Raw genomic sequence first — 57,671 nt, 5'->3', positions numbered from 1 at the left:
GATAAATTACCGGAAATACATCACCTTATTTCCTGGAACAATATAACGGATACGGCTATACAGGAAAACCTGGAATGCCTGATTACACCAGTACTGGACTGGAATGGTGGGCATTTGCTGCTAAAAACAGCCCTGTTGAAAACATGGTATGAATACCTGGTAGAAACGGCGGTGAAATCGCAACCTGCCCTGCGTAAATTTGAACGCGGCGGTCATGAGGAAATGGTACAGCAGTTCCGCAAACTAGATGTGCTGAACCTGCAATATAACCGTGCCCGTGCTGCTTTACAACATTGGGAACAAATGCCACGTGCAGATGCCGGTGGACAGGTAAATATGCTCCGCACAGAATTTAATAAGAAAGCACGTCATATGCCTATCCGCAAACTCATGCAGGAAGCGGGTTTGGCTATACAGGCCATTAAGCCGGTGTTTATGATGAGCCCTTTGTCTATCGCTAATTTTTTACCTCCGGCAACACTGGAATTTGATCTCGTTATTTTTGATGAGGCCAGCCAGGTGAAGCCTGTAGAAGCTTTGGGCGCCATACTGCGCGGCAAACAATTAGTAGTAGTAGGCGATAACAAACAATTACCACCTACCAGTTTCTTTGATTCACTGACCAAAGAGGTAGATGATGAAGAAAATGTAACTGCAGATATGCAGAGTATTCTGGGATTATGCGATGCACAAGGCGCTCCGCAACGTATGCTGCGCTGGCATTACAGGAGCAGACATGAATCACTGATCACCTTATCCAATCATGAATTTTACGAAAATAAGTTAGTCATATTCCCCAGCCCCGGCTCTAAAGAACAGAAAGGACTGGTTTTTCATCATCTGAAAGATACCGCCTATGATCGCGGTAAAACCCGTACTAACCCTAAGGAAGCGGAGATAGTAGCGGATGCGGTGATGGAACATGCCCGCAAAAATCCGGGGCTGAGTTTAGGTGTGGTGGCGTTTAGTACTTCACAAAGACAAGCCATCAGTGATGCGCTGGAATTACGCCGCAGGAAATCTCCGGAGCTGGAATCCTTTTTCAGCGGGCATCAGGACGAACCTTTCTTTGTAAAGAACCTCGAAAATGTGCAGGGAGATGAGCGGGATGTAATTTTTATTTCTATCGGTTACGGACGTACGGAGGAAGGTTATGTAGCCATGTCTTTCGGCCCGCTGAATAATGAAGGCGGTGAAAGAAGGCTCAATGTACTGATCACGCGCGCGAAAACACGTTGTGAAGTGTTTACCAATATCACCGCAGATGATATTGATGTAAGCAAAACCAAAAGTTATGGGATTCAGTCGTTGAAGAACTTCCTCTATTTCGCGCAACATGGTAAGCTGTATATGACGGCGGAAACAGGCTTGCCGGCGGATAGTCCCTTCGAGGAAAATGTAGCTGCCAAGCTGGAAGCGTTAGGATATATTGTACGTAAACAGGTAGGATCAAAAGGTTTTTTTATTGATCTCGCTATTGTAGACGCGGAAAATCCGGGTCGTTATTTACTGGGTATTGAGTGCGATGGCGCTGCTTATCACTCTGCCCGTTCGGCCCGCGACCGTGATCGTTTGCGGCAGCAGGTGCTGGAGGCCATCGGCTGGAAGATATACCGGGTGTGGAGTACGGACTGGTTCCGGAATCCGGAGCGGGAATTGAACCGGTTGGTAGCGGCTATTGAAAAAGTGAAGGCCGCTGTGGCGATTGATGATCAGGTGGCCGCAGATGTGATCAAAGAAACGGCGCCGGCCCTGACGCGGGAAGCAGTGGCAACAACAGAAGCCATCATACCGGTATATGAAACAGCGGTGCTGCCGGAGGAAATCAGGGCGCAGGAATTCCATCTTTCTCCCATTGGGCAGCTATGTAACTGGATAGAGCAGGTAGTGGTAGTAGAAAGCCCCGTGCATTTTGACGAATTAGCCCGACGTATGGTAGAAGCAGCGGGTATTACAAGGGTAGGTCCCCGTATCCGGGAGATATTACGTCATGCGGTCCGGCATTCTGACGCCAGCAAAAGAATAAAAATAAAGGGGCAGTTCCTCTGGGATACTGCGCTCAGTACACCTGTGGTGCGTAACCGTAGCCATTTGCCGGCTGCCGCCCGTAAGATCAATTATATTGCGGCGGAAGAAATCGGCGTAGCGCTGGAGAAGGTAGTAAAAGATGCCGTTGCTATCCAGCGGGAAGATGCCGTGCCTTTTATCGCTAAGATGTTTGGTTATAGCCGGGTGACAGAAGAAATGAAGGAAGAAATCCTGAAAGCTATTGATATGAGTGTGGAAAATAAAGGGGTGCAGCTGGAAGGAGAGTTGCTGAAACCATAATATCGTACAGGAGCTGTATCAAAACCGAACACGTATTCATTAATTTATATTTGTTTGATCCTGGTATTGAAAGGTTGAGAGGCGTGGCATGTTTTTTCTTTCCATGTGTTCGGGAAGAAAGTTTTGTGGGGTTGGATTCATCATTAAATTTATCAGGATGTTTCGTAATCATCTCCTTATTGCCTGGCGCAACCTGCTCCGTTATAAATATTATTCACTGATCAATATAGCTGGTTTGGCTATTGGCTTAGCCGCGTGCTGGTTGTTGCTGTTGTATGTACATCGGGAAACCAGTTACGATAATTTTTATCCGCAAGCCGATCGCATATACCGGGCTGTTAACCATGCTACCTGGTCTGGCGGGAACCTCAACCTGGCTACCACTTCCGCGCCTTTTGCTGCCGTATTGAAGAAGGATTATCCGGAAATAGAACAAACCACGAGGATAGATCCGGAAGGAGGTGCTGCATTAAAGTATGGCGAAAAGAAACTGGAAGTAGGGGATATGCTTTTTGTGGACAGTACTTTTTTCAACGTGTTTGATTTTCCTTTTGTGGCCGGTGATGCCATCAGTGCTTTATCCCAGCCTAATTCATTGGTGTTAACACGCAGTCTGGCGGAAAAGTTATTGGGCAGTGCATCTGACGCGATTGGGAAAACGGTGTTAACGGAAGATAGTACTGTGTATGCTGTCACTGCGGTGATGGAGGATGTTCCTGGTAATTCACATTTTTCATTCAGTGCATTACGGTTATTACCACCTCACTACAATGAAAATGGCTGGCAGGATTTTAACGTATATACGTACCTGTTATTGCAGCAGGGTGCCGATGTGAATAAGCTGGAAGCCAAGCTGCCAATGTTTTTTGAGCGGTATCTGAAGCCCCGAATGGGAAATGCCACCTATAAAATGGAGTTGCAACCGGTGCAGGACATTCACCTGTATTCCCATCTTGATTACGAAATGTCTTCCAATGGAAATATTCTTTACATCTATATTTTTCTTTGTATTGGATTGCTGACGCTGTTGATTGCCTGCATCAATTATATGAACCTCGCCACCGCCCGTGCCAGCGGGCGTATTAAAGAAGTAGGGGTGCGTAAGAGTATGGGTTCAGGCAGAGAGGATATTGCACGTATGTTCCTGGTAGAATCTATGTTGCTCACTTTCTTCTCCGCGATGGTGGCTACGGGGCTGGTAGCTTTGTTGTTGCCCTGGTTCAATACTTTTACTAATTCCAATATTATACTGTGGCAGTTCGGCGTGGTTAAAACGCTGGGTGTGATGGCGATGTTGTCTGTGTTAACCGGTTTGCTGGCGGGTATTTATCCGGCAGTATTTATGTCTGGTTTCAGGATTATCAATTCATTAAAAGGTAAGCTGGGAGGCAGTAGTCATGCAGGTTTCCGTAAAGGGCTGGTGACGTTCCAGTTTGTTATTGCGATTGTATTAACCGCCAGTACTATGGTGGCATATGATCAGCTGCAATATGTGATGCAGAAAAATCTGGGCTTTAATAAAGATCAGGTGTTGTCCTTTCATATTCCTGATCAGCAGATGCGTAACAGGCTACCGGCGTTGAAAGAACAGTTGCTCCGTAATCCTTTGGTACAGCAGGTTTCGGCGGCAAGCAATCCGATTGGCGGAAATAATATTGGCGGACATGGTTACTTTTTCGAAGGTAATAATGGTATGCAGACATCTACCTATATGGCCCAGAATTACATGGCAGATGCAGATTATCTGAAAACGATGGGCATTACTTTGCAGAGCGGGCGTAATTTTTCAGACACAGGTGAATCTGATCAGCTTCATGCAGTACTTGTAAACGAAACGCTGGTGAAGGCAATGCACTGGGATCAGCCGTTGGGCAAGCGGGTACAGTTATTGAAGGACGCTTCCGGTGCACGTGAGGAGCGTGTAGTGGTGGGCGTTATGAAGGATTTTCATATTTACTCCCTGCAGCATAAAATAGCACCGCTGGTGCTACAGATGCCTGCCAGGGCGGCGGACCAGGATAATGTGTATGTAAAAGTCAGCAAAACCAGCGTTCCTGCTACCGTTGCATATATTGAAAAGGTGTTTCATACTTTTGACCCTGCGCATAATTTCAGCTATAGTTTTATTGATCAGAATTTTGCGAAGCAATATGCGGGAGAGCAGAAACAGGAAGTTATTTTTATGTTGTTTGCCATGCTGGCATTATTTATTGCCTGTCTGGGACTCTTTGGGCTGGCGGCTTTCACGGCTGTACAACGAACCAAGGAAATAGGGGTACGTAAAACGTTGGGTGCTTCTGCCGGCAGCATTGTTAGTATGTTATCGAAAGATTTTCTGCAGTTGTTGTTAATAGCTGCTGCCCTGGCTTTCCCTATTACCTGGTGGATCATGGATCGTTGGCTCAGTCATTTTGCCTATCACGTAGGTATCAGTATATGGGTATTTGTGCTGACGGGAGGCGCTATTGTAGTGATTGCCCTGGCAACCGTAAGTTTTCACGCCTTAAAGGCTGCCATGGCTAATCCTGTGAAGAGTTTGCGGGCGGAGTAAGAGAAGGAATTAGGAATTACGAATTAGGAATTACGAATTACGGATTTGCAGGTAGACAACGTAGGATAATACCCGCGTTTACTATCTATCTGCAAATTCGTAATTCCTAATTCGTAATTCTTTTTACGCTGTTTTAAAACAGCGCATACTAATACTGCCGTTCTGTATTTCTTCGTAAGTGAATTGTATTTCTTCATTTTTATTTACCAGACCGAGAGTATAGATCATAGGAAGATAATGATCATTGGTAGGGATAGACAATTGTGCTTCCCTGCCCAGGGTATGGTAATTTACGAGGTCGTTGAATGCGCCCTGTTCCAGCTTCTGTTTTACGGTTGCATCAAAGGAAACCGCCCAATCAAATGGTTGGGCATTTTCGGAAAATGAGATCTGCCGGAGATTGTGTACAATGTTGCCACTACCCATGATCAGTACGCCTTTGTTGCGTAAGGCTTTCAGTTCTGCGGCCAGCTTGAAATGATATTCCGGTGGCTGGTGATAGTCGATACTTAGCTGATATACCGGGATATCCGCCATGGGATACATATGTTTCAAGACTGTCCAGGAGCCATGGTCAAGGCCCCACTGGTCATCTTCTGTTACATTGGTGGATGTGATCAGTTGTTTTGTTTCCCTGGCCAGTTCCGGTGCGCCCGGAGCGGGGTATTGTACAGCGTACAATGCTTCCGGGAAGCCACCAAAATCATGGATGGTTTCCGGGTGCGGGGCTACCAGTACATGTGTGCCTTTGGTCAGCCAGTGGGCGGAAATGACGAGTATGGCGCTGGGCTTCTGGGGCAAATCCTGTCCCATTTTTCCCAGGCTGCGGGTAAAAGCGTTGTCGCTGATGCCGTTCATAGGATTACCATGACCGATGAACATGACGGGCATCTGGCTGGTACTTTTAAATTCGCTGGTAATATTCCTGAGATCGTTGAGTTGCATGCTATTCCTCCTGGCAGCAATGCCTTTGATGATAAAATTATTGGAACTGGCCTAAGAAGTCGGCCAGGCTCATTTTTTCTAATTTGTGCAGCAATGCACCTTCAATTTCTATATAGAGATGATCGAGGTGTTGTTTGATTTGTTTGCCCACCAGGCAGTCCGGGTTGGGGTTATTTTTACTGTTTCCCAGTAGTGATGCCTGTTGTACAGCATGGAATACTTCTGAGAGCTGAATTTTATCCGCTGGTTTGGCCAGGGTAGCTCCGCCGTTTTTCCCCTCTTTACTTTCTATCAGCCCGTGGTTACGCAGGTTGCTGATTTCCTTGCGTACCAGTACGGGATTGATGTTAATGCTGCCGGCAATATAGTCAGACGACAACAGCTCCCCGTTCGCACTGGCAAGCAGTGTAAGTATATGCATTGAAATGGGAAATCTGCCGTTATTCATTCTGTAATTGTCTTTATTACAGTACAAAAGTACGATAATCAGCGCAAATGGAAAAATTTGTCAGCGGCTGGTGTAGAAGTAAACAATACTGGCAATAATAAGTACCAGCACAATCAGTGCGATGACGCAGCCGTTTCTGTTAGGTTTTTTTACTGTGTTGCTAAGGCCGCGGGCATTCAGCAGGGCCTCTACGGCCTCTTTAGCTTCGTGGAGACCTATTTTATTACCGGGCAGCTTATTCATTTCTCCCAGGTAGTATTTTATCCCCATGATTTTGCCGGTATTCATACAAAGCTGCAGCACTTTTTCCTCGATGTTACGTTTGGCAGCCTTATTTCTCTGGATAGAACTGTGATCCGTGTCGGAACCGGAAATGACCCGCTGGCATTGCTGGCAGACCATCATTACGTGGAATGGGTCTTTTTCTGGAATAGTACGTATGACATCGGGACTCCCACACCAGGGACAGGTTAGTTCAGTGCTCATTAATGGTGGAACTTTTTATTTTACTATTGTATAAGTTAATAAAAGTTTTTTAGCTTTTATCTTTTGGCTGCTGGCAAAATGTAACAGAGGGTGTAATATAGGCTTTTTACGAGTAGGCAGTAGCCGTTAGTAATACATTTAAGTCGTTTTAGCGGCTTTTATGGCAGGATAGCGGGTATTTTGATCATAAAAGGTAATAAAAATGCCGCGGGAAGCATATGGTATGCTCCCGCGGCAGTCAGGTATTTCTTTAGGTTTACAGTCCTTTTTTCAGGTGTCCTGCAAATGCCTTTCTGAATTTTTCCAGTTTGGGTTTGATCACAAAGGTGCAGTAAGGCTGAGAACCGTTTTGGTTATAGTAGTTCTGGTGGTAGTCTTCCGCTTCGTAGAAAGTGCCCATGGGAGCTATTTCCGTCACAATAGGTTTGTCGTATGCACCGGAATCCTGCAATTTTTTCTTGTATAGCTCCGCTTTTTCTTTCTGTTCATCACTATTATAGAAGATCACGCTGCGGTACTGGGTGCCTACGTCATTGCCCTGCCTGTTCAGCTGGGTAGGATCGTGACTGAGCCAGAATGCCTGCAGCAGCTCTTCATAGCTGATTTTAGCGGGGTCGTAGGTAACCCTGATTACTTCTGCATGACCGGTAGTACCGGTGCATACCTGTTCATAGGTTGGATTAGGCACTGTTCCACCGGCAAAGCCGGATTCCACTTTAATGACCCCTTCCAGTTCCTGAAATTGTGCTTCTGTACACCAGAAGCAGCCGCCTCCAAAGGTGGCGGTGGCCGTTTTTTGATTTTTGCTTACCTCCATATCACCGGGTACTTTGTCTTTGTTTTGGGCACAGGCAAAAAGCGCCAGTGCGATCAGACAAATGAAGATTGAATATTTTCTCATAAAAATAAAATTTTAAAGATGCAGCTTTTCTTTATATGACTCAAAATCAGCACTGTAGAGGGATTGCAGTCTATCTGAGCATCTTTATATTGCCTGCAGCCATTATAATTTACGTAATATATGATGCAGGAGTACGACAAGTTAAGTAACTTTAACATTCTTTTGGAGTTTCCAGGAACCCGTGGGGCTTCATGGATGCCATATAAACATACGTCAGCAGCAGCAGCAGGAATAGATATAATAAGCCGGCATTAACCGGATACGTTTGATAGCATAATGACAAATACGATGAACAAGAATTAAGATTTCCCGGATAACGCTTTCCCCGCCACCATGATGGCAGCGCATTTACGCGCCCTGATCGTAAACCTTTTACGCAGACACAAACAACGGACGATTGTTTGTGCCTTCTTACTTTAAATAAATAACACTTGAAATATTTTCCTGAATCTGCGTTAATGCAGTTGGAATTCGACAAAGTACAGGCATTGCTGCAAGAGCATTGTAAAACAGAACTAGGCAAGGAAATGGCCTCAGAACTGCGCCTGCACACGCATATGGATTACGTTAAATCTGCCCTCCAACAGGCACATGAATACAAGCAACTTACCCTGTTGCAAGAGAATTTCCCGAACGATTTCATCCTGAACCTGAAGAGGGAACTACGGTTGCTGTCTATCGAAGGCGCCGTACTTACCGGGGAACAGGCCATGCTGCTGCGTAAGCTGGCAGAAAGCATGCACAGCATTGTTCGCTTTTTCGATCACGACCGCCGTATCCAGTACGGAGGGCTTTTTGAGGTGATCAAAGACACCCATTACGAAAAAAAGATCACCGCCACCATTGATGAGGTGCTGGATGAACTGGGACAGGTAAGGGATAATGCTTCCCAGGAACTGGCCAAAATCAGGATGTCGTTGTTCCGCAAACGCACGGAGCTGCGCCGGGTATTTGACCGTATCCTCCAGAAACTGCAGAAACTCAATTACCTGGCCGACCAGGAGGAAGCTTTCCTGAACGGACGTAGGGTAGTGGCCATTTATGCAGAAAATAAGCGGATGGTAAAAGGACTCATTCACGGGGAATCAGATACCCGTAAAACGTCCTTCCTGGAGCCGGAAGAAACCATAGAACTCAATAACGATATACAATCGCTCGAAAGAGAAGAAGGCCGGGAAGTATACCGTATCCTCAAAGCCATGACATCGGCGCTGAGTGGCTATTCCGGGTTACTGAACAGCTACCACGAAATACTGGGCACCTTCGATTTTATCAGGGGTAAAGCCAAGCTGGCACTGGACATGGATGCCAATTACCCCATGTTACTGCCGCATGCCCAGCTAAACCTGATACAGGCGTACCACCCGTTGCTGTTGCTCTATAACCGGAAAAACAAGAAGCCGACAATACCCGTCAATATTAACCTGGATAAGGATGCGCATATCCTTGTGATCAGCGGACCGAATGCAGGTGGTAAAACCGTTACCCTGAAAACCATCGGGCTGATACAGCTAATGCTGCAATCAGGATTACTGGTGCCGGTGCATCCATCCTCCCAGATGGGCATCTTCAAACAACTGATGATCCATATCGGAGACACGCAATCGCTGGAGTTTGAGCTGAGTACCTATAGTTCTCACCTGAAGAACATGAAGTATTTCATGGAAAACGCCAATGGTAAAACGCTATTCTTTATAGATGAACTGGGGAGTGGATCCGATCCTAACCTGGGTGGTGCTTTTGCCGAAGTGATCATGGAGGAACTGGCCAAGAAACATGCTTATGGCGTAGTGACCACGCACTATCTTAACCTGAAAGTGATGGCCAATAAGGTAAGGGGCATCATTAACGGCGCGATGGGCTTTGATGAGGAAACGTTGCTGCCCATGTATAAACTCATGGTCGGTAAGCCGGGAAGCTCCTATACATTCTCCATTGCGGAGCGTATCGGGTTGCATCCTTCGTTGATTGCCCGCGCCAAGAGCCTGGTAGATGAAGGTCATTTCCAGCTGGATAAATTGTTGAATAAGGCCGAACAGGATCTGCAGAAAGTAGAAAATAAGGAAAAAGACCTGCAGAAATTACTGAAGGAAAATGAGCGTTTGAAGAAGGAGTATGAGATACTGGCAGATAAAGAACGCAAGCAGCAGCAGTATACCCTGTTGAAATTACAGAACCAGATAAAGGAAGATGACCTGCAGTATCTGAAAGATATGGAGCGGAAGCTGAAGCAGATTGTGATAGAGTGGAAACGTGCAGATGACAAGGAGAAAGTGATGAAGCAGGCCGAAATACTCCTGTTCCGCCGCCGTGAAAAACAGCATACTGAGCAACTCAATAAAAAGGTGCAGGACAAATTCCTGGAAATAAAAGGACAGGTAGAAGTAGGTATGCAGGTGAAAATTGTGACTAACCGACAGGTGGGTAAAGTGCTGGAGATCCGTGATAAGCGGGCTATCGTGAAGATTGGAAATATTCCTATCAACGTGAAGCTGAGTGATCTGGTACTGGTACAGGAAAAGCCGGCTGAAAAGGTAGATGAGGGGAAATGATATACTTAATATCTATACCCGTATAGATGGTCAAACAAAACAGAATCATCTATCTTTATCTATTCAAAAATAAAAGTGTATTACCGATAAAGTATTAAACCAATGGAAGTATTAGAACGTGTTGTAACACGAATTTCGGATGTACAGGTTTATAACTGTGATTATGCGGATGGTGCTAACTTTTTCATGGGAGAGTGGAATGGTTCCGAAGTTTGTGTAGGAGATATGAATGTGCCTCACCGGCATAACGGATATAGTATAGATATATTAATCAAGGGCCGCATCCGGCAGTCTATTGATTTTAAGCATTATGATATGGAGGCGCCGGCCCTGATGTTGATGGAACCTAACCAGGTGCATCAGCATGAGATGAGCGAGGATGCTGAGCTGATAAATATTTACTTCACTAACGACTTCCTGGTACCGGAAATGCAGGGAGTTGTTAGTTGTTGGCGTTGTGTATTCAGTTCGGGGATGGTACCATTGAATCATGAGCAACTGGAAGAGGTGCTGGCTTATGCAGATCTGATCCGGAAGGAATATAACAGCAGTAAGTTACGGAAGGAAGCGATTATCCGTAACCTGTTGAATGCTTTTGTGATTGCCTGCGGACGTATCTCTGAACCAACCGGTAACTGGATGAATGCGGAGAGTTCACAATATAATATGGCCAGACAGTTTAAGATACTGGTAGATCAGCATTTTCATGAGAAAGCGCAGGTATCTGACTATGCCGAGATGTTGTACGTTTCACCGGGGCATTTAAATGACACGGTGAAAGCATTGCTGGGAAGGAATGCCAAATTCATCATTGATGAAAAGCGCACTATGGAAGCAAAACGGCTACTGTATTGGGGTGAGCATTCTATAAAGCAGATTGCAGCGCAGTTGAATTTCGAGGATGATGCCTATTTCAATCGCTTTTTTAAGAAGCATTCCGGATTCACTCCGGCTTCTTTTCAAAAGAGTATCCGTGAAAAGTACAATTAAACCCGTAATAATTTAAACGCCCGTTAACATTAAATATCTATTTTTGCATAGTGTTTAAAATAATGATGTCGCCCGTGCATCATTCAAAATTTGAAAACCGATGAGAATTTTTTAGCGGCCAACCGCAAACCTTCATTTTCTTTTTTACAGTAGTAACATATTGCTGTACTCAAACGTATAATGTGCTGTAACATTGTATGTCCTTGAGTGTCGCGGGGCTACCTACCTGTATAACCACAACCCGATTGCTGTCATTGATATTGATCGCTGCGAAGCAAGGCTGCTTTTATTGGCCTGAGTCGCGCCGGGGGATTTTATTTTTAGTCGTTAAAAAAAATGTAGTATGAAACCATTGAAATCAACATTTACAAATTTGCCGGCAGGCTTACTTTATAGTTTTTTTGTTCTTTCGGTATTGTCTGCCTGTAGTACATCGCAGGCAAAAAATGAGGCACCACCACCAGCATCTTTACCTGTAATTCAAGCAGTTGCATTACCTGCTACAACGTTTCAGGATTTCTCTGCTTCCGTAGAAGGAACCCGTGATGTGGAAATAAGACCACAGGTAGACGGCTATCTAACGAATATTTCAGTAGATGAAGGTGAGTACGTTAGAAAAGGTCAAACACTTTTCACGATCGACAGAAGACCATATGTAGAGCAACTCAACAATGCCACTGCAAATTTACAGGCTGCAACAGCGGCATTAGCGAATGCACAAATCAACGTTGATAAATTGAAACCGCTGCTTAGTAATAATGTGGTATCGGATGTTCAATTAAAATCGGCCGAAGCAAGTTACAATTCAGCGAAAGCCAGTGTTGCCCAGGCACAGGCCCAGGTAGAAACCGCCCGTATCAATCTTGGGTTCACAAATATTAGCGCACCTAGCGATGGTTATGTAGGTAGTATTCCCTTTAAAACGGGAAGCCTTATTAGCAGAGGAATGGCAGGCGCATTAACTATTATTTCTGAAGTAAAGGATATGCGTGTTTATTTTTCTTTGAGTGAAACCGATTTCCTCAAATTCAAGGAAAAATATCCAGGTAATAGTGTTGCTGAAAAAGTAAAAGGAATGCCTGCAGTAGAATTAATCCTGGCAGATGGAAGTGTTTATCCTGAAAAAGGAAAAGTAGAAATAGTGGAAGGGCAGTTTGACAAAACTATTGGTGCAATTAGTTTACGTGCCAGCTTTCCTAATGCACAGGGAGTACTTAGAAGTGGTAGTACCGGTAAAGTCAGAGTACCTACTTTACATGCTTCTGCATTGGTAATTCCTCAGGAAGCAACGTTTGAATTGCAGGACAAAGTGTTCGTTTATACAGTGGCCGATAGTAATAAAATCGTTACAAAACCACTCACCATTTCTGGCAAAACGTCTAATTATTATTTTGTTACTGATGGCGTAAAGGTGGGGGATAAGATTGTATTATCTTCTCAATCTACCCTGATGATGGGTGGTTTAAAAGACGGCGTTGTTATTCAGCCACAGATGGTATCTACAGATAGTTTGTTGAAAGCAAAGCCGCTGCTTTAAAATATAAGCGTGAAAGCACGCCAGTGCTAAGAACGTTTACACAAAACATTATTCAAATTGTGACGCAGGCAGTGTTGTTACACACATGCACTGTTTGTGTTCGTGCGGACATACCGCAACCCATAATTGTTATTTATGTTAAAACGATTTATTGAAAGGCCGGTTTTATCTACGGTTATTTCTATCATATTGGTTATACTGGGAGGGTTGTCTTTATTCTCCCTGCCTACGGCTTTATTTCCTGAGATTGCGCCGCCATCTGTACAGGTTATAGCCAATTACCCTGGTGCCAACGGGGAGGTGATAGCCCGTACAGTTGCTACCCCGATAGAAGAATCGGTAAATGGTGTGGAGAACATGACATACATGACCTCCAATTCCAACAACGATGGTAGCTACATCCTGACGGTTTTTTTTAAACAAGGAACGGATCCTGATATTGCGGCGGTAAACGTACAAAACCGTGTATCTAAAGCTAATAGCCAGCTACCTCCCGAAGTATTACAAGCGGGGCTTTCTACACAGAAAGTACAGAGCAGCTTCCTGATGTTTGTGGCGTTATATAGCGAGGATAGCGTTAAGTATAACGAACTGTTCTTAAATAACTATGCAAGGATTAATATCATCCCTCAGTTGCAACGTATACCAGGGGTGGCACAGGTACAGCCATTTGGTTCAAAAGATTATTCGATGCGTATCTGGTTGAAACCCGACCGGCTTGTTGCGAATAATCTTTCTACAGCAGAAGTGATGAATGCGATCAAAGATCAGAACGTAGAAGCTGCACCAGGGCGTTTGGGACAAAGTAGTAAAGAATCTTTCGAGTATATTATTAAATACAAGGGAAAGTTAAATAAGCCTGAAGAGTATGAAAATATGGTGATTAAGGCAAAGAACGATGGTTCAGTTCTTCGTCTTAAAGATTTGGCCAGAGTTGAACTTGGTGGCTATACTTATACTGCTTCGAATTTGCTTGATGGCAAACCGGCTACTGGTTTTGGTATTGTGCAGACACCGGGCTCCAATGCCAATGAAATTCTTACCGAACTGGAACGACAGATTGGAGAGTTTGATAAGGCGTTACCCGGTGGTATGAAGTTTAAGATAATGTACAACTCGAAGGAATTTTTGGATGCATCTATCGACCAGGTAAAAGAAACACTGATCATTGCGTTCATTCTTGTGGCCATCGTGGTTTTCATTTTCCTGCAAGATGTGCGCTCTACATTGATCCCGGTCATTGCTGTTCCTGTTTCGATTATAGGTACCTTCTTCTTCTTACAATTATTCGGCTTTAGCATTAACCTGCTTACATTGTTCGCATTGGTACTGGCTATTGGTATTGTGGTGGATGACGCCATTGTGGTTGTAGAGGCCGTACACTCAACGATGGAACGTGAGCATTTACCGGCAAGAGAGGCAACAGTTAAAACGATGAATGAGATATCCGGTGCGATTGTTTCGATCACATTGGTAATGGCAGCAGTGTTTGTACCAGTGAGCTTTGTACAAGGTCCTGCAGGTGTATTCTATAAACAATTCGCCTTTACACTGGCCATTGCTATCTTTATTTCTGCGGTGAATGCATTAACGCTAAGTCCGGCGTTGTGTGCTTTATTCTTAAAGAACCAGCATATAGGCGAAGGTGGAAAGAAAAAAGGTTTTGGTGCCCGCTTCTTCGATGCGTTTAATACCGCTTTTAATGCCATGACGGCAAGATATATAAGGAGCATCAAATTCCTGATGAAGAACAGATGGGTGGCCATTACCGGGTTATTGCTTGTGGTGGTTGCAACAGTTTGGCTGATCAAAACAACACCTACCGGGTTTATTCCAGATGAGGATCAAGGGTTCGTAGTTGGTATAACCCAAACACCTCCTGGTAGTTCACTTAGCAGAACGGAGAATGCAACGAGCCAGATTAGTAAAATTGTGATGAAAGATGAGGGTGTGAGTGATGTATGGGCTGCAAATGGTATGAACTTCGTAACAAATGCGAACGCTTCCCCTAATGCTGCGGTATTTGTAAGGTTAAAAGATCGCAAGGAGAGAGGTGTTGTAAAAGACCCTACTGCTATTGCAGGCGGTTTGTTAGGCAAGTCAATGCAAGTACATGATGCCTTAACTTTTTTTGTTGGTTTTCCAACAATACAGGGTTTCGGTAATGTGAGCGGGGTAGAAATGATGTTGCAGGACAGAACAAACGGATCGCTGGAGAAATTAGCAGGAACGGCATGGGGTTTTGTTGGTGCATTAAGTCAGCGGCCAGAAGTGGCAAGTGCGTTCACTACTTTTAATACAGGTAATCCACAGTACACAATTGATATAGATGATATAAAAGTGAAACAATTGGGTGTATCTGTTGGTGATTTGTTGAGTACGCTGCAAACATATTATGGTAGTAGTTTCGTTTCAGACTTTAACCGTTTCGGGAAATATAGCCGCGTAATGGCGCAGGCCGACGTTTCATACCGGATGGATAAAAGTTCGTTGGATGCTATTTATGTAAAGAACAACCTGGGGACGATGGTACCAGTAAGCACAGTGGCCAAATTCACACGTGTATATGGCCCGGAAACAGTTACACGAAACAACCTGTATACTGCTGTTACCATTAATGCTACACCCAAACCAGGTTATAGCACCGGTGATGTAATTAAAGCCATTGGAGAAGTATCGAAAAAGGCATTGCCACAAGGATATGCCTATGAGTTTACGGGTATTACGAGGGAAGAGATAAGGGCAGGGAACCAAACTGCGTTCGTGTTTTTATTGAGTGTATTGTTTGTATTCTTCCTGCTGGCTGCACAGTATGAAAGCTATATCCTGCCACTGGCAGTAATCCTTACGGTACCTACGGGTATATTAGGTGTATATAGTTTCATTGGCTTTAGCGGCATAGAGGGCAATATCTACGTACAAATAGGTATGATCATGCTGATAGGGTTATTGGCTAAAAATGCGATCCTGATTGTGGAGTTTGCCCTACAACGGCGACGGGCGGGCTATAAGCTTGTTGAGGCGGCTTTGGAAGCAGCACAGCTTCGTCTTCGTCCAATATTGATGACTTCCTTTGCCTTTATTGTTGGTATGATGCCATTAATCTTTACACAGGGTGCATCTGCCAAAGGCAATCATTCAATAGGTTGGAGTACTGTAGGTGGCATGTTTACCGGGGTGGTCCTGGGGGTATTCATCATACCTGTGCTGTTTGTAATTTTCCAGTTCCTGCAAGAGAAAATCAGCCGTAAGCCGATAGTGGAAGTGGAAGCAGGACATGAGGCAAAGCTGGTACACTAAAATATTAGCATTATCTATTATCAGAATCAGAAAAAAGACAAATGAAAACAAGTTATAGCTCATTTTTAATTCTGTTGTCCTTAGTTGTAGGGTTAGCAGCATGCCGGGTTGGCCGCAATTACGAGCGGCCCCCGGTGGCGCTTCCCCAACAGTTTGGAAACGTTGCCCCATCGGATAGCAGCATAGCAGAAATAGAATGGAAGAAGTTTTTTACGGATGCCACTTTGCAGCAGTTGATAGATAAAGCCATTACCGGCAACTATGACCTGCAACTGGCTGTGAAAAAGGTAGAATCAGCGCAAGCCTATCTTAAACAGGCGAAAGTTGCCTGGTTGCCGGCTTTTAACGCCACTGCATCCGCAAGCACCAACTTCCCTTCCAAAAATAGTTTCAATGGTTTGAACCTCTCCGTGAATAACCTGGGAGATCATATCGAAGACTTCAACCTTGGAGTAGGGATGTCATGGGAAATCGATATCTGGGGCAAAATACGCCGTCAGAAAGAAGCCGCACTGGCTACTTACCTGCAGTCGTATGAAGGTGAACATGCCGTACAAACAGGACTGGTAGCAGCAGTAGCCAACAGCTATTTCAACTTGCTGATGCTGGACAACCAGTTAAGTATTGCCCGTAAAAACCTGCAACTCAGTGATACCATTGTAAAAATGATTCGTTTACAGAAAGCTGCAGGTGAAGTAACCGAGCTGGGGGTACAACAGGCCATTTCACAGCAACAGACCGCAGAACTGCTGGTACCACAGCTGGAACAGGGTATTGCTATCCAGGAAAACGCGTTGCGTATTTTAACAGGTGAACTACCGTCAACGATTACACGTAGTAGCCAGCTGAGTAATTTCCAGGTAGCTGATTCATTGCCAACAGGTATTCCTGCTACGATGATCAGTCGTCGTCCGGATGTACGTGCCAACGAAATGGGATTGGTTGCAGCTAATGCACTGGTAGGCGCTGCGCAGGGTAATATGTACCCTACATTGACCATCACCGGCAGCGGTGGTGTGAATGCCTTCAAAGCCAGCACCTGGTTTAATCTGCCAGCCTCTTTGTTTGGTACCGTAGCAGGTGGTTTAACACAACCTATTTTCCAGCGTCGCGCTTTAAAAACACAGTTGGAAGTAGCGAAAATACAGCGTGAACAGGCCGTGATCCAATTCAAGCAATCTGCTTTGAATGCAGTAGGAGAGGTGAGTAATGCCCTGGTAAAGCTGGACAAGGTGAAAGTACAACAGGAAATTGCCCAACGGCAGGTAAATACATCACAGCTGGCAGTACAACAAGCCCAAATGTTGTTCCGCAGCGGTATGGCCAACTACCTGGAAGTCATTACTGCACAGGGACGTTCCCTGCAGGCAGAACTGGCACAGGCGGACATCGACCGTCAGCGTTTAAGCGCGATGGTGGATTTGTACCGTTCCCTGGGTGGTGGCTGGAAATAAGCCATAACGATATTATCCCTCCGGGGATAGCTGGAAATAGTTACAATACTGCCTTTACGGTAGCTGGAATAAGTTACAACACTACCTTTTAACAGGTAGACGGAAATAGTAGGAATAATTAATGACGAATTACGGAGCAAAGCGAAAGACCGACAGACGAATTTTTGAATCAATAAAAGAACAATAAACAGCGCTTTCGGTCCGTAGTTCGTCATTTGTAATTTATCAGCCCCGCTCTGGTGGCTGATTTAGAAATTTTTTGCAAAAAATTTTTTTATTTTCAATTCCTTTTATACTTTTGCGTCCCACACGGAGAGTTGGCAGAGCGGTCGATTGCGGCAGTCTTGAAAACTGTTGACTGTAACAGGTCCCGGGGTTCGAATCCCTGACTCTCCGCTAAGAGCGACACAGAATTCAATATTGGATTTTGTGTCGCTTTTTCATTTTTAAGATGATGTGTATCAGGTGGTTTTTCGATTTGAAAAGTGAGGTTCGATAGAGATATTTGGGATCAAGTTGAAAAGTTGGGGATAGTGTAAATTTAAAGCACAAAGTTATGAAGGAAGAATGCTACAGATCTAAGCCTGCCAATGGCCCCAAAGCCTGCATTACCGATATTTTAAAAAGAACTTCATCTTCGTTGTCTCTAAATACTTTTTTAAGATATAGCACATTAAGAGCACCCCTCATTATAGTCAGCATTACCTTTTCATTACGTTGATATCGTCGATGTTATGCTTAACACCCGCTATGTACCTATAGTAGCACTGCAGGAGAGGTGGACTTGATGCGGGGATGGGTTCCGGATGTATAATCCCGATGAAATTGAATCAGAAGACGGGGGGAGGTCAGCAGTGACCATAGCAGGGCTGCTTCCCTACCAGGGAGGAGCTGCGGAAAGAGATGTACTATTGAAAGGAAGCAGGTATAAGGGGTTTATTCATCAAAATATCTCCAGGGGCAAGATCGCCTTATTCCAGTTGAATAATAGCTGGATATGCGCGCGTATAGGTAAGGTTAGGAAGCAATCTTGTCCGCTTGGGATAAGCACGTTTTTTAGCATATTTGGGAACCTGTGGTGCTGCCACCGCAATAATTTCGGCAGCCATATATTGTCTGTTGCCCGATGGGCCATCTTTGTATAGGGCTCTTACCTGGAAAACTACCACCAGTGAACCTTCCCCGGGGACGTCCAGCGAAACATTTGTTTCCTGGAAAGTGGTAGCCGGATCAATCATTAGTGTGATCGTTTCGCTACCCGTCACCTGACGTGATGTAAAATCAATACGCGTTGCGATCACTTTTACTTCCAGTGCAGCGATACCTTTATACCCGGCGATGGTTTGTGCGGGGATATTTAATATCCCGTTAGGGAAAAGCCGGGGAGCCACCGGGAAAAAACGATCTACTCCGGTATGTTGATTGAAGCGGAAGCCTGTGATGGCTTCGTGATGATCGCCGGCAGCAATGAGTAGCTTGTTGAGCCGATTGATGTGGGCGCCGTCACAATGGATATCCAGGTGGCTATAGAAAGCATGCCGGATAAAAGCACCTTTCCTGCTGGCGATGCCAAAGCGCCGGGATGCGCGGCGGGTAGCAGTGGTTTGGCGTACACTTTCCGGCATGGAGCGCAGGAAGTATTGGCCATTGCGCTTATACCCAATGAGATTCCCGAGTTTTCCCGTAAAGGAAATGACAGACATTTGTTTTGCCATGGGAGATTATTTTGATTACTATAAATATAACATAATCCGGGGAATGTGTTTTCGGGATAGATGGAAGATTCGCTAAAGCTAATGCCATGAGAATTGTATAATATTCAAAGATAGTGTAGTGGTGATTTGAGAATGGCAAACGTGAGTGTATGGGCCTTTAGAGCATATTGAAAAAAGATATTCCCCATAGTAATTTGCTGAGATTCATGGTAAGGGATGTGGAAAATACTCAGGAAAAGCAGGAGCAAAATTACGACCATTATTGAAGGACCCCATTGAATAATCCAGTGAGCAGAAAAATTATCTTCGGGTGAATGGCCGGCAGATTATATTTAAACAGTCTTTACTGCTTAAATATAATCTGCCGGTTATTTAATGATCGTCTGGACAAGAAGTTACCTCTTAAAGAAAGTAACGGAAACTGATACAAATGGAAAGATTGGTTTTGACAAGTTGGCCCAAAAGCAGACATCCCTCCCGGGGGATACATTGTTTTTTTGAGTTATTCATTATAAAAGCTAATTTGTTGGAAACAATCCTGATTTGAAAATATTTGCCTGCCTTGTTTTGTTGTTGATGCTATCCTGTACTGCGCACAGCCAGGAAGAGTTTGTTCATTCTCTTAAGAAAGCGCTCCCGGCTATTACCGACAGCGCCCAATATGTGGATGTACTGAATAAATTAAGTATGCTATCATATGAGCAGGATGCAGATACCACACTCATCTACGGGAATAGGGCACTGGAAATAGCTTACAGAATCGATTATCCCCAGGGGATAGCGGACGCCACCAATAATCTGGCTATATATTTTGACATAAAAGGGAGCAATGAGCTTGCCCTGCGCTACTATGGCGATGCCTATAAACAATATGACGCAATCGGCGATTCTTCCAATCTGGTACAAGTACTGATGAATATTGCAATGGTTTATAATACCAATGGTAATAAGGAGAAGGCGTTGAATCATTTTAGGAGAGCCCTGGACCTTGGCGCTACACTAAGAAATGACTCTATCATGTCGCTGGTCATTTATAATTTCATTCTTCAATATCCGGAACAGTTTGCCGCTGACTCAGTAGACCAATACATCAATAAAGCAATCAGGATAGCTCAAAAATACCATGACATCCGCGTGCTGCTGGCAGTGGGGCAATTGCAGGCTAACAGATATCTTGAGAAGAGAGATACTGCAAATTGCATCCAGCTGTTACAGCGTGTGCTGTCCGGTGGACTGCGTGGAAAACTATACTTTATGAGTCTCGATGTGCTGATAGAACTGGCGGATTTATATGCTGGTACTGATTCTGCTACAGCCGTGAACTTCTACCAGCAGGCATTAAATATTACAAAAGCAAAAAAATACAGAAGCTATGAGTTAAATGTAGATAACAAGCTGTATGAGTTTTATATTACCAGGAAGAATGACCAAAAAGCTTATGAGTATAGTGCAGCACTGGTGGCTCTATACCGGGAAAAACAGGAAGTAGACAACCAATCGGGCATTGATTATATTACCTATGCACTGAAGAATCAGCAGCTCGAAATAATACGGGAAGAGAAAGGCTATGCCACCCGTTTATTGTGGTTGGTGGGTATAGCATGTATACTTGCCGGAATTATCATTTACTTGCTTTGGCGAAACAAAAGAAGAAATGAGCGTGTTCATGCCAGGTTAGAAAAACAATATGAACAACTGACCACCATCACAGCAGCACTTGAGGCTAGTAATAAGAATTACGTGCGACTTATAAGGGTGGTAGCGCATGACTTACGGAATCCGATAGGGGCTGTCAGCGCTTTCGCAGATATGATGCTGGATATCCCACCATCGGCCTGGGAGAAGGAATGGATGGCCCTGATCGATCAGGCCAGTAAAGGATGCTTGCAATTAATTACTGAGTTACTGGAAACAGATTTCGATATCGGGAACCAACCCCTCGAGAAAGAAATGACAGATGTAAATGCGCTGCTACAGGAATCGGTAAAGTTATTGGCCTATCGCGCTGCGGAAAAAAAACAAACACTGATTCTTCCGAAAGCCAATCCTGCTTTTATGCTGGGAGACAAAAGGAAACTTTCCCGGGTCGTTGATAACCTGGTAGGAAATGCTATTAAATTCAGCCATGAAGGGGCAACTATTGAGGTCATGGTAGAAAAAACATCCAACCTATCTGAAAATAAACCAGGCAGTATCACCATATCGGTGCGCGACAATGGTATCGGTATTCCACCCGAAATGGCGGCCAGGATATTTGAGCCATTTGAAAGTACGATTAAACGAAAAGGGACATCCGGAGAGCCCTCTTTTGGCCTTGGCCTCTATATATGTCGGCAGATTGTTGAAGCACATGGAGGACATATCTGGTTTGAAAGCCAGCCTGGACAAGGATCAACATTTTATATTTCGTTTAAGCAATAATTGTTGTACGATGCTTTCATCCCAGAATCATTGTCATTTACCGAAATAGTTTGCAGTTGGCGGCTAGCTGTCAATATCCAGCAGCCAGCATTCAAATCCCAATATTGTAACATCTGAGGAACCAGCATGAGTGAATGTTATTTATTAACGCAGAGTTAATTCATCCATATTCCTGTGGCCCGGAACAAAGCTTATTTTACGATTAGGATAAAAACATCAGCATATGGCAGTCTATGTTTGTTACCACTTTAATCATTTAAAAGAACGTTACTTTAAACCCAATTTTATGAAAAGAGTACTATTCTTTGTAGCTGGATTTTTAGTTTGCTTTTTATTTTCATTTGCGGCGGGATCGCAGTCGTTCAATATTCATACAAGGCCACCGGGGCCTATGGTAGTAACGGTATTTAATAACGAAATCCCCGGTACGTATTATCAAACAACCAACGTGATGTGGAGTCCGTCTGGCGGAACTTCACCCAGTTTGAATACGTATGATCTGGATTCGCCCAACTCGTATGTTATACAGGAATTTGGCGGAGCCGTACAATCCTCCACTACCAGTGGTGTTTCCTATTCCTATCCTGTTAACAGCCCGGTATGGAAACAAATTAATTTTACTGTCACAGGAGGAAATTATGTGGCAGTAGTACAGGTGCAGTTTGGTACTAATCACGAAGTGAGTGTAAGGGTGATCTGGTCCACAGGGCACTAGTCTGACAATAAAACATAGATTGCCATCCTGATGTATTTACACCACCCTTATTTACACACCTATGTCTTCCATCGGTTTTACCACATGCTGAGAGGTACCGCTGCCGGTGATTTAATTAATGACAGCATTGCTTGCCTGAGGAAATGAAACCGGCTACTTATCCAATGAGAAAAAGCCGATGGGATTGCCCTCTGTGTCAATACATACACTGCAGTAGCCTGGTGCGTCCACCGGGAATTTGGATTTTAAGATTTTACCGCCGGCTTCTATTACTTTTTTTTCACTCGCAGTACAATCATCAGTAGGAAAATATACAATCGTGTTTACTGCTTTTTCGTCCCCGTTTTTTGTGCCTTCCATTTCTATCAATGAGCCGCTAACAATGCTGCTGTCTTTGCCTGTAGCAAAGGTGGCAATTTTAAATTTTGGAATGCCTGGCCCACCTGGTGTTTCCACCACGTTATTTATTTTTTCATTCAATACTTTTGTGTAAAAGTCTCTGGCTCTGTAAATGTCTTTTACATAAATTTCAAACCAGCAAACGATATTTTTTTTCATAACGGAGTATTTTTTAATTGGGAGTAGATGATGTCAATGGGTGCTATTATAGCTAAACATACAAAGTAGAAAAGTGTTTATTCTTTTCTGCCTGCTTTTTTTCAGATCTGGTAAAGTACCAATCTGCTTTCAGGTTCATATTATTCGTTATTAATTAAGAAAGGTGACCTTCCTGGAGCAGCTCTTGTATGCGGTCGTGTGCCATATTTATTCCGTGGGCAAACGGCATTTTAAGTAGTTGATCCCTGATGTCAACAGATTTAAATATCATCTGCATCGTAAGTTTACTGGTGTTGTCCGTAAGTTTTTCGAATTCGATAAATTCCAATTGAACAGGAAATGGGGCATTTTCCATTTCAAACGTCCGTGTAATTTTTTCGTTTGGAATAAAATCAAGTGTTACGCCGCTGGCGCCATAAATTTTGTTTCCTTTAAGGTCAATTGTTTCAAGCTGCCAGATACCGAATTTTTTATTTTCCTGTTTTAGCACTTTTGTTGCGCCGTTTTTGTGCGACATCCAGTGCTCAATAATTTCAGGCTCGGCATGTGCTTTGAAAAGCAACTCCAACGGCAAATCAAATTCCCTTGTAATGATTAAATCCTGCTTGCCATCTTCGGCATGGATTTTTGTTTTTTGTTCCATCTTTTTTAGTTTTTTGATTTATAATTTTTCATCACGCTTTCTAATTTGTTAAAGATATCATCCCACATTTTGCGGAATAGCTCGATAAAGTCAGGTACGTCTTTCATACTTTTGCATTAAAGTGATAATAAATTTCTCTGCCGTTTTGTGCTTATTTAAGCAATTCACATTTAGTAAGTGTTTGCAGATGTTTTGAAACGATGGGGCTTGCTGTGTCAAAGTTTGCGACTGTAGCACCCCGATAGTCATTGGTGGAGAAGCAGGCAATAGCAGGATAGTCCTTCTGACGGGACCTGCGATGGCCTTGAATGCATCTCGTTTTACATTTTATGTAGCTATTTGACTACTAATATAAGTGTAGTTATTTAACTACGCAAATTTTTTTTCAGGCTTTTTAGCCAATATGTGTTTGTGCCAAGTGGGGCGACATAATCACCCAATCTCCGCAGATAACATGACTAAAGCAGAAGCCAGTAGATTAATATCTACTGGCTTTTGCTTTTAGCAGAATGCTGATACACATCGCTGATTATTTCTACCGCCTTTTACTCACTTTATCCTTGAGTACGATCCGTCTTCAAATTTTATCTGATAAGGGGAGTTGAAGAACCTGCTTGGTTTATAGTAGTCGGTTGTAATGATTTGTGCGCCGGATTGCTGCGCTTTATTAAAACGGGTATAATCATTAGCGCGGGCTTCTCTGGTATCTGCATCGGCGCGTGTACGAATGATGTAGCCTTTGCTAACCAGGGAGGGTATTTCGGCGTCTTCAGGATCGTTTCTGAACATAGCTGCTGCTTCCGGTGTCCCTGGCTTTGCATTTGCAAATATTACCCTTCCTTTTAAAGAGGGGTGGTCCTTTATGTACAGGTCCCTTTTTGGACCGCTATCATCTAACATGAAGAAAAACCGTCCCCTGGCATCTTTGAGGGATGGCCAGTTCCTGTTTAATACTGCTGCTTCCAGTGTTTTATATTTTCCGCGTACGAGGTCCGGGGTAATGAGTTTGCTGTCGCCCAGAATGGATCTGATAACGGCATCCAGCTCATCAAACAATTCGGGGGTAAAGGCTTCAGGTGTTGTACCGAAACGATTGGTTCCTCCATCTTTTGGTTCAAGCGTAATAAAAACCGGGATGTGACCGGGGTTTGCATCAGACCAGGCCCTCAATTGCTGTAAGTATTGCTTAAAAGTTGGTGTGGAGGTTCTAAAGTCGATATCGGGTATGTGGATCACTTTAAACCCGGGCTCTTTCATCAGTCCCGCGGTGTCATAAGGCTGATCCGGTGTAACCAGATCTAATCCTTTCGGATGTGCGTATTTGCCGCCTTTACAGTCGGCATATACATCTACTTCGAGGTTTCTAAGGCCCAGATTTAACTGTTCCGTAATGGGGATATGCTCATATTGAAGTGCATTCAACTGATTGGCGGAGTCCCTGGCCTTTATAAAGTTGTACAAAGCCGGTTCGATGGCGTTTTTATAACTGTTGTGCGACCCGATAACCTGTAAGGAGTTGAGTTTTGGGTTCTCCTTCTGTGAATAGGCTTGCTGGGCGAGGCCTGTAAAAAGAAACACGGAAAGGGCTGAAATAAAAGGTCTCATAACTACGCAGTTGATGATAATGAATTACCTGAATGTAAAAGTATACGGTTTTAATACAGGTTGGCAAGATAAGTCCGGATCCTCAGATCTTCCATTAAATAAGGTTAATAAAAGATTAAGGGGTTCTCCCCGGATCTTAAGAACACGGAAATGTGTAGCGACTGGTTACCACATTACATCCATATAAAATCCTTTAGTGGATGATTTGTTGCTGGTCAGATTCCTTAGATGCTGCTATGGTGATATTGATTAATTCAAATATGGTACGGTCAATCATCTCACACATATTATCAAGCGCGAGATCATTGGTTTCCATACCAAAGGGTTCTTCAATTTCATCGGCAATGGCTTCAAACGCAACAAATGTGTACGCAATGAACGACACAATAAATGGTGTAAACCATCCCAGGCTGTCTACTAATCCAAATGGGAGCAAGAAGCAGTAAATATAAATGGTGCGGTGCAGTAGTACGCTATAACTATACGGAATGGGAGTGGACACAATTCTTTCACAGCCGCCCGCTACCTCTTCCAGTTTATCAATATTTTCATCAAAACGGGCTTGCTGGATGGAGTCAATTCTGTTTTCCATTCTTGCTTTTTGGACCCATTCTGCCAACAGTTTCGTGATGATAATGTACTTAAACTGTGTATTGGCTACTAATTTAAATTGCTTTTCATTAAGGCGCTTTTCCAGATCCGGCAGGGCGTCTGTTCCTCTTAGGTGATGTTTTAACGCATAATTGAATGCACTGAGTAGTTGTACAAATCCTAGTGTGGAGCCCTCCTCAGCTGTGGAATTTACCAGGGTTAAAGCTTGCCGGGTTAAAGATCGCGTGATATTTAGTAACGCTCCCCAGAGCTTACGCCCTTCCCAAAAACGCTCGTAGCTCGCATTATTACGAAAGCCAAGAAATAATGCCAGCACGAATCCAAACAGGGTAAATGGCGCAGGATTCAGCGGGACCTTAAAGGAGAAAATAGTGCCATGGAGATACACTATCACGAGTGATAATATAAATAACAGTATTAAACGAGGTAGTAATCGCGGCAATACGGAACCGTTCCATATAAAAAGCATTCTGAACCAGTGCTCTTTTTTCCTTCTAATCATACAATTGGCTCATGGATTTTATGGTACAATAGTACTGCTTTTATCATCGATTTGGACAAAGAAGGGTCATTCAACCCACATATTCATTCCAGCACCTCTTTATTGGCGCTGGAATGAGGCGGTATTCATTTTAAGGAACACAGTCCGTATATTGCAGGCCGGGTGGCAATACCATGGTTGTAAAAATGGAGACCCTGTTTGAAGCCCGGCAATATGAACGATTATTGAAGAAGAACTTTTAAAGCAATTCGGCACCTATATGAACGAAAGAAAACTCCTTAGCCAAAGACATCCCATCTTATATTTTTTAGCGGTTTGGGCCAGAAGGTTAAGGCGTTATGCAGATTGGTATTTTGACAATAAAGCGTATGTGAAGGAGTTTAGCTCGGAGAAATTACCGTATAGAGTGAAAAAACATCAATCTGTTTTATTGAAGAAACTGGGGGATAGTGACCGGCAATTACAAATCAACAAGGTTACTAACTTAAATATTGCCACCAGGAAAATTGATGGCATCATCATCAGGCCAGGTCAAACATTTTCATTTTGTAAACTGGTTGGCCGGCCTACCAAAAGAAAAGGCTACTTACCAGGAATGGAACTATCATTTGGGGAAGCAAGGGCCGGAATTGGCGGCGGAATTTGCCAGATTTCAAATTTAATTCACTGGTTGGTGATTCATAGTCCATTAACAGTTACCGAACGTTATCACCATTCATTTGATCCATTCCCGGACGATGGCAGAGTGTTGCCCTTTGGAAGCGGAGCGACCGTATTTTATAATTACCGCGATTATCAATTTACCAACAATACCGATTACACTTTCCAGATCAATCTTTGGTTTACGGACAAATGCCTGGAGGGTGAGCTTCGCATGGATACAGAGCTGGATTATGTTTATCATGTTACAGAGAAAGACCACCAGTTTTTAAAGATTGATGGACAGTTTTACCGAAAGAACGAAATCTGGAGAGATAAGAAATTAAAATTTAAAGGTGGTGAAATTGTAAAAACAGAACTTCTCACAAAAAACTTTGCAAGAGTAACCTATACCCCCCCAAATTATATAGACGAAAAACAATAACCGATCTCTATCCTGGATTAATTACTCAAATTTAAACGTAAGCTCAAATAGGTATCCAACAAAAGATATCTGCATGAATAGATGTTATCTTCCTAAAGTTAATATCTGCAAACTAGTAATCAATTTTGACGTATAACTGTTGAAGTATTCACGGTATATTTGGTATACAACAAATTAGCACGTAGCTATTGTGCAGATGAGAAGAAATGTAACCTTCGTTATGAAGTCATCCGTGCTATATCAAGCCATTTCAGCCAAAGTAAGCAACCTTTTTCTCTATCCTGCAGGCAACAAGAAAAATAGACTTACCTGTTTATGCGATTTCCATTTCTGATGACTGGTACCTTACAGTCAACGGGTATTCTATGACACTATTTAAAATCATTTTATGACAGGTTTATCCGGAAAGATAACAGGGTTATTGTGTTCTGTAACAAAATAACATTGTCTTGTTATAGGCCAGACCTCAGAAAATCCGGATGGAGATTATCCATTTAACGATTCGACAGCAAACGTATTTGTGAAACGTGGCTCCGCGCCATTTAAACAACCTATTACAGTACCTGCCAACACTTAGGCAGCGGTAACGTGTGCGCGCGAACAGGATACAAAAAACGGGTATCTCTGCGGGCATCGGCTACGAATTCAGAAAGTACATACAGCGCCAATTTTTACTGGTAACTAATCTGTCAGGATTGTTATCCGGATGAGATGTTATTGGCGCTATTCTCCTGTGCAGGTGTTCAGATAGTTTGATATTAGAAATGCCACGGACTTAAAATATATAAGTGATCGCATCAAAAGTGAGGCGACCTTTTTAAAAACCAAAACAAAAATACGACACGTATGAAAAAGGTTATGTATTGTATTGCAATACTTCTAATGAGTACCACCCTGGTGTATGCACAGCAGCACCAGGTCTCGGGAAAAGTTACAGGAGAAGACGGGGCTCCGGTTTCCTTCGCCACTATCAGGATAAAAAATAATACTGCGGGCGTACTGGCCGACAACGATGGCAGGTTTTCCATCATTGTATCCGGTAATGATGCCGTATTGCAAGTGCATAGTATTGGCTACCAGCCACGTGAAATTGTGGTAGGCAGTATGCTAAACATAGCTATTACGCTGCTTCCCGACTCCAAAAACCTGGGAGAGCTTGTGGTGACTGCTATGAATGTGAAAAGGAAGAAAAATGAACTGGCTTATTCTGCTCAGGTAGTGAGCGGTGAAGAACTGAACAGAGCAAGAACGAGCAATATTGTCAACTCTCTCTCCGGAAAAGTTGCAGGACTCCAGGTGAGTCAGAATAACACCATGGGAGGCTCTTCCAACATTGTGCTGAGAGGTAGCAAATCCATTTCCTTTAACAACCAGGCGTTGTTTGTAATTGACGGTGTACCGGTAGATAATTCAAATAAGAATTCAGGCACACAGGTACTGGGCCGCGGGGGATACGATTACGGCAACGCTGCCGCTGATATTAACCAGGACGATGTGGAGTCGGTAAACGTGCTTAAAGGCGCCGCTGCAACAGCGCTGTATGGTTCACGTGCAGCCAATGGCGTTATTATGATCACCACCAAAAAAGGACGGAAGGGTTTGGGGATTACTATAAATACAGGCGTCACTTTTGGTGCTGTTGACAAAAGTACCTTACCTGTTTATCAGAAACAATTCGGGGAAGGGTATTATGATCCTCAGAGTGTTGTTTATGGTTCTCCCGATGGATATTTTTTTTATGAAGATGTAAATGGAGATGGAATAAAAGACCTGATATCACCGATGACAGAAGATGCTTCCTATGGAGCTCCCTACAATCCATCTTTAATGGTATATGACTGGCGGTCTTTTTACAAGGGTTCTCCTACTTATGGCAAACCGCAACCCTTTGTGGCCCCGGAGCATGACCCTAATAGTTTTTATGAAAACCCTCTTACTACTAACAACAGCATCTTAATAGATGGTGGTGGAGATAATGGTTATTTCAAACTGGGATATACCAAAACATCAGAAAAGGGCATACTACCCAACAGTAAGCTAGGCAAGGATATGGTGAACTTTGGTGCTTCGTATAAGATATCTGACCGACTGACTGCTTCCGGTAGCATTAATTACACTTTTACTAATGGAAAAGGAAGATACGGTACAGGATATGATCCCAACAACATTATGCGCAGCTTCCGGCAGTTTTATGCGCTGAATGTGGATATGATGGATCTGAAAGCAGCTTATTTCAATACAGGTAAAAATACTACCTGGAACAGGAAAAGCATCACCGATCCCAGTCCCTTATATGAGAACAATCCCTATTGGACCAGGTATAAAAATTTTGAAACGGATGAACGCTACCGCTATTTCGGAAATGCCGCGTTGAACTATAAAGTTAACAGCTGGCTCGATGTTTTGGGACGTGTTTCACTGGACTCGTACAGCGAAATGCAGGATGAAAGAGTGGCTGTTGGCAGCAAGGGTGTTTCTTCCTATAACCGGTTTAACCGCATGTTTAGTGAATATAACTACGACCTCCTGTTAAACGCAAATAAAAACATTACCAAGGATCTCAATGTTAAAGGATTATTGGGTAGCAATATCCGCAGAACAAAAATAAGCTCTATTTATGCAGCGACTAACGGGGGACTGTCTGCACCGGATTTGTATACACTCGACAATTCCAAAAACCCGATACAGGCTCCTACAGAGCTTTTAAGTGAAACACAGGTAGATGGTATTTTTGCTGGTGTTAACCTGGGATTTAAAGAAATGTTGTTCCTGGATGCGACTGTACGCAGGGATCGTTCTTCCACTTTACCGGCGCATAATAATACTTACTATTATCCTTCTGTATCTGGTGGTTTTGTATTTTCACAACTACTTAAAAATGTGCCCTGGCTGAGTCTGGGTAAAGTAAGGCTTAACTATGCGGAGGTAGGCAGCGATGCTCCGCCTTTAAACGTGCTTACCACCTATGATAAGCCTGCTCCTTTTGGTAATGCGTTGCTGTTCTCTGTTGCCGGCAGGCTTAATAATCCTGATCTGCAACCGGAACGGACAAAGAGTGCAGAAGGCGGGCTTGAACTGTCTTTTTTCCGCAATCGTCTCGGCTTCGATATCACCTATTATAAAACCAATACTGTAAATCAGATCCTTGCCACACCGGTATCAACTGCTGCAGGCTATACCAGTAAAGTAGTGAATGCCGGTAACGTGGAAAATAAAGGGATAGAGGTTAGTGTAAACGCGACGCCCGTAAAAACCCGCGATTTTTCCTGGACAGTAAACCTCAACTGGGCACGTAACCGGAATAAAGTGCTTTCGTTGCCAGCTGGAATAGACAATGTATTGCTGGGTGGCGGCACCTACCAGAGCGGCATTTCTCTCAACGCTTCTTTAAACGAACCATATGGCGTTATCAGGGGAACTGACTTTGTTATTGATCCTGCAAGCGGACAACGCATAGTAGGAGATAACGGCTATTATAAAACAGGCGGTAACGGCGTTATTGGTAATCCTAATCCTGACTGGATTGGAGGTATTACCAATAGCTTTAAATATAAAAATCTCAGTCTGAGTTTCCTCGTGGACATGCGCCAGGGCGGCCAGTTGTTCTCGCTGGATATGTTTTATGGCACCGGTGCCGGCTTATATCCCAATACAACGGGGCTGAATGAGCTGGGGAAATCTGTACGTGATACAGGACCTGATGGAGGTGTTATTTACCAGGGGGTTACAGTAGATGCCGATGGTAAAAGCAAGCCTAATACGAAAAGAGTGCCTTACACCGGGCAGAGAGGACTGGGTAACAATTCAAGCCCGCATTCAGAATTTATATATGATGCCAGTTATATTAAACTGAGAGAAGTAGCCATTAATTATTCTTTACCGGAAACATTGATCTCAAAAATGCACTTGTTTAAAGGAATTGACGTGGCACTTATCGCCCGCAATCTGTGGATTATCCACAAAAACCTTCCTTATGCCGATCCTGAAGATAATTTAGGCGCAGGCAATCTGCAGGGCTTTATGGGCGGCAGCTATCCTACTTCCCGGACATTTGGTTTTAACCTGAAGTTTAGATTCTAAAAAATTAGCAACATGAAGAAAGCAACAATATTTTTTGGGTTATGTACGATAGTGCTGTTGTCCTGTACCAAAACGGATCTCAACACACCAACCAAAGGCGCTGCTATAGCACCGGGCGCCACATTGGTTACCGCTGCGCAAAAGAGTCTGGTAGATGCGATGACCAATAGTAGTGTATTCAACAATGTATTTCGTTTGATGGCACAGTACTGGGCGCAAACAACCTATCCAACGGAGAGCCAGTACCGGCTGCAGGAAAGAAAGGTACCGGATACATTCTGGGATCCCATGTACCGCGATGTGCTGAAAGACCTGGAAGAGGCTAAAAGGCTGATTCCAGGGGAAATAAATCCGGACCGGGTGCAAGTCAGCAATCAGCTGTTGATTATCGATATGTTACAGGTGTATACTTATTCTATATTGGTAAGCACTTTTGGTGACATACCGTATACACAGGCATTAAAGAACAGCAACATGTTACCTTCTTACGACAAGCAGGACGTTGTTTTCGCTGATTTACTGAAAAGACTGGACGCAGACATCAGCGGGCTGGATGCTAAAGGAGCAGGCTTCGATAATAATAATGATATTATTTATAACGGATCCGTATCTGCCTGGATTAAATTTGGCAACAGTCTGAAATTAAGGCTTGGATTGCAGCTGGCAGATGTTGACCAGACAAAAGCCAAAACAATCATAGAATCTGCAGCAGCAGACAAAGGCGGATTAATACTGGCCGCCACAGATAACGCCCGGTTAAAATACATGGTGGCCCCTCCGAACAATAATCCCGTATGGGCAGATGTTGTTCAGGGTGGACGTACTGATTGGGTCCCTGCCAATACGATCGTGGACGTTATGAATAATTTGCAGGATCCGAGAAGAAAAGCATTTTTTACCCTGAAAGATGCCGGCTACCTTGGTGGAATATATGGTTCTGCCAATACGTATGGCACCTACTCCCATTTTAACCCGGCTACTACCGCGGCTGATTTTGAAGCACTTTTATTTGATAACAGTGAAACAGAGTTTTTACTGGCAGAAGCAAAAGAAAGAGGATTTAATGTACCTGGTACCGCCATCACGCATTATAATAATGGGGTGAAAGCTTCTCTTGTTTACTGGGGATGTACGGATGCTGAATATAATTCTTATATCAGCCAGGCGAATGTTGCTTATGATAAGGCGCCCGGCGATTATAAAAAGAAGATAGGAACACAGCAATACCTGGCATTTTATAACCGCGGAGTAGAAGGTTGGCTGGCGTGGCGGAGATATGATTATCCTGTATTCAATGTTCCTGTAGACCTTACCTACAATGATATTCCCAAGCGTTACATCTACCCGATTGCGGAGCAAAATTTGAATGCCAGTAACTATGCCGCGGCATCTGCCAGTATTGGTGGAGATAAATTAACAACCAGGCTTTTCTGGGACAAATTCTGATATCTACTAATAAAAAAGAGAAAAAGCGATCTATCGCTTTTTCTCTTTTTTGTACTATCATAGAGATGTTCTTTCCATCTGCTATTTATGCATTTAATTTCGTATCCGCCGCCAACTGTTCCCACTCGGCCAGATCTTTTAAAAGGTTTTCGCTGTGTTGTTTAATGGCAACAACAGCATCTTCTCCTAATTGTAATCTCAGCGGTGTGTTGGGTGCCGACAGGGCTTTGTCGATCGCCGCCGCTGCTTTGGCAGGATCTCCTTCCTGTGTGCCATGCATTGTTTTGGCGAAATTTCTTGTGGGCCCAACGGTACTTTCGTAAGCCGCTATTTCCGGCATGTGCTTCATGGCAGCACCAGCCAGTTCTGTTTTGAATTGACCCGGCTCTACAATCATTACTTTAATTCCCAGAGGAGCCATTTCACCTGCCAAAGCTTCTGAGAGGCCTTCCAGTGCAAATTTAGAGGCGGAATAAGCCGCAAATCCGGGAAAGGATAGTTGTCCGCCCATACTGCTGATATTCACTATAGCACCCGATTGCTGCTGTCTGAACAGGGGCAGCAGGGCGTTGGTTACACTTACCRCACCAAAAAAGTTGGTGTCCATCAGTGCACGTAACTCCGCTTCCGGTGTTTCTTCTACGGCACCTACAATGCTATAGCCGGCGTTGTTAATGAGTACATCCACACGACCAAAACGAGCGATGACCGCTTTTACGGCGGCTGCTATTTCGTCGTTGTTGTTAACATCCATCCTGATTGCTTCTACCTGATCAGGCGCCAGCATTTTGATGCTTTCCAGTTTATCGAGCCGCCTTGCGGTAACTACTACCTGGTAGCCCTGTTGAATGGCATATTCTGCAAATGATTTTCCAAAGCCGCCAGATGCGCCCGTGATGAACCATACTTTTTTAACGTTGTTTTCCATAATGATAATAATGCTGATTTTGACTGGAGTTTGCTGTGTGATAGTTGATTGTAAAAATAATATATTTTATCAGCAATGGAAATACATGGAAGATTGTTTGTGGAGGGGCGGGAATAGTAATGGCGGGGGCTTAACCCCCGCCATATGAATATTAACTAAACGAAGGTTGCTGCACTAAATGTTGGCTGCTTACCTGTTGGGTGATGTTGTAAATAAGACCGGCATTGTGCGACAAATACTCCGGGTTAAACATTTCAGGATGTAAGCCTTCACCCTGGTGAATATGAAAACCATTGGTGGTACTTTCTTCCCAGTCACGGTTTGTTTCCGGAGTACTCCATTCCTGTTTGGATTTTACAATATGTATCCGGGCATTGATGGTACCAGGATCTGTTTTGCCATTCATATATTTACAATAGCCGGCAATTTTACTCATGGTATTTTTCTTCAGTGTTTCCAGGTAATCCGGGTCTACTGAAAATATGGACCAGTCTACAATGTCATAATAAGCCTGAACGGTGGCTTCTATTTCTTCCGGCGTTTTTTCCTTCGGCGCCCAGCGTTTGAAGCTATCTATAAGAATAACATCAGCGACTTCTCTTCCTTTTGCTTCCAGTTCTTTCGCCAATTCGAAAGCAAAATTACCTCCGGCAGAATAACCCATCAGTATCAATGGCAGGTCTGGCTGCATTTCATTCATCACGGCCATGTATTGCTCCAATCTGTCTTCATGTTCATGGAAATGAAAACAACAGATGCTGTGATTGGGGAAATACTCTGCGAGCGCGGTGTAAATGAAAGAGTAGCCGATAGCAGGAGGGAAGCAAAAGATCGTTTGTGGTTTTCCTGCATTTACCACGGAGTAAAATTCTTCCGCGGATACGCTGCCGAATTCGCTGAGCATTTTTATTTTATCTGCCAGCGCTTTAATGGTAGGGTAGGTAAATGCGGTGGTTAATGGAATGTTGATCTCCAGTTCTTTTTTAATCCTGTTCAATACCTGGATTAACCGGATGGAGTTACCACCTATTTCAAAGAAATTATCGGTGGTGCCAATGCGGTCGATACGGAGTACCTCGCTCCAGATGGCGGCCAGCGTTTTTTGAAGGGGCCCTACTGGTTCTTCGAAAGGTTTGTCTGCGGCTTCCTGTTGCTGTGCCAGTTGTTCCAACGCTTTTTTATCTATTTTGCCATTGGTGGTCAGCGGCATCTTCGGCACGTAAATGCAGAAAAGCGGCAACATATAGCTGGGCAGGCGATCAGCCAGGAAGGTACGGATAGTAGAATAACCGTATTCCCTGTCAGATTCATAAAAGGCAGCGATTTGTTTTTCTCCTTTGATATTGGTGACAATGGCAGCTGTCATGCCAATGCCCTCCATTTTGCCGATTGCATTTTCAATTTCGCCCAGTTCAATGCGGTAGCCCCGTAGTTTTATCTGGGTGTCTTTCCGTCCAAGACATTCGATACGACCATCTGCCAGCCATCTTCCTATATCTCCTGATTTATAAATTCTTTCGGAAGATAGTTTTTCATCACGGAAATATTTTTCATTGGTCAGCGCTTCCTGGTTGCAATAGCCTCTTCCAACCCCTGATCCTGCCACATATATTTCTCCTACCACATTGATCGGTTGCATTTGTCCATGGTTGCCTATAATGAGGATCTGTTCATTTAATAGTGGCTTTCCAATGGTGATCTTATTATCTTTTACCTCATCAGTAGTGCTGTAGATACATGTTTCAGTGGGACCGCAACTGGTAAATATACGGGTGTTTTTATGCCGCCTCAGCGCATTGAGCAGCTCTACCGGCACAGGCTCACCCCCGGTAATGACTGTTTTGATACCTCCTATGATCCCCAGACCCACTGTTTGGAGGAATAAAGAAAAACGGGAAGGTGTCATCTGTAATACGTTTACCTGGTGTTCCCGGATCATCGCTTCGATTTTTGGGAAATCATTTATTTCCTCATCATTGGCGAGCAGCACACATACGCCGGAAAGCAGACTGCATAATATTTCCAGCACAGAAAGATCAAAAGTGATGTTGCTGATAGCCAGAATTTTATCGCCAGGTACAATGCCATAAACAGGTCCGAAATTCCTCGTGAAGCCCGTTACATTTCCATGCTCCAGCATAGCTCCTTTGGGAACACCTGTAGAACCGGAAGTATAGATGATGTAGGCCAGGTCAGCAGGAGTGATGGATATCTCTTTCAGTTCCTGTTGCAGTGTTGGCTGCCGTTCGGCATAAATATTAAATACGGGCAATGAGAAATTAAAATCTTTGTCTGCAACGATCATATTGCATCCGCTGTTGCCAAGTATGTACTCAATGCGTTGTGCCGGGAAATGTGAATCCACAGGCACGTACGCCGCGCCGGTTTTCAGGATAGCGAGCAAAGTGACGGGCATATCCAGGGTTCTTTGGAGCATTAAAGCTATTTTATCTCCCGGCTGCACGTTGTACACTTCCTGTAAATAAATGGCGAGTGCGGTGGATTGCTGATCCAGCTCTTCAAAAGTTAAGCTGCCATTGCTGCTGGTGACCGCTGTTTGTGTTTTTTGTTGTAAAGCCTGTTCGTACCATACCTCGGGTATGGTTACGGCCGGCACATTTTTCTCAGGGCTGCCTCCAAATGCTTTGAGCACCTGGATTTCTTCTTCATCTAACAAAGAAATCTGCTGTAATGGAATGGCCGGCTGGTCTATAATCTGTACAAGGATATTATAGAAATGTTTGGCCAGCCTTTGAATAGAAGCTGCTTCAAACAGCCCTTTATTATAGTTCAGCACGAAGTCAATATCCTCCCCGTTCTGCACGGCCAGGAAGGTAAGGTCAAACTTAGCCACACTGATATTTAAAGGGAAGGGAGCAAATTTCAGCGTATAGTTTTCTTCGCTGTTTTGTTTGCTGATAAACTGGAACAGTGTATCAAATAGTGGCGTACGGCTTGGATCCCTTTTGAGCTGCAGTGCTTCCACTAATTCTTCAAATGGGTAGTCCTGGTTTTCGTAGGCAGAAAGCGCCGTCATTTTTATTTCTTCCAGAAACTGTTCAAATATTTTCTCTGCTGCAGGATAACTCCGGATGGCGAGTGTGTTCACAAACATGCCAATCACGGGCTCCAGGTCGGCATGCGTGCGTCCAGCCACCGGTGTGCCTACGGTGATATCTTCCAGTGAAGTATATTTTGACAGGAGAATATTATATACCGCCAGCAGCAGCATATTGAGGGTAACGCCTTTTTCGCTGGCAAACTGAAGTGCCCGGGCGGCTGTGGCCTCATCGACTTTAAAGGAATAATCACTGCCTTCGAATGTTTGTGACAATGGCCTAGGGAAGTCGAAAGGCAATTCCATCACCGGCAATTCACCTTCAAACTGCTGCATCCAGTATTGCTTTTGCCGCGAAATAACACCCGTAGCAGACAGGGATTGCTGCCAGGCTACGTAGTCCTTGTATTGAACAGCAGGTTCCGGTAATGTGGCGCCATCATATGTTTCCCATAGTTCCCGGAGAAATGTTCCCATCGACACTTCATCACCAATGATATGATGCATGTCGAACAGCAACAGGTATTTGTCCCGGCTCACTTCATATATGGCTGCCCGGAGGAGCGGCGCTTCGCCCAGTTCAAATTTCCGGATGAAGGTGGCTACCTCGGCAGGAGCATCCTCTTCTTTACCCTGGGTATGTTTTAAATGAAAATCAATTTTGTCGTGTATAATCTGCACTGGTTCTCCGTTTACCATGGAGAAAGAAGTACGTAAGGTTTCATGCCTGTTGATTAATGACTGAAAAGCCTTTTCCAGTCCTGGTACGTCGAGGTCACCTTCTATCCAGCAACCGTTCCACATATTATGACTGATTTCCGCTCCTCTGAAGTGATTAATTACAAACACCCTTTTCTGGGCAGAAGAGAGCGGGTAGTGTGCTTGCGGGCTAATCCTGGGAATAGACACAAAACGGCTGGATAAGGAATTGTTCACCTGGTTGGCCAGCGAGCGGATAGTAGGATATAGGAAAATATCTTTTAAAGAGATATCTACCGCAAAGGTTTTCTGTATCCGCGAAACCAGTACCATCGCTCTCAGGGACTGACCACCCAACTCGAAGAAATGATCAAGTACGCCAATGTTGTTTCTCTTTAAAATATCCTGCCAGATAGCAAGCAAGGTGCTTTCCGTTTCGGTGGCCGGGGCTTCTGTAATGATGCGGCGACTATCTATATATTTCAGCGGATCCTGCAGTGCCTTTTTATCAATTTTGCCGTTAGGCGTTACCGGAAGATGTTCCAGTAAAATAAAATGAGCCGGCACCATATAGTCAGGGAGTTGCTGTTTTAAAGCATCTTTCAAACCGCTTAGTTCTTCTCCGGATTGACTGGCATACCAACACACCAGTTCTTTTTCATTTTCCTGACCGAATACGGTAACCACCACTTCTTTTACCTGTGGCTCGCGCAAAAGGATACTTTCAATTTCCTGTAATTCTATTCTGTATCCCCGTACTTTTACCTGGTCATCTTTTCTTCCTAAAAATTCAATATTACCATCGGGGAGCCAGCGTACGATATCGCCTGTTTTGTATACCCGTTCACCGGTGTGTGGGTTGGTAATAAATTTTTCGGCGGTGATGTCTGGTCTGTTCAGGTAGCCTCTTGCCACGCTGTGGCCTCCTATCCATAGTTCGCCTGGTAATCCTGCGGGAACTAACTGATGCGAGGTATTACAAACATGATAGGTATAGTTTAACAGCGGTTTACCAATGGGCGTGTTACCGGTAGCAGGCAGTAATTCCAGCGAAGTTTCGTAGAAGCCGGAATCAACACATGTTTCTGTAACGCCATAGCTGTTGAGCACCCTGATGCCGGGAGCATATCTCTCCATCAGCTTCCTGAAGTAGGTTAGCAGGCAGGTATCTGAACCAAGTATTAACAATCTTAAGAAGCTGATATCCTTTTGATGCTCATGCGTGTAATCCATCAGGGGGGCTATCAGGGCCGGAGTAGACTCGAAGAAGTTGATCTGATGTGATGATAGCAGGTCATACAGCGATTTAGGATCCAGGCGTGTTTCAGAAGGACAGATAATCATGCAGTCGCCATTGGTGATGGTGCGCACCACATCGCCGGTAAATACATCAAAAGAGAAACTGGCCATTTGGAGCATACGAACTTCGAATGTATCCAGCTCATAGGCTACGCGCCAGGCCTCCGCAATATTGCTTAACGCTTTGTGTTCCACCATTACTCCCTTCGGCCTGCCGGTAGTACCGGAAGTGTAGATCACATAGGCCAGCTGTGTGGGGCTGATGGCTTTTTTTACAGGAATGGCAGATTGTTGCGCGATTTCTTCGATCAGTATCCCTGATGGGTAAGTACTTTTTCCGGCGGCATCGGTCAGCATCATTTTAGCGTTACTATCGCTTAACAGGTATTCAATCCTGTCCAATGGATATTCCGGATCAACGGGAAGATAAGCAGCTCCTGCTTTTAATACCCCCAGCATACTCACCACCATCCACTCTGAACGTTCTACCATAATACCAATGATATCTTCCGTTTGGGCGCCTGATGCCTGTAAATGAGCGGCTATGTTACCGGATAAACGATCCAGTTCTGCATAGGTGATGTTTTTCTCTTTGAAAACGATCGCGATATGCTCCGGCTTTTCTTTTACATGTACGTCAAATAGTTCGAGGATATTTTTTTCTGCTTTAGCGCCGGGGTTATATCCAAAAGTGCTGAGCTGTTCCAACTCGGATGCTATTACAAACTGTAGTTCCCGCAGTGGTTTATTTTGCGTCAGTACCTGTTGGAGTATATGATGTACCCGGCTCAGGTAATTTTCTCCGTTAAATATTTTTTCGTCATAATCGATCTTTAATTCAAAAGATGTTTCCTGCTCCAGCACCCTCAGTTCCACATGGTTATCAAGAATGTTGTACACCCGTTTTAGGGTACCCATCCTGGTTTTGGTATCGGGGTTTACAAAATGCTGATAGTTGTAGAAGAAGGATAATGGCTCATCTCCGATGATATGGTTTTGCAGTGCCAGGGAAATGTGCCGGTAAGGATTCGCGTCTCTTTTCTGTTGTTGCAGGTAGGCGCAGAATTCATCGAAGGAGGTTGTTTCGTTAAAGGATTGCTGTGTTATGAGCAATGGGAAAACGTGCGAATACACTCCCAGTGTATCCATTTGCTGTCTGCTGCGTCCGGCTATATTTTCTCTGATACAGAAATCATGATCGGCGTTACAGTAGTATTTTGCCAGCAGTGTAAAGATGGCCTTAAAGAATATATGTGGTTTTATACCATGTTCTTTGCCATAGCTGATCACGCGGGAAGCCTCTTCGCCGGCGATGGTGAGTACATCCGCAACGATGGCATTTCTTCCAGGCAATGTGCCGGAGTAAGATAATGGCTGTACCTCCGATAATTGCCGGCGCCAGAAATTTTCGATGGCGGGCGTATCAAACCGGGCCAGGTGATCAAAAACATCGTGTCCATATGGGATGTGCGTTTCTTCACTGACTTTTCCTTCCTTCAGCAAATGATAAGCTTTGTCAATTTTTTCAATCAACAATTTGAAGGAGGTGCCATCAGTGAAAATATGATGCGCACTTACGGCTGTCACATAATGATCGTGGCCGATCCTGAAGAGGTAGTGTTTAAAATGCGGTTGGTGGATGTCCTGGTTTTCATCGCAATATTTTTTTATCAACGGATAAATATCTTCGGCATCTTTTACTTCTCCACTGATATCAGCATAGCGGAAGGGGGGAATCATCTCTTTTCTCACGCCCTGGAAAACTTCCGCATCCTTTGTGATGACGGTAGAACGCAGGCTATCTTCCTGCCGGGTAACTGTTTTGATGGCTTCTTCCCATAGTGGTACTGTTATCTCTTCTTCTATCTCAAAATACGCCAGCGGCCGGAGGGTAAATCCTTCCGGGTTTATTATGCAGGTGAAGTAAATATCCCGTTGGGTAGTGTTAAGCGGATAAGCTGCTTCGTAAGTGTTTTCATCTATACCCAGGTATTGGAACAGCTGTTGTTTGTTTTCGTAAGAAAACGAATTTTCGCCGTCACCATCTCTGTTGAGATCAATGGCATCCAGCCGTACAGAAGGAGTGGAGGCTACTGTTTTCAGGATGGTGAGGTAATGCGCCGCCATTTTTTCGATGGTAGACGTTTTAAACAAACTTTTTGAGTAGTTGAAAAGCACCTGCATTTCTCCATTGGCTTCCAGGATAGATGCTGACAGGTCGAACTTTACACTGGCCTCTTTCATGTCCATTGGCAACGGGGTTAAAGACAGGTTGCCGTTGGCCCAGGACTGCATTTCTATGCTGTGATAGCCGAACATGGTATCGAACAGCGGATTTTTGTTTACATCTCTTACCAGTTGCAGTTCTTCCACCAGTTCTTCCATCGGGTACAGCTGATGATCCAGGGCGGAAAAGAAAGTATCTCTCAGCTGTTCCATTAATTGTGTAAATGGCTGCTGCATATCCACCGCGCACCTGATGGGCAGGGTATTTACAAACATACCGATCATCGGGTCGAGGTCGCGATGCACGCGGCCAGCTACTGCAGTACCCACAATGATATTCTTTTGGCCGGTATAAGTTGCCAGTAGCAGGTGATATGCGGCCATTGTAAGCAGGAAAATGGTACTTCCTTCTGTATTGACGATCTGCTTCAGCCTGGAAGCTGTTTCCTGGTCGATAGGAGCGAAATGAAGACCGCCTTCGAGGTTTTTATCATTGGAGCGCGGATAATCCAGTGGCAGGTCCAGTGCTATCTGCCGGTTGGTAAATGTTTCAAGCCAGTATTGTTTGTTATCATCAAAGGCTTTGGTTTTACTGTAGGCAGCCAGCCAGGCAGCGTAGTCTTTATATTGAATTTTCAGCGGAGGCAATGGGTCAGAATGATAAGCCGCCATGAGCTCCTGCATAAAAATATTCATGGATATGCCATCGGAAATAATATGGTGCATGTCCATCAGCAGGAGACCGGATGCTGTATCTTTCTCAATAAACAAAGCCCGCAACAACGGTGGTTTACTCAAATCAAAGGGTTGTACAAAATTGGTCACATACTGGTGTATGTGCGGATCCGTATCCTGTTTAACAGGAATTTCAAAAGAAACGTTTTCAGTGACATGCTGCATGATGTGTTCTTCTGAAAAACTGAAGCCGGTTCTTAGTACAGCTTGTCGTTTGATGACCGTTTTAAGTGCGGTTTCCAGTTTTGCGATATCTATCTGCCCTTCCACGCGGAATACGGTAGGCATGTTGTAGTTGGTTGCCGCCTTATTCAGCAGGTAGCTCAGGTATATGCCCTGTTGTGCAAAAGAGGCAGGGTAGGCAGGAGAGGGCGGAGCAATAGGAATGTCAAACTGTACTGCCTTGCCGGCCTGTTGTATATAGGTAGCCAGCTGTTTGATAGTGCCGCTGGAGAATACCTGCCGCAGTGGTACTTCTACCTGAAGATCCTGTAGTATAACCGTAATCAGCTTGGCAGCCTTTAAGGAATGGCCGCCTAAGGCGAAGAAGTTATCGTTTACACCTATTTGTGTGGTATTTAAAATTTCTTTCCAGATAGCTACCAGTTTTTCTTCCAGTGGGGTAGTCGGTTCATCTTCTTTGCCCAGTACCCGTTGTTCATTTTCAGGTCGTGGCAATTTGCGCCGGTCTGTTTTTCCATTGCTGGTAACGGGCATTTTGTCCAGCATCATAAACCTGGAAGGGATCATATACGCCGGCAGCCGGAGGGATAAGTATGTGACGATATCCGCAATCGCGATATCGGCGGAGGGCACGATATGGGCACATAGATATTTGGCTTCCATCTCGTCTTCGAAGGCGCTTACAACCGCTTCCTTTATTGCAGGGTGGCTTTGTAAGGCAGCGGCTATTTCTTCCAGCTCTATCCTGTAGCCTCGGATCTTAACCTGGTTATCTTTTCTGCCAATAAACACAATATTGCCTTCCGGCGTCCATTTGGCCAGGTCACCGGAACGGTACATTTGCTGCCCTTTATGATAAGGATCAGCTACGAATTTGGCGGCAGTCAGTTCTTCATTGTTCAGATAACCCTGTGTTACGCCGGGGCCTGCCACGCATATTTCACCGGGTACGCCTACCGGCAACAACTCCTGCTCATCATTGAGGATGTAGATGCGGTAGTTGGGGATTGGCTGCCCGATAGAAACATTTTCACCTGTAGGAGGAATTGCTTTGTAGCGCAGTACACTGGAAATAACGGTTGTTTCCGTAGGTCCGTAAGCGTTAATGATGTCCAGTTCCGGTATTAACGTAGCGTAATCATACAGCAGGGTATCTTTGATAGGCTCCACTCCCACAAACATCTTCCTCAGGGGAATAGGTGTGGTCTGCTCCTGCAGATGGGTATAAAGGTCCTTCAGCAACACGGGTGGTACGTAGGCGTAGCTGATGTTTTCGTTGACCAGGAAGGTCGCCAGGCGGGCAGCATCAAATAGTCTTGTTTTATCCAGTACCACAAGTGTAGACCCACTGGTCAGTGCCACAAATATTTCTGCTATACTGGCATCAAAGGAAATATTTGAAAGCGCCAATACGCGATCGGTGGTATTGAAGCCTTTTTCGAAAACACATTTATAGGCCAGCACGAAATTGGTAACGCCACTTTGCTTTACCACAATTCCTTTTGGTTGACCGGTAGAACCAGAGGTGTATATGATATAGGCGGGATCACCGGGGTCGTTGCTGGTGGAGAGATCAACGAGGTTGCCATGACCTGTAATTTCATCCAGCAATAATACGGGTTGTGGATCCTGCTTAAAATATTCCTGTTTTTCGATTAACACATTTTTAGTGGTGAGGATCAGTTTTGCGGAACTGTCTTTCAGAATATACTGAATACGTTCATCCGGGAAATCAGCATCTACAGGCAGGTAGGCGGCACCAGCTTTTAAAATCCCCAACATGCCGGTAATCATATGTTCCGACCGGTCGCAAACCAGCGCTACTACATCTCTTGCACCAATTCCTTTTGCCTTCAGCTGTATGGCCAGTTCCAACGCCCGTTGCTGCAGTGTATGATAGGTGACCTGCCTGCCCGCAAACTCAACAGCCACTTGTTCGGGATGCCGCTGCGCCTGTTTTTCAAATAATGCAAGGATGGTCAGATCTTTTTCCGGAAAGTCAATCATGTTATCATTAAACTTTTCGGTTAACAGCTGTTTTTCTGCAGCTGATAAAAGTGGCACTGCTGCTACCCTGGCAGATGGATTGTTGACAATAAAGTGAAGTATATGTTGTAAATGTGCTCCCATCTGCGCAACAAACCAGGACGCATAATGATGGGTATGTTGAACAGACAGGTTAAAAGACGCTGTTGTTCTATCAATAGTAAAAGATAGTTTAGACGCTTCCTGGTATTCATTTGCGCCGGTTAATGGCAGATATGAAAAAGCATAGTTAAAGAGGTATTCTGTTGGCCCAACCAGCGTATCATATTTCTCTGAAAATTTCTCAAAGGAATAGTCTTTATGACGGTAAGCTTCTTTCAGCTCTTCCTGGAAGGCTTGCAGCAGCTGCCTGATGGTGCTGTCGTTATGGATAGCAGTGGCTAAAAATAAGGGAGCGGTGGTGGGCTCTTCCCCGGGTAGTTTGGGGGCTGGACCTGCCATCAGTATCTCTTCTGCTGCGGTGTATTTGTGGATGAAGATGTATATAGCAACGGAAAAGAAAGCATAGATGGCAGCGTCCTGGTCGTTACATATTTTCCTGAGCGTTGTTGCCACGGTATCATCGAGCAAAAACGACCGGGAGAGGCGACCGGACTTAGCGGGATTCGTGGTAGTGGCAGTTATTTCTGATAGTTCCAGCCTTCCGGTTTTGTCCAGCCAGTAATCAGTTGCAATTTTATGTTGAAGGGCCTTGTTCATGGCAGTAATATTTTTTATTTGAAATTTTCAGTAATCCAATTAAAAATTAAAAGCAAAATCCAGGTTGTTAGGCGCATGGATTGTTTCCGCTGCAATTCTGAAGGAGCATTCGCCGATGGTACGCGCAGGATTAGCCAGGATATTATCCAGCAGCGCCAGGATACGTTCTTTCATCAGCAGTATTGTTTCTTCTTCGAAGAGGGCCGTGTTGTATTCCAGTTTCACCGGCCAGCTGCCGGGTTGTTCATTGATCTCCATCACCAGGTCAAACTGGGCCGTGCCGGTTTGCATTGGGTAACCAGAAATGGTCAGATCACTACCCAGTTGTATGGCGGGGATCTCTATATTCTGGAGCACAAATACTACATCGAACAGCGGGTTGCGGGACGGATCTTTTTTTGCGTTCAATTTCTCCACCAATAAGGCGAAAGGGTAGTCCTGGTGCTCATAGGCGTTGAGCGAATTTTCTTTTACTGCTTCGAGTAACCCGGTAAAAGTTTTATGACTGGCGGGTTGGTTTCTCAGCACGAGTGTATTTACAAACATGCCCACCACGTTTTCCAGGTCATTATGCGAACGGCCGGCAATAGGAGACCCTATGATGATATCTTCCTGACCTGTATATTTATGCAGCAGTACATTATAAACAGCCAGCAGTACCATGAATGGTGTGGTACCGGTAGTTGATGCCAACGCCTGGATACCTTGTACCTGTGCGGCAGAAAGTTCAAAGCGGAGGTTGTCGCCGGTAAAGGATTGCGAAGCTGGTCTTGGTTTGTCAGTTGGTAATTGCAGTATGGGCAGGCCGTCGGCAAATTGTTGTAACCAGAAGTTTTCCTGCTGCAACAGTGTACCATTATCAAACAACTGTTGCTGCCACACCACAAAATCCTTGTATTGGATTTTTAATGGAGACAGTGTTTCTCCATGATATAACTTCACCAGTTCATCAATGAATACGCTCATGGATACACCATCGGATACAATGTGATGCATGTCGAACAGCAGCAGGTATTTATTGGGCGCCAGTGTAGCGAGGCCGGCTCTGAAAAGTGGGGCCTGCGTCAGGTTGAAAGGTTGCAGAAAGCTGTTCCACACTGTTTCCGGATCGTTGCTGTGGGTGATCTGCTGTAAGGAAAAAGTTATTTCCGGATGAACTATCTGTACCGGCTTTGCATTTCTTTCGTGAAAGCTGGTGCGTAAACTTTCATGTCGGTTACAGAGGGTATTAAATACGGCCTCCAGTTTCTGCACATCCGGGGTACCTTCTATCAGCAGGGCGGAGGGCAGGTTGTAAGCCAGCGTATTTTCATTAGCCTGCTGTATCAGCCATAAGCGCCGCTGTGCTTCCGAAAGCGGGTAATATTCCTGTGCCACTGCCGGTTGTATGGCGCGGTAACTTCCCTGCTGCGTGCCATCGGCCAATAATCCATCCACGCCTTTTGCCAATGACCTGACGGTGGCAAAAGTGAAAATGTCCTTGAAGATCAGTTTTATACCAAATTCTTTTTCTATGGTAGATATTACTTTGGTGGCCAGTAAAGAGTGACCTCCCAGTCTGAAGAAGTCATCATCCAGGGAAAGCTCTTCCAGTTTTAAAACAGTTATCCAGATGGCGGCAATTTTCTTTTCTGTCTCCGACCAGTTATCGGGAACAATGGCTGATAATGTTTCCGGTGATGTTTCGGGTTCGCTGACAGCAATGGGAGCGGTGTTCTCTTCTTTTAAACCAGCAGCAGTATAATCCGCTGCAGGTATTATTTCTTTCAGCCAGCAACGCATTTTTTCAAAATGGTAGGCAGGCAGATTTACTTTTCTATGATCGGATCCGGCATAATACTTTTCCCAGTCGATGGGAAATTGCTGGCTGTATAATGATTGGATGATGTCAAGCGGGGATGTTTCCACTGTAGCAACATGATAAAGGAATTCTTTATCCGGATAATGCAGCTGTTGTAAGCCGCGCGATAAACATCCGGCTGGTCCCAGTTCTACGAACAGCACCCGGTTTTCTGCTGTTTCTCTTTCTACGAGTGCCACCAACTTTTGCGTCAGATCGGGAACAGTACTTTCTTCTGAAGTACATTGCCCGATGGCTTCTTCCAGGGACATTTCGTTGAGTGCCACTGCCACTACCAGGTCGCCCGTTCCTATTCCGAGCAGGTGGGTGATGATCATGCCTTTTTCTTCTGCAAACCGGTACAGGGCATATTGTAATACAAAGCGGTTAATGGCGGCATTGGCAACGGTATAATGTTCAGCGCATGCTGCCACATATTTACACAGTCCGGGTTGACTGTCCGTGATCTTTTTTAGTAATGCATCGCTGACGGGGGCATCTCCGGAGAAAAGGAAAATTACTTTTTTTACCGCTTCTTTTGCGTTGCTGACGTTACTGTTATGGAGTTGTTGTATTAATTCTTCTTTAGTGGACGCCGTCACAGAAACCCGGTGCTGATAATGCTTACGGCCACTGTTTAAGGTGAAGCTGATATCTGCCAGAGGCGCGCTATCCGGCTGTGCGAGGTAGCTGGTGAAACTGTTGATATATTGTTGCAGACTGTTAGCTGACTTGGCCGAGAAGTTGAAGAGGAAGGTTCCTGGCGTATCCTGGTTCTTTGCTATCACCGGTGCTTCTTCCAATAGTACATGACAGTTGGTACCGCTGAGACCAAAAGAGCTGACGCCAGCTCTTCTGGGAAAGGGAGCATCCCAGGTTTTAAATGYGTTGTTTACATAGGTCACCGAATGTTTAAAATCGATGAAGGGGTTAGGCTGATCAAAATGGATGGAAGGGTACAACTCTTTATGCTGAAGTGAAAGTACTGCCTTTATCAGCCCGGAGATACCTGCAGCGCCACCGGTGTGTCCTATGTTGCTTTTAACGGCAGAAACGGCGCAGAAATGTTTATCATCCGTGATACCTTTAAACGCGAGATCGATACCGGCAATTTCGATAGGATCTCCGAGCTTGGTGCCACTGCCATGTGCTTCAATATAGGAAACGGTCATGGGATCGATCTTTCCTTTTTCCCATGTTTTTTTGATGACTTCTGACTGGGCCTGGCTGCTGGGTGCAGTGAGACTACCCGATAGTTGCGCGTCCTGGTTGGCAGCACTGCCTTTAATAACAGCATAAATAATATCGTTATCTGCCAGTGCTTTATCCAACCGTTTTAGTAAAACACATCCTATTGCTTCGCCTGCTCCGGCGCCTCCTGCATTGGCAGAAAAGCTCCTTGTTTTTCCATCGGCGGACATAATGCCGAGGTCTGTGCTGTCACTTTTTTCCGCTGGGAACAGGATTAGGCGCACCCCGGCAGCCAGCGCATAGCTGGCGTCGCCAATGAGCAGTTCATTGCAGGCCATATGTACGGCCAGCAGGGAAGAGGAACAGGCGGTATCCAGCATGGCAGCATTGCCCCTGAAATGGAAGAAACGGGAGATTCTGCCGGCGGTGGTAGCGTTGGTATTGCCCGTTATAATGGTAGGATCGAAATGATCTGCCAGCCGGGAGTATTCCTGTTCCGTATCGCCAATAAAAACGGCGGTATCCGTATCATGGAGCGAATCGGGATTATACCCCGCGCTCTCTATTGTTTCATACACTACCTCCATCAGTAAACGCTGATGAGGATCCATATACTCGGCTTCTCCTTTGGAAATGTTGAAAAATTTATAGTCGAATTTGTCAACATCTTCCATAAAACCAATGCCCATGAAATTTTTTCCTGGCGCCATGGTGGTCGCCGATTTTCTTGCTACGGAAAAATCCCTGACACTGTCGCGACCAGCTACCAGGTTACGGCGTAGCTCCAATATGTTGTTGGCTTCGGGAAATCTTCCCGCCATTCCTATGATGGCAATATCTTTCATTATTCAGCAATTGAAAGGTGAATATAGTCGGGGTAATCAACGATCGCATTGGCCGGATGGGCTAACAAAATGCCACCATTATCCAGCTTGCCGGCTTCAGTGAAACCGGCAAATTTATAGGTGATATACATCACCCGGTTTCTGTCTGTAGGCAGAAATTCGGCCTGCAGGATGCAGCCGTTTTTCTTCGCCAGATTGATAACATAGTTCAGCAATACACCCCCCACGCCGCGGGACATTACCCTGCAGGACATGAGTAGCAGTTTCAGTGTCCAGGTATTATTGTTGCACGCTACCATAGCGACGCCTATTTTTCCGTAGGAGCCATATTTATCAGTTAACTCCGCCACAAAAAGATGATGATCGGGAGAGGCTACCAGGGCTTCCAGCTCTTCATATGAATAGGAATAGCCGGTAGCATTTAATTGATTGGTGCGTAAAGTAAGTTCTTCCACCCGTTGTAAATCATCTATAGTAGCCGGTGCGATGGCAAATGTGAGTTGCAGGGATTCCAGGAATTGTTTGTTGTTACCGATTTCCTGTTCTTCCTGGTTCCGTATATCATCGTCCAGGTACATTTTTCTTCTCAGCGATGATTCAGGAGTAATGAAGCGGGGTTTACACATCTGAAGCAGCTGTTCTATGCTATCCACATCCAAACAGGTAACCTGTTCGTGAACAAAGGCTACTTCATCGCGTTCAAAAGGCTGGTCATCTATAAAAATGATGCTATCCATGCCGATATTCAGTTTTTCTTTTATTTTTTGGAGGGAGTTGGATTTCAGGTCCCAGCTAATTTGGGGGTACAGAAAATATTGCCGGATACCAAAGGTCTCCAGTTTTGTGATGGCATCGTCATAATTATTTTTGCTGGCAATGGAATTGATAATGCCCCAGCTGTCGAGTGTAGCCAGGATCTCCGGGATATCTTTCCTTAACGTCAGCTCATCATTTTCCAAAAGTATGCCGTGCCACATGGTATGGTCGAGATCCCATACCACGCACTTGATGGTTTTTTTTTGATTTTTTTTCGGGAGAATATTTTCAATATGGTTAACGGTGTTTCTCATAATGCTTTAGTTATTGTTGTTTACACTTCAATGAGTATGGAGCTCCATGCCGCTACGGGGCTGTTATTCATGATCAGGACTTTCTCCCCTTTCTGGAAAATGCCCGATTCGGTGCCTGTCTGGTAATTGAGAAAAATATCGCCGGCTCCCAGGTGTCCGTACTGCGCAAGATTGATGGCGCAGATAGGGGAGATCCGGATGTCAAAAGCCGACTGATAATATTCGTAGGCGCGTGAAGAAATATTCTGCAGTAAAAAATGATGGATATCTTCTTTCACCAGTTGATTGCTTTTTAGTAGGGCATCATTGATTTCCTTAAACCGGTTTTTGCTTTCGATGGCCAGTTCAAATCCATATTTCCGGGTATCACTACATGCTTCTTTATACTGATCAGCGCTTTTATTTTTGTATTCCAGCTTGAACAGATCCCAGTACTTGCCATTTGTCTGAATACTGATATCCGCAATTTTATGATCGGCTGTTTTGCTGATCAATGCTGCTACACCGCCGTCGCCCATAATGGTCACCGGGTTCCGGAAGCGGTATTGGGAAAACAGTTTGTTACCATAGCAGATGAGTACATGATTCGCTTTTCTGTTGGCCACCAGGAAATCTTTGGCCAGCTTCAATGCCATAGAACTATCGGCGCATCCCAGGTTGGTGATGGCAAAGCTGAGGGCGTTGTCTGCTTTTATTTCATGTTGCAGTCGGGTGGCTTCCGAACTGATAAAGTGTTCCGGCATCCTGCTCTGCACATAAATGATCATGTCTATATCAGCTGCAGCGGTGCCGGTTTCCTGCAACAGTTTTTCAGTGGCTCCTTTGGCCAGCTCATAGCTGCTGATGTTACCGGAATCGTACACGGTATCAATGCCACAGGTAGAAAAGTAGGATAATTCGTTTTCATCGAATGTGGCTTTCTCCTGCAGGCTGTGAATAGATACCGGCGTGCCGGGGGTATATGTTTTTATGGACTGAATGCCTATCATAATACTGAATTATAAAATAGAACTTAAACTGGCGATGCTGTGATCTGCAATCAATATCTGTTGTATTTCCGTAGTGCCTTCGATGATCTCCATGACTTTGGCATCACGGAAATATCGTTGAACAGACATACTGTCGTGGCATCCCAGCGCACCATGTAATTGCACGGCATCACCGGCAATAGTGTTGGCGATCCGGGAAGCGTAGTATTTAGCTATGGACGTTTGTATAATGCTGTTGGGATCTTTTTTATCCCGCAGGTAACCAGCATTTCTGCACAGCAGCGTGGCAGCCTTTACTTCTGTTACCATATTGGTAATCTTTTGCTTGATCAGCTGATGATCTTTTAACAGCTGCCCAAACTGAACACGATTTTTGGCATAATGGATACTGTCTTCCAGGCAGGCCCGGGCAATACCCAAAGACCCGCAGGCAACGCTGTATCTGCCATTGTCCAAAGCGGTGTTGACTACCTGTGGGAGTCCCCAGCCTTTCTTACCCAATATGTTTTCTGCGGGCACGAGGCAATCCTTTAAATGTATTTCCCCGAGCATAGACGCCCTGGTTCCCAGGATGCCGTCTATAGGCTGTATGGTGAGCCCGGGCGTGTTACGTTCTACCAGGAATGCGGTAATGCCTTGTTCTCCGGTGGCAATGATAACGAGCAGGTCTGCTATCTGCGCAAAAGTGATCCACTTCTTTACGCCATTCAGCAGATAGCCATCCTCCGTTTCCAGGTAAGATGTTTTGATGCTGGTCGTATCACTGCCTGCTGTTGGCTCAGAAAGACCGAAAGCAGCCAGTTTATTGCCTGTTGCCAGCAGAGGCAGCCACTTTTCTTTTTGCGCCTTGCTACCGCACCGTAATAACGTTTCCGCTGTTAAGGAGGAATGAACGGTTATCAGGCTGCGGGTAGAGGAACAGGCTTTGCCTATTTCTTCATTCAGCAATCCGTAAGATAGCTGGTCCATGCCCCTGCCACCATAATGTGTGGGAATGGTGGCGCCCAGGTAGCCCTGTGCACCCAACTTCTGAATCAGTGCCATCGGGATGGCTCCCTGTTTGTCGTAGTCGTTGGCATAAGGCTGCAGTTCCGCTTCTACAAAGTGGCTGAACTCTTCTTTGAGCGCTTGTTGAGTAACTGTTAATTCCAGGTTCATCTATAGCTGTCCTTTCTTTTTTAGAATAAATGCTTCGAGGTGATTGACCGTGTTGAAATTTTGCAGATCCAGGTCTTCATTCTCTACGGTGATATCGAAAGTTTTTTCCAGGAACACGACTAACTCCAATGCGAATAAAGAAGTAAGGCCCAGTGTAAAAACATCGTCTGTTTCAGAGAAGCTGATTTCCTGTCCAACACGTTGCTGAAGAAATTCCCTTATGGTTGCTTTAATGCCTGCTTGTGTGGTAACGTCCATGTTGTTGTAATTTTATGAGTGATATAATTTGAAACGCCTGTTCGTTTAGTTCAGGTCGTATTTGTAAAATCCTTCTTTGCTTTTTCTGCCATGCAGTCCTGCATCGACCATTTTTCTCAACAGGGGAGCGGGCCGGAACTTAGAATCGTTATAACTGGCGAGGAGTACATCCAGCGTATAAAGAATAGTATCCAGCCCAATCAGGTCGGCTGTTTCGAGTGGACCCATTTTATGACCAAAACATTCTTTGAATATTTTATCAATGTCAGGAATAGTGGCTACGCCATCCTGCAGGGCAAAAATGGCTTCATTGATGGTCAGCATCAATACGCGGTTGGAGATAAATCCGGGCATGTCGTTTACCACTACCCCCGTCATTTTTACGGTGTGCAATAATGCCTGGGTGGCCTCAATGGTGGCCGGCGTAGTATGATGCCCCCTGATAACTTCCACAGTTGGCTTCAGGTGAACCGGGTTCATGAAATGGATGCCCATTACCTGTTGCGGATTTTTTAAGAAAGCAGCCAGTCTTGTTACCGATACCGCAGAAGTGTTTACGGCTAACAAGGCGTGATCACTCACTATATTTTTTAGTTGTTGATACAGATTTTCTTTGAGAGAAATGTTTTCTGTTATATTCTCTATGATGAAATCTGCGGCAGCTACTGCACCCAGATCAGTGGTAAAGGTTATTTTATCCAATACATTCACAGTGGCGGCCGACTTATGCAGCATTTTGTCCAGCCGTTCAATGTTGCGGATTTCCTTTTTGGCTTTTGCCAGTGCTTCTTCTGAAATATCAGTCAGCGTAATATCGTAATCATATTTTGCAAACTGATAGGCAACACCCTGTCCCATAATGCCGGCGCCTATTACGGCGATCTGCTTGATTGTTGTCATGATAATTGATTTAGAATTCTACTCTTTTTGTTTTAGATGTTTGCCTGGAAACTTTATTCAGGTGCATGGAAATAATAGCAGCCTGTTCTTTGATAGTCGGTTTATCGAAGAGGTCACTGACTTTTAAAGGATTGCCAAATGATTCCTGTATGAGTCCGAGCATATGGATGATCTTAAGACTGTTGCCTCCGATTTCAAAAAAGTTATCCGTAGTACTGATATTATCTGTTTCGAGCACAGCGGTCCATATTTCCAGCATCTTTTCTTCTGCAGCGTCTTCGGGTGGTACTACATCGGTGCCGGGCATTTTCCGGGCGATATCAGGCTCAGGAAGGGCTTTTCTGTCGATCTTTTCACTGCTGGTTAGCGGGAATTTTTCCAGGGTAATGAAAAATGCCGGCATCATGTAAGCGGGAAGCTCTGTAGAGAGGTGCGCCCGTAATACGGCATGATCCGGTGCGGTGGTGCTTACCACATAAGCGCAGAGGAATTTATTACCGCTGTGATCTGTTTTATCTATGACCAATGCCTGTTTAATATCAGGATGTGTCATCAGCTTACTCTCTATTTCACCCAGTTCGATCCGGAATCCGCGGATCTTCACCTGGTGATCTTTTCTGCCAATGAAAGCGATATTGCCATCAGGCAGCCATTTGGCAAGGTCTCCCGTTTTGTACAGCTTTTTACCTGGTTCAAATGGATTGTCCACAAACTTTTCCGCTGTCAGCACCGGATTATTCAGATAGCCTCTGGCCAGCCCTGTTCCCGCAATACACAATTCCCCGGGCACACCTATGGGCACGAGTTGCATATCGTTATTCACGATATAAATCCGGGCATTATAAATCGGCTTACCGATCGGTATATTGATGCCTTTGGGATTCCCTGGTTTAAACCCGTACCAGGAGCAGGCAATGGCTGCTTCCGTAGGGCCGTAGCCGTTAATGATCTGCATGTTTTCATTCAGTGAAATGTACTGCTGCAGCATTGTATCTTTTATAGGTTCCACGCCCACAAATAGCTTATTCAGTGAGATGGGTGCATGACTTTTAAGTGCTTTATAAAGCGGTGGCAGCAAAGAAGGGGGAACATAACAGAAGGTAACATTACTGTTCACTATTACATTCGTGAGCGATTGAACATCGTATACATGTTCTCTGTTCACAATCACCAACCTGGCCCCATTTACCAGTGGAATGAATATTTCCAGTATGCTGGCATCAAACGAAATATTACTCAGACTTAAACAAACATCTGCTGCGCTGAAGCCTGGGTTGTAATTGGCTGCATTTGACAACACGGAATTATAAAATGAATGGTGCTCGATCTGCACACCTTTGGGTTTTCCTGTGGAGCCTGATGTATAGATCACATAAGCCAGGCTGTTGGCAGGACGGTGTATCTTTTCGGTTAACGGTGTAACCACAGCTGTTGGTAGATCATCGAGGAAGATTTTGTTGTCTGCAAAAGAGAGACTATCTGCAAATTTCCGTTGTGTAAGTACCAGCAAAGCGTTGCTGTCTTCCAGCATATACCTGATCCGCTCAGCAGGATAATCAGTATCGATGGGCAGATAGGCGGCACCGGCTTTAAGAATCGCCAATATGCCCGCTATCATGTCCACAGAGCGATCCATGAATACACCTGCTATTTTATCTGTGCCGGCACCTTGGGCGACTAACAGCGCTGCCAGACGGTTTACCTTTTCACCCAGGTCCCGGTAAGTGATGGAGGATTTTTCAGTTGCTACTGCGATGGCATCCGGGAAACGTGATACGCTGTTTTCAAACAGGGAACAGATATCTTTTATTTCTTCGCTTCCGGGCAGGCTCACCTTCATTGTTGTGTTGTTGAATTGCAACAGCTGCTCTTTTTCTTTGGCGGTAGTAATGTCAATATCTCTCAGCCTGATCAGCGGATCAGCGGATACCTGTTCAAGGATTTGAATATAGTGACCGGCCAGTCTCTTAATGGTTTGCCTGGAAAACAGTTTGGTGGCGTATTCTATGCCGGCATCAAATTGTCCGTCTTCTCCGTCACTGATTTGCAGCGACAGATCCATTTTGGCGACATTGTGCTGAATGGCCACCTGCGTCAGTAAGAGGTCTGAGAACAGCAGTTCGTGGTTGTTATCATTCTGGTAGGTAAACATGTAGTCGAACAGTGGGTTCCGGCTCATGTCACGTTTGATATCCATATCATCCAGTAATGCTTCGAATGGATAATCCTGGTACTGGAATGCCCGGAGGGAGTTTTCTTTTATTTCCAGGACAAAATCACTGAATTGTTTTTGGGCTTCAGGGAAATTCCGGAGCGGCAGCGTATTCACAAACATGCCTATCAGGTCCTGTAGATCTGCATTTGAGCGGCCGGCAACCGGAGTGCCTACAATAATATCTTCCTGCCCGCTATATTTGGAAAGCAGGATATTGTAAGCCGCGAGCATCACCATAAAAGTGGTGGCGCCGCCCGATCTGCTTATTTCCTTCACAGCGGTGGCAATATGCGCCGGCACGGTGAACCGGAAAAGCTCGCCTTCATAAGATTTTACAGGTGGCCGTACAAAATCAACGGGCATATTGAGTAAAGCGGTGGCCGCGCTGAACTGTGATTTCCAGAATGCCTGCTGAGAAAGTGCGGCAGATGATTGCAGCCATTTTTTCTGCCATACCCCAAAATCCCTTGTCTGAATAGGCAGTGGCGGAAGTATTGTACCACTATAGCCTGCAGCCAGCTCTTTCAGCAAATTATCCATTCCCACCGCATCTGCTACCACGTGGTGCAGGTCGAACAGGAAATGGTATTGACCGGTACTGGTTTTTACAAGGCTTGTTCTGAATAAGGGTGCCTGAGAGAGATCGAAAGGCTGTATAAAGTCGCGGATAAAGTCTTCCAGCTCATCTTCTTCACAATAGTGCAGGGGTAGATCCACCACTACGTCATCGTGGATGATCTGAATGACTTCCCCCTTTCTGATGTCAAAGGAAGTCCGAAGTATTTCGTGCCTGTTTATCAGTAATCTTATAGCATTGACCAGCTTTTTCTGATCCGGATTTCCGGTGATCGCATATACTGCGGGAATGTTGTAGGAAATACCAGGACCATCTATCTGGTTGAGTATATACAATCTTTTTTCAGCAGCAGACGCCGGATACCAGGATTGTTCCGGGGCCCGTTCAATTACATAGTGTGAAGACGGTGCACTCTCCAGTATACGTGCTGCCAGATCCGACAAATGTGGTGTGGTAAATATTTGCCGGATAGATACTTCCACCTGGAAGTGTTTGTGAATAAGCGCTGTCAGCTGCGCAGCTTTCAGCGACTGGCCTCCCAGTTCAAAGAAATGATCATGCAGGCCTACTCTGGAAACGTTCAATAGTTTCATCCATAACGCCGCCAGTTGTATTTCCGTAGGCGTTACCGGCGCTTCGTAAACGGCGGAAGACAGGTCTGTTTCTTCAGGAACAGGTAATTGCTTTCTGTCTATTTTTCCGTTGCCGGTTAGCGGGAAATGGGTCATCACCATAAAGAAGGCAGGAACCATATAGTCTGGAAGAAAAGCCGCGAGGTGCTTTCTCAGGTCGGCTGCCGTTAGCTTTTCGGCACTGATCACATAGGCGCATAAGTATTTATCGCCGGCAGGATCTTCCCTGTCTATTACCAGCGTGTCTTTTATGGCATCGTGTAACAACAGTTTGTTTTCTATTTCTCCCAGCTCTATGCGGAAGCCCCTTATTTTTACCTGATGATCTATTCTGCCGAGGTACTCAAAATCGCCAGCCGGCAGCATCTTAGCCAGGTCACCGGTGCGGTATAATTTTTCTCCGGGAATATATGGATGATCAATAAATCGTTCAGCGGTCAGTGTTGCTCTGTTGAGATAACCCCTGGCCAGTCCTGCACCACCCACACATAATTCTCCTGCCACTCCGGGTGCCACCAGCTGTTGATCTTTGTCCAATACCAATAAGGAAAGGGTCGGGATAGGTTTTCCAATATTGCTGGTATTGAGATGGATTTCTTTTTGTGTAATCTCTTTATACGTAACATGCACCGTTGTTTCGGTGATGCCATACATATTAATCAGCTTGCAGTCAGGATATTTTTCGGGCCATCCTTTGAGCTTTCCGGGCTTGAGTGCTTCGCCTCCGAATATTACATAGCGTAGGCTGAGGTCCGCTGCTGGTTGCTCCATTGCTGCAGCCAGCAGGTGATAGAAAGCGCCAGGTGTTTGATTAAGTACGGTTACCTGTTGTTGTTGTAATAACTGTAAGAAGTCATTGGCATTTTGTGCAATGATTTTCGGAACAATGACCAGCTTGCCGCCATAGAGCAAAGCGCCATACATTTCCCATACCGAGAAATCGAAACAATAGGAATGGAAAAGTGTCCAGGTATCTTTTTCAGAGAAGTCGAACAGGTTTTTATCGTTGAATAAAAGTCTGACCACATTCCGGTGTTCGATCATTACGCCTTTAGGCTGACCGGTAGATCCGGAAGTGTAAATGATATAGGCAAGATCCTTCGGCTGCACGTCAACAGGTATGAAGGCGACTTCTTCTTCCAGTTGATCCATGAAAATAACAGTGCCGGCGTAGTTGAATGCAGGATCAATGGTCGCCTGTGTGATGAATAACGGGGCGCCGCTATCTTCCAGCATATAGCTGATCTGAT

At 44.7% G+C, this 57,671-nt stretch carries 30 protein-coding genes and 1 tRNA gene (1 of these 31 running past the window's edge); 13 read left to right on the top strand and 18 right to left on the bottom strand.

Annotation, left to right across the window (positions count from 1 at the left end; genetic code table 11):
• Both AB4Z08_RS00155 and AB4Z08_RS00150 read left to right on the top strand, forming a co-directional pair.
• Positions 1 to 2,328, top strand: partial view of a DUF3320 domain-containing protein gene (locus AB4Z08_RS00155; RefSeq protein ID WP_441571739.1) — the 3' portion only. 2,304 nt of this gene lie to the left of the window's left edge; 2,328 of the gene's 4,632 nt are visible here — the last part of the coding sequence; its start codon lies beyond the left edge, outside the window; it ends in the stop codon at positions 2,326 to 2,328.
• 157 nt (positions 2,329 to 2,485) lie between these two features.
• Positions 2,486 to 4,879 (top strand): ABC transporter permease, encoded by a 2,394-nt coding sequence (locus AB4Z08_RS00150; RefSeq protein ID WP_441571738.1) that lies wholly within the window; start codon positions 2,486 to 2,488, stop codon positions 4,877 to 4,879.
• Between the two features lie 123 nt (positions 4,880 to 5,002).
• Here the strand turns inward: AB4Z08_RS00150 and ygiD are convergent, their stop codons facing one another.
• The 4 genes from ygiD to msrA form a co-directional block, all read right to left on the bottom strand.
• Positions 5,003 to 5,824: a 4,5-DOPA dioxygenase extradiol gene (ygiD, locus tag AB4Z08_RS00145; protein ID WP_441571737.1), complete on the bottom strand. Its 822-nt coding sequence runs from the start codon at positions 5,822 to 5,824 to the stop codon at positions 5,003 to 5,005.
• Positions 5,825 to 5,861: 37 nt separating this feature from the next.
• The gene (locus AB4Z08_RS00140; protein ID WP_441571736.1) at positions 5,862 to 6,272 is read right to left on the bottom strand and encodes an RrF2 family transcriptional regulator; all 411 of its coding nucleotides are present in this window, start codon (positions 6,270 to 6,272) and stop codon (positions 5,862 to 5,864) included.
• 60 nt (positions 6,273 to 6,332) lie between these two features.
• Positions 6,333 to 6,758 carry a hypothetical protein gene (locus AB4Z08_RS00135; protein WP_441571735.1) on the bottom strand — a complete coding sequence of 142 codons (426 nt, stop codon included), beginning with the start codon at positions 6,756 to 6,758 and terminating at the stop codon, positions 6,333 to 6,335.
• Positions 6,759 to 7,014: 256 nt separating this feature from the next.
• Positions 7,015 to 7,659 (bottom strand): peptide-methionine (S)-S-oxide reductase MsrA, encoded by a 645-nt coding sequence (gene msrA, locus AB4Z08_RS00130; RefSeq protein WP_441571734.1) that lies wholly within the window; start codon positions 7,657 to 7,659, stop codon positions 7,015 to 7,017.
• Between the two features lie 431 nt (positions 7,660 to 8,090).
• Here msrA and AB4Z08_RS00125 point away from each other — a divergent pair, with 431 nt between their 5' ends.
• The 6 genes from AB4Z08_RS00125 to AB4Z08_RS00100 all read left to right on the top strand — a co-directional run bounded on the left by AB4Z08_RS00125 (position 8,091) and on the right by AB4Z08_RS00100 (position 17,888).
• Positions 8,091 to 10,211 (top strand): endonuclease MutS2, encoded by a 2,121-nt coding sequence (locus AB4Z08_RS00125; RefSeq protein ID WP_441571733.1) that lies wholly within the window; start codon positions 8,091 to 8,093, stop codon positions 10,209 to 10,211.
• A 102-nt stretch (positions 10,212 to 10,313) separates the two neighbouring features.
• Positions 10,314 to 11,201, top strand: coding sequence for a helix-turn-helix domain-containing protein (locus AB4Z08_RS00120; RefSeq protein ID WP_441571732.1), 888 nt, complete (start codon positions 10,314 to 10,316; stop codon positions 11,199 to 11,201).
• Between the two features lie 343 nt (positions 11,202 to 11,544).
• Positions 11,545 to 12,738, top strand: a complete 1,194-nt coding sequence (locus AB4Z08_RS00115; protein WP_441571731.1) for an efflux RND transporter periplasmic adaptor subunit — start codon at positions 11,545 to 11,547, stop codon at positions 12,736 to 12,738.
• A gap of 135 nt (positions 12,739 to 12,873) precedes the next feature.
• Positions 12,874 to 16,038 carry an efflux RND transporter permease subunit gene (locus AB4Z08_RS00110; protein ID WP_441571730.1) on the top strand — a complete coding sequence of 1,055 codons (3,165 nt, stop codon included), beginning with the start codon at positions 12,874 to 12,876 and terminating at the stop codon, positions 16,036 to 16,038.
• Positions 16,039 to 16,079: 41 nt separating this feature from the next.
• Positions 16,080 to 17,492: an efflux transporter outer membrane subunit gene (locus AB4Z08_RS00105; protein WP_441571729.1), complete on the top strand. Its 1,413-nt coding sequence runs from the start codon at positions 16,080 to 16,082 to the stop codon at positions 17,490 to 17,492.
• Between the two features lie 311 nt (positions 17,493 to 17,803).
• A tRNA-Ser gene (locus AB4Z08_RS00100) sits at positions 17,804 to 17,888 on the top strand.
• Positions 17,889 to 18,463: 575 nt separating this feature from the next.
• On the opposite strand, the gene AB4Z08_RS00095 is transcribed toward AB4Z08_RS00100, so the two are convergent.
• Positions 18,464 to 19,207 (bottom strand): hypothetical protein, encoded by a 744-nt coding sequence (locus AB4Z08_RS00095; protein ID WP_441571728.1) that lies wholly within the window; start codon positions 19,205 to 19,207, stop codon positions 18,464 to 18,466.
• Positions 19,208 to 19,750: 543 nt separating this feature from the next.
• On the opposite strand from AB4Z08_RS00095, the gene AB4Z08_RS00090 reads away from it, so the two are divergent.
• Positions 19,751 to 21,628, top strand: coding sequence for an ATP-binding protein (locus AB4Z08_RS00090; protein ID WP_441571727.1), 1,878 nt, complete (start codon positions 19,751 to 19,753; stop codon positions 21,626 to 21,628).
• A 286-nt stretch (positions 21,629 to 21,914) separates the two neighbouring features.
• Positions 21,915 to 22,343, top strand: coding sequence for a hypothetical protein (locus AB4Z08_RS00085; protein ID WP_441571726.1), 429 nt, complete (start codon positions 21,915 to 21,917; stop codon positions 22,341 to 22,343).
• 153 nt (positions 22,344 to 22,496) lie between these two features.
• Here AB4Z08_RS00085 and AB4Z08_RS00080 read toward each other — a convergent pair whose 3' ends face one another.
• The 4 genes from AB4Z08_RS00080 to AB4Z08_RS00065 form a co-directional block, all read right to left on the bottom strand.
• Complete coding sequence (locus AB4Z08_RS00080; RefSeq protein WP_441571725.1) at positions 22,497 to 22,901, bottom strand: VOC family protein; 405 nt, start codon at positions 22,899 to 22,901, stop codon at positions 22,497 to 22,499.
• Between the two features lie 154 nt (positions 22,902 to 23,055).
• A complete protein-coding gene (locus tag AB4Z08_RS00075; RefSeq protein WP_441571724.1) occupies positions 23,056 to 23,544 on the bottom strand; it encodes an SRPBCC domain-containing protein in 489 nt (162 codons plus the stop codon).
• A gap of 549 nt (positions 23,545 to 24,093) precedes the next feature.
• Positions 24,094 to 25,149 carry a phosphatidylinositol-specific phospholipase C1-like protein gene (locus tag AB4Z08_RS00070; RefSeq protein ID WP_441571723.1) on the bottom strand — a complete coding sequence of 352 codons (1,056 nt, stop codon included), beginning with the start codon at positions 25,147 to 25,149 and terminating at the stop codon, positions 24,094 to 24,096.
• 193 nt (positions 25,150 to 25,342) lie between these two features.
• Positions 25,343 to 26,263, bottom strand: a complete 921-nt coding sequence (locus AB4Z08_RS00065; RefSeq protein ID WP_441571722.1) for a bestrophin family protein — start codon at positions 26,261 to 26,263, stop codon at positions 25,343 to 25,345.
• Between the two features lie 259 nt (positions 26,264 to 26,522).
• Between AB4Z08_RS00065 and AB4Z08_RS00060 the strand changes: the two genes are divergently transcribed.
• The 3 genes from AB4Z08_RS00060 to AB4Z08_RS00050 all read left to right on the top strand — a co-directional run bounded on the left by AB4Z08_RS00060 (position 26,523) and on the right by AB4Z08_RS00050 (position 32,873).
• Positions 26,523 to 27,347, top strand: coding sequence for a VanW family protein (locus AB4Z08_RS00060; RefSeq protein WP_441571721.1), 825 nt, complete (start codon positions 26,523 to 26,525; stop codon positions 27,345 to 27,347).
• 846 nt (positions 27,348 to 28,193) lie between these two features.
• Positions 28,194 to 31,427 carry a SusC/RagA family TonB-linked outer membrane protein gene (locus AB4Z08_RS00055; RefSeq protein WP_441571720.1) on the top strand — a complete coding sequence of 1,078 codons (3,234 nt, stop codon included), beginning with the start codon at positions 28,194 to 28,196 and terminating at the stop codon, positions 31,425 to 31,427.
• 12 nt (positions 31,428 to 31,439) lie between these two features.
• On the top strand, positions 31,440 to 32,873 hold the full coding sequence (locus AB4Z08_RS00050) for a SusD/RagB family nutrient-binding outer membrane lipoprotein (RefSeq protein ID WP_441571719.1): 1,434 nt from the start codon (positions 31,440 to 31,442) through the stop codon (positions 32,871 to 32,873).
• An 85-nt stretch (positions 32,874 to 32,958) separates the two neighbouring features.
• Here the strand turns inward: AB4Z08_RS00050 and AB4Z08_RS00045 are convergent, their stop codons facing one another.
• The 9 genes from AB4Z08_RS00045 to AB4Z08_RS00005 form a co-directional block, all read right to left on the bottom strand.
• A complete protein-coding gene (locus AB4Z08_RS00045; RefSeq protein ID WP_441571718.1) occupies positions 32,959 to 33,801 on the bottom strand; it encodes an oxidoreductase in 843 nt (280 codons plus the stop codon).
• Between the two features lie 151 nt (positions 33,802 to 33,952).
• Complete coding sequence (locus AB4Z08_RS00040) at positions 33,953 to 44,746, bottom strand: amino acid adenylation domain-containing protein (RefSeq protein ID WP_441571717.1); 10,794 nt, start codon at positions 44,744 to 44,746, stop codon at positions 33,953 to 33,955.
• Positions 44,747 to 44,785: 39 nt separating this feature from the next.
• The gene (locus AB4Z08_RS00035; RefSeq protein ID WP_441571716.1) at positions 44,786 to 48,622 is read right to left on the bottom strand and encodes a condensation domain-containing protein; all 3,837 of its coding nucleotides are present in this window, start codon (positions 48,620 to 48,622) and stop codon (positions 44,786 to 44,788) included.
• On the bottom strand, positions 48,622 to 49,692 hold the full coding sequence (locus AB4Z08_RS00030; protein ID WP_441571715.1) for an HAD-IIIC family phosphatase: 1,071 nt from the start codon (positions 49,690 to 49,692) through the stop codon (positions 48,622 to 48,624). Before AB4Z08_RS00030 ends, AB4Z08_RS00035 begins: the two co-directional genes overlap by 1 nt.
• A 20-nt stretch (positions 49,693 to 49,712) precedes the next feature.
• Positions 49,713 to 50,681, bottom strand: a complete 969-nt coding sequence (locus AB4Z08_RS00025; RefSeq protein ID WP_441571714.1) for a 3-oxoacyl-[acyl-carrier-protein] synthase III C-terminal domain-containing protein — start codon at positions 50,679 to 50,681, stop codon at positions 49,713 to 49,715.
• A gap of 9 nt (positions 50,682 to 50,690) precedes the next feature.
• Positions 50,691 to 51,839 (bottom strand): acyl-CoA dehydrogenase family protein, encoded by a 1,149-nt coding sequence (locus AB4Z08_RS00020; RefSeq protein WP_441571713.1) that lies wholly within the window; start codon positions 51,837 to 51,839, stop codon positions 50,691 to 50,693.
• Complete coding sequence (locus tag AB4Z08_RS00015; RefSeq protein ID WP_441571712.1) at positions 51,840 to 52,097, bottom strand: acyl carrier protein; 258 nt, start codon at positions 52,095 to 52,097, stop codon at positions 51,840 to 51,842.
• A 45-nt stretch (positions 52,098 to 52,142) separates the two neighbouring features.
• Positions 52,143 to 52,997: a 3-hydroxyacyl-CoA dehydrogenase family protein gene (locus AB4Z08_RS00010; RefSeq protein WP_441571711.1), complete on the bottom strand. Its 855-nt coding sequence runs from the start codon at positions 52,995 to 52,997 to the stop codon at positions 52,143 to 52,145.
• A 10-nt stretch (positions 52,998 to 53,007) separates the two neighbouring features.
• Positions 53,008 to 57,671: amino acid adenylation domain-containing protein (locus AB4Z08_RS00005; RefSeq protein ID WP_441571710.1), on the bottom strand; the 4,664-nt coding region annotated here is incomplete at its 5' end.

The organism is Chitinophaga sp. RAB17 (assembly GCF_052114225.1).
GTDB lineage: Bacteria > Bacteroidota > Bacteroidia > Chitinophagales > Chitinophagaceae > Chitinophaga.
This window is presented reverse-complemented; position numbering and strand designations above follow the sequence as displayed.

Coding starts and splice junctions, on each gene's coding strand:
- AB4Z08_RS00010 (WP_441571711.1), bottom strand. CDS start 52,997: ATGACAACAATCAAGCAGATCGCCGTAATAGGCGCCGGCATTATGGGA.
- AB4Z08_RS00040 (WP_441571717.1), bottom strand. CDS start 44,746: ATGAACAAGGCCCTTCAACATAAAATTGCAACTGATTACTGGCTGGAC.
- AB4Z08_RS00055 (WP_441571720.1), top strand. CDS start 28,194: ATGAAAAAGGTTATGTATTGTATTGCAATACTTCTAATGAGTACCACC.
- AB4Z08_RS00030 (WP_441571715.1), bottom strand. CDS start 49,692: ATGAGAAACACCGTTAACCATATTGAAAATATTCTCCCGAAAAAAAAT.
- AB4Z08_RS00070 (WP_441571723.1), bottom strand. CDS start 25,149: ATGAGACCTTTTATTTCAGCCCTTTCCGTGTTTCTTTTTACAGGCCTC.
- AB4Z08_RS00115 (WP_441571731.1), top strand. CDS start 11,545: ATGAAACCATTGAAATCAACATTTACAAATTTGCCGGCAGGCTTACTT.
- AB4Z08_RS00140 (WP_441571736.1), bottom strand. CDS start 6,272: ATGAATAACGGCAGATTTCCCATTTCAATGCATATACTTACACTGCTT.
- AB4Z08_RS00095 (WP_441571728.1), bottom strand. CDS start 19,207: ATGGCAAAACAAATGTCTGTCATTTCCTTTACGGGAAAACTCGGGAAT.
- AB4Z08_RS00060 (WP_441571721.1), top strand. CDS start 26,523: ATGAACGAAAGAAAACTCCTTAGCCAAAGACATCCCATCTTATATTTT.
- AB4Z08_RS00065 (WP_441571722.1), bottom strand. CDS start 26,263: ATGATTAGAAGGAAAAAAGAGCACTGGTTCAGAATGCTTTTTATATGG.
- AB4Z08_RS00015 (WP_441571712.1), bottom strand. CDS start 52,097: ATGGACGTTACCACACAAGCAGGCATTAAAGCAACCATAAGGGAATTT.
- AB4Z08_RS00085 (WP_441571726.1), top strand. CDS start 21,915: ATGAAAAGAGTACTATTCTTTGTAGCTGGATTTTTAGTTTGCTTTTTA.
- AB4Z08_RS00075 (WP_441571724.1), bottom strand. CDS start 23,544: ATGGAACAAAAAACAAAAATCCATGCCGAAGATGGCAAGCAGGATTTA.
- AB4Z08_RS00025 (WP_441571714.1), bottom strand. CDS start 50,681: ATGATAGGCATTCAGTCCATAAAAACATATACCCCCGGCACGCCGGTA.
- AB4Z08_RS00020 (WP_441571713.1), bottom strand. CDS start 51,839: ATGAACCTGGAATTAACAGTTACTCAACAAGCGCTCAAAGAAGAGTTC.
- AB4Z08_RS00120 (WP_441571732.1), top strand. CDS start 10,314: ATGGAAGTATTAGAACGTGTTGTAACACGAATTTCGGATGTACAGGTT.
- ygiD (WP_441571737.1), bottom strand. CDS start 5,824: ATGCAACTCAACGATCTCAGGAATATTACCAGCGAATTTAAAAGTACC.
- AB4Z08_RS00050 (WP_441571719.1), top strand. CDS start 31,440: ATGAAGAAAGCAACAATATTTTTTGGGTTATGTACGATAGTGCTGTTG.
- AB4Z08_RS00110 (WP_441571730.1), top strand. CDS start 12,874: ATGTTAAAACGATTTATTGAAAGGCCGGTTTTATCTACGGTTATTTCT.
- AB4Z08_RS00080 (WP_441571725.1), bottom strand. CDS start 22,901: ATGAAAAAAAATATCGTTTGCTGGTTTGAAATTTATGTAAAAGACATT.
- msrA (WP_441571734.1), bottom strand. CDS start 7,659: ATGAGAAAATATTCAATCTTCATTTGTCTGATCGCACTGGCGCTTTTT.
- AB4Z08_RS00105 (WP_441571729.1), top strand. CDS start 16,080: ATGAAAACAAGTTATAGCTCATTTTTAATTCTGTTGTCCTTAGTTGTA.
- AB4Z08_RS00135 (WP_441571735.1), bottom strand. CDS start 6,758: ATGAGCACTGAACTAACCTGTCCCTGGTGTGGGAGTCCCGATGTCATA.
- AB4Z08_RS00150 (WP_441571738.1), top strand. CDS start 2,486: ATGTTTCGTAATCATCTCCTTATTGCCTGGCGCAACCTGCTCCGTTAT.